This window comes from Streptomyces sp. WAC05374 (genome assembly GCF_004353505.1).
Lineage (GTDB): Bacteria > Actinomycetota > Actinomycetes > Streptomycetales > Streptomycetaceae > Streptomyces.
In genome coordinates this window covers 512,596-567,326 of record NZ_SMNQ01000002.1, presented here as the reverse complement: position 1 = coordinate 567,326, position 54,731 = coordinate 512,596, and the positions used below count along the sequence as shown (strand labels likewise).

Annotated in this window: 57 protein-coding genes and 2 pseudogenes (2 of these 59 only partly in view); 20 read left to right on the top strand and 39 right to left on the bottom strand. The window is 72.2% G+C overall.

Annotated features, from left to right (window positions below):
* A protein-coding gene (locus tag E2B92_RS07550) for a hypothetical protein (RefSeq protein ID WP_185923466.1) crosses the window boundary here: on the bottom strand, window positions 1-1,079 show its 5' portion. Its footprint begins 241 nt before the window's first position; only the first 1,079 of its 1,320 coding nucleotides appear in the window; it begins with the start codon at window positions 1,077-1,079; the stop codon falls past the left edge of the window.
* 147 nt (window positions 1,080-1,226) lie between these two features.
* Between E2B92_RS07550 and E2B92_RS07545 the strand changes: the two genes are divergently transcribed.
* Both E2B92_RS07545 and E2B92_RS07540 read left to right on the top strand, forming a co-directional pair.
* Window positions 1,227-2,216, top strand: a complete 990-nt coding sequence (locus E2B92_RS07545) for a small ribosomal subunit Rsm22 family protein (protein ID WP_126883054.1) — start codon at window positions 1,227-1,229, stop codon at window positions 2,214-2,216.
* Between the two features lie 114 nt (window positions 2,217-2,330).
* Complete coding sequence (locus E2B92_RS07540; protein ID WP_126883055.1) at window positions 2,331-2,837, top strand: hypothetical protein; 507 nt, start codon at window positions 2,331-2,333, stop codon at window positions 2,835-2,837.
* Window positions 2,838-2,885: 48 nt separating this feature from the next.
* Here E2B92_RS07540 and ddaH read toward each other — a convergent pair.
* Window positions 2,886-3,725: pseudogene (gene ddaH, locus E2B92_RS07535) on the bottom strand (dimethylargininase); the annotation flags it as partial.
* A 158-nt stretch (window positions 3,726-3,883) separates the two neighbouring features.
* Between ddaH and E2B92_RS07530 the strand changes: the two are divergent.
* Entirely contained in the window at window positions 3,884-4,501 is a 618-nt protein-coding gene (locus E2B92_RS07530) for a TetR/AcrR family transcriptional regulator (RefSeq protein ID WP_126883057.1), read from the top strand.
* Window positions 4,502-4,695: 194 nt separating this feature from the next.
* On the top strand, window positions 4,696-5,430 hold the full coding sequence (locus E2B92_RS07525) for a bifunctional DNA primase/polymerase (protein WP_126883058.1): 735 nt from the start codon (window positions 4,696-4,698) through the stop codon (window positions 5,428-5,430).
* 6 nt (window positions 5,431-5,436) lie between these two features.
* Here the strand turns inward: E2B92_RS07525 and E2B92_RS07520 are convergent, their stop codons facing one another.
* Window positions 5,437-6,432 (bottom strand): hypothetical protein, encoded by a 996-nt coding sequence (locus E2B92_RS07520; RefSeq protein ID WP_126883059.1) that lies wholly within the window; start codon window positions 6,430-6,432, stop codon window positions 5,437-5,439.
* Window positions 6,433-6,556: 124 nt separating this feature from the next.
* Here E2B92_RS07520 and E2B92_RS07515 point away from each other — a divergent pair, with 124 nt between their 5' ends.
* Complete coding sequence (locus E2B92_RS07515) at window positions 6,557-7,207, top strand: PhzF family phenazine biosynthesis protein (RefSeq protein WP_126883060.1); 651 nt, start codon at window positions 6,557-6,559, stop codon at window positions 7,205-7,207.
* On the opposite strand, the gene E2B92_RS07510 is transcribed toward E2B92_RS07515, so the two are convergent.
* Window positions 7,197-7,862, bottom strand: coding sequence for a biliverdin-producing heme oxygenase (locus E2B92_RS07510; RefSeq protein WP_126883061.1), 666 nt, complete (start codon window positions 7,860-7,862; stop codon window positions 7,197-7,199). The two genes, E2B92_RS07515 and E2B92_RS07510, sit on opposite strands and share 11 nt — an antisense overlap.
* Window positions 7,863-7,998: 136 nt before the next feature.
* Window positions 7,999-8,856, bottom strand: a complete 858-nt coding sequence (gene map, locus E2B92_RS07505; protein WP_126883062.1) for a type I methionyl aminopeptidase — start codon at window positions 8,854-8,856, stop codon at window positions 7,999-8,001.
* 57 nt (window positions 8,857-8,913) lie between these two features.
* Here map and E2B92_RS07500 point away from each other — a divergent pair, with 57 nt between their 5' ends.
* Window positions 8,914-9,147 carry a hypothetical protein gene (locus E2B92_RS07500; protein WP_126883063.1) on the top strand — a complete coding sequence of 78 codons (234 nt, stop codon included), beginning with the start codon at window positions 8,914-8,916 and terminating at the stop codon, window positions 9,145-9,147.
* A 33-nt stretch (window positions 9,148-9,180) separates the two neighbouring features.
* Here E2B92_RS07500 and E2B92_RS07495 read toward each other — a convergent pair whose 3' ends face one another.
* Window positions 9,181-10,461 (bottom strand): MFS transporter, encoded by a 1,281-nt coding sequence (locus E2B92_RS07495; RefSeq protein ID WP_126883064.1) that lies wholly within the window; start codon window positions 10,459-10,461, stop codon window positions 9,181-9,183.
* 54 nt (window positions 10,462-10,515) lie between these two features.
* Complete coding sequence (locus E2B92_RS07490) at window positions 10,516-11,130, bottom strand: hypothetical protein (RefSeq protein ID WP_126883065.1); 615 nt, start codon at window positions 11,128-11,130, stop codon at window positions 10,516-10,518.
* Window positions 11,131-11,220: 90 nt separating this feature from the next.
* Between E2B92_RS07490 and npdG the strand changes: the two genes are divergently transcribed.
* Complete coding sequence (gene npdG, locus E2B92_RS07485) at window positions 11,221-11,895, top strand: NADPH-dependent F420 reductase (RefSeq protein ID WP_126883066.1); 675 nt, start codon at window positions 11,221-11,223, stop codon at window positions 11,893-11,895.
* 80 nt (window positions 11,896-11,975) lie between these two features.
* Window positions 11,976-12,146, top strand: coding sequence for a hypothetical protein (locus tag E2B92_RS32925; protein WP_185923467.1), 171 nt, complete (start codon window positions 11,976-11,978; stop codon window positions 12,144-12,146).
* Here E2B92_RS32925 and E2B92_RS07480 read toward each other — a convergent pair.
* Entirely contained in the window at window positions 12,136-12,942 is an 807-nt protein-coding gene (locus E2B92_RS07480; RefSeq protein ID WP_126883067.1) for a site-2 protease family protein, read from the bottom strand. The two genes, E2B92_RS32925 and E2B92_RS07480, sit on opposite strands and share 11 nt — an antisense overlap.
* A gap of 90 nt (window positions 12,943-13,032) precedes the next feature.
* Between E2B92_RS07480 and E2B92_RS07475 the strand changes: the two genes are divergently transcribed.
* Window positions 13,033-16,482 (top strand): AfsR/SARP family transcriptional regulator, encoded by a 3,450-nt coding sequence (locus E2B92_RS07475; protein ID WP_133087432.1) that lies wholly within the window; start codon window positions 13,033-13,035, stop codon window positions 16,480-16,482.
* A gap of 21 nt (window positions 16,483-16,503) precedes the next feature.
* Here the strand turns inward: E2B92_RS07475 and E2B92_RS07470 are convergent, their stop codons facing one another.
* The 4 genes from E2B92_RS07470 to panB all read right to left on the bottom strand — a co-directional run bounded on the left by E2B92_RS07470 (window position 16,504) and on the right by panB (window position 19,770).
* Window positions 16,504-17,313, bottom strand: coding sequence for an ABC transporter permease (locus E2B92_RS07470; RefSeq protein ID WP_126883069.1), 810 nt, complete (start codon window positions 17,311-17,313; stop codon window positions 16,504-16,506).
* Complete coding sequence (locus E2B92_RS07465; protein ID WP_126883070.1) at window positions 17,310-18,308, bottom strand: ATP-binding cassette domain-containing protein; 999 nt, start codon at window positions 18,306-18,308, stop codon at window positions 17,310-17,312. The genes E2B92_RS07470 and E2B92_RS07465 overlap by 4 nt, the downstream gene beginning before the upstream one ends.
* A 108-nt stretch (window positions 18,309-18,416) precedes the next feature.
* Entirely contained in the window at window positions 18,417-18,782 is a 366-nt protein-coding gene (locus E2B92_RS07460; protein WP_126883071.1) for a cupin domain-containing protein, read from the bottom strand.
* Window positions 18,783-18,906: 124 nt separating this feature from the next.
* Entirely contained in the window at window positions 18,907-19,770 is an 864-nt protein-coding gene (gene panB, locus E2B92_RS07455; protein ID WP_126883072.1) for a 3-methyl-2-oxobutanoate hydroxymethyltransferase, read from the bottom strand.
* 292 nt (window positions 19,771-20,062) lie between these two features.
* Between panB and E2B92_RS07450 the strand changes: the two genes are divergently transcribed.
* Window positions 20,063-21,088 carry an endonuclease/exonuclease/phosphatase family protein gene (locus tag E2B92_RS07450; RefSeq protein ID WP_126883073.1) on the top strand — a complete coding sequence of 342 codons (1,026 nt, stop codon included), beginning with the start codon at window positions 20,063-20,065 and terminating at the stop codon, window positions 21,086-21,088.
* Window positions 21,089-21,189: 101 nt separating this feature from the next.
* Here the strand turns inward: E2B92_RS07450 and E2B92_RS07445 are convergent, their stop codons facing one another.
* Window positions 21,190-22,950: an NAD+ synthase gene (locus E2B92_RS07445; protein ID WP_185923468.1), complete on the bottom strand. Its 1,761-nt coding sequence runs from the start codon at window positions 22,948-22,950 to the stop codon at window positions 21,190-21,192.
* A 156-nt stretch (window positions 22,951-23,106) separates the two neighbouring features.
* Between E2B92_RS07445 and E2B92_RS07440 the strand changes: the two genes are divergently transcribed.
* Window positions 23,107-23,961 carry an alpha/beta fold hydrolase gene (locus tag E2B92_RS07440; RefSeq protein WP_126883074.1) on the top strand — a complete coding sequence of 285 codons (855 nt, stop codon included), beginning with the start codon at window positions 23,107-23,109 and terminating at the stop codon, window positions 23,959-23,961.
* A gap of 94 nt (window positions 23,962-24,055) precedes the next feature.
* On the opposite strand, the gene E2B92_RS07435 is transcribed toward E2B92_RS07440, so the two are convergent.
* The 5 genes from E2B92_RS07435 to E2B92_RS07415 all read right to left on the bottom strand — a co-directional run bounded on the left by E2B92_RS07435 (window position 24,056) and on the right by E2B92_RS07415 (window position 27,460).
* Entirely contained in the window at window positions 24,056-24,475 is a 420-nt protein-coding gene (locus E2B92_RS07435) for a CBS domain-containing protein (protein WP_126883075.1), read from the bottom strand.
* A gap of 173 nt (window positions 24,476-24,648) precedes the next feature.
* Entirely contained in the window at window positions 24,649-25,251 is a 603-nt protein-coding gene (locus E2B92_RS07430; RefSeq protein ID WP_126883076.1) for a DUF305 domain-containing protein, read from the bottom strand.
* Complete coding sequence (locus E2B92_RS07425; RefSeq protein WP_126883077.1) at window positions 25,248-25,898, bottom strand: DUF3105 domain-containing protein; 651 nt, start codon at window positions 25,896-25,898, stop codon at window positions 25,248-25,250. The genes E2B92_RS07430 and E2B92_RS07425 overlap by 4 nt, the downstream gene beginning before the upstream one ends.
* A gap of 70 nt (window positions 25,899-25,968) precedes the next feature.
* A complete protein-coding gene (locus tag E2B92_RS07420; protein WP_235023719.1) occupies window positions 25,969-26,313 on the bottom strand; it encodes a hypothetical protein in 345 nt (114 codons plus the stop codon).
* Between the two features lie 67 nt (window positions 26,314-26,380).
* The gene (locus E2B92_RS07415) at window positions 26,381-27,460 is read right to left on the bottom strand and encodes a PP2C family protein-serine/threonine phosphatase (protein WP_133087431.1); all 1,080 of its coding nucleotides are present in this window, start codon (window positions 27,458-27,460) and stop codon (window positions 26,381-26,383) included.
* Window positions 27,461-27,579: 119 nt separating this feature from the next.
* Between E2B92_RS07415 and E2B92_RS07410 the strand changes: the two genes are divergently transcribed.
* On the top strand, window positions 27,580-28,941 hold the full coding sequence (locus tag E2B92_RS07410) for a glutamine synthetase family protein (protein ID WP_126883080.1): 1,362 nt from the start codon (window positions 27,580-27,582) through the stop codon (window positions 28,939-28,941).
* 75 nt (window positions 28,942-29,016) lie between these two features.
* Here E2B92_RS07410 and E2B92_RS07405 read toward each other — a convergent pair whose 3' ends face one another.
* The 14 genes from E2B92_RS07405 to E2B92_RS07350 form a co-directional block, all read right to left on the bottom strand.
* A complete protein-coding gene (locus E2B92_RS07405; RefSeq protein WP_126883081.1) occupies window positions 29,017-30,285 on the bottom strand; it encodes a tyrosine-type recombinase/integrase in 1,269 nt (422 codons plus the stop codon).
* Window positions 30,286-30,365: 80 nt separating this feature from the next.
* Complete coding sequence (locus tag E2B92_RS07400; protein ID WP_126883082.1) at window positions 30,366-30,593, bottom strand: helix-turn-helix domain-containing protein; 228 nt, start codon at window positions 30,591-30,593, stop codon at window positions 30,366-30,368.
* A gap of 450 nt (window positions 30,594-31,043) precedes the next feature.
* On the bottom strand, window positions 31,044-32,522 hold the full coding sequence (locus tag E2B92_RS07395) for an ATP-binding protein (RefSeq protein WP_126883125.1): 1,479 nt from the start codon (window positions 32,520-32,522) through the stop codon (window positions 31,044-31,046).
* A gap of 5 nt (window positions 32,523-32,527) precedes the next feature.
* Window positions 32,528-33,400: a bifunctional DNA primase/polymerase gene (locus E2B92_RS07390; protein ID WP_126883083.1), complete on the bottom strand. Its 873-nt coding sequence runs from the start codon at window positions 33,398-33,400 to the stop codon at window positions 32,528-32,530.
* A 308-nt stretch (window positions 33,401-33,708) separates the two neighbouring features.
* Window positions 33,709-35,820, bottom strand: coding sequence for an FtsK/SpoIIIE domain-containing protein (locus E2B92_RS07385; protein ID WP_126883084.1), 2,112 nt, complete (start codon window positions 35,818-35,820; stop codon window positions 33,709-33,711).
* Between the two features lie 92 nt (window positions 35,821-35,912).
* Window positions 35,913-36,077 carry a hypothetical protein gene (locus E2B92_RS32625; protein ID WP_160159738.1) on the bottom strand — a complete coding sequence of 55 codons (165 nt, stop codon included), beginning with the start codon at window positions 36,075-36,077 and terminating at the stop codon, window positions 35,913-35,915.
* Window positions 36,074-36,250, bottom strand: coding sequence for a DUF6257 family protein (locus tag E2B92_RS32920; RefSeq protein ID WP_185923469.1), 177 nt, complete (start codon window positions 36,248-36,250; stop codon window positions 36,074-36,076). The genes E2B92_RS32625 and E2B92_RS32920 overlap by 4 nt, the downstream gene beginning before the upstream one ends.
* Window positions 36,251-36,325: 75 nt before the next feature.
* Complete coding sequence (locus E2B92_RS07380; RefSeq protein WP_126883085.1) at window positions 36,326-36,520, bottom strand: hypothetical protein; 195 nt, start codon at window positions 36,518-36,520, stop codon at window positions 36,326-36,328.
* Window position 36,521: 1 nt separating this feature from the next.
* Entirely contained in the window at window positions 36,522-36,899 is a 378-nt protein-coding gene (locus E2B92_RS07375) for a DUF6251 family protein (RefSeq protein WP_126883086.1), read from the bottom strand.
* 20 nt (window positions 36,900-36,919) lie between these two features.
* Window positions 36,920-37,150 carry a hypothetical protein gene (locus E2B92_RS07370; RefSeq protein ID WP_126883087.1) on the bottom strand — a complete coding sequence of 77 codons (231 nt, stop codon included), beginning with the start codon at window positions 37,148-37,150 and terminating at the stop codon, window positions 36,920-36,922.
* Between the two features lie 31 nt (window positions 37,151-37,181).
* A complete protein-coding gene (locus E2B92_RS07365; protein WP_126883088.1) occupies window positions 37,182-37,517 on the bottom strand; it encodes an RRQRL motif-containing zinc-binding protein in 336 nt (111 codons plus the stop codon).
* The gene (locus E2B92_RS07360) at window positions 37,517-38,620 is read right to left on the bottom strand and encodes a conjugal transfer protein (protein ID WP_126883089.1); all 1,104 of its coding nucleotides are present in this window, start codon (window positions 38,618-38,620) and stop codon (window positions 37,517-37,519) included. The genes E2B92_RS07365 and E2B92_RS07360 overlap by 1 nt, the downstream gene beginning before the upstream one ends.
* Entirely contained in the window at window positions 38,617-39,063 is a 447-nt protein-coding gene (locus tag E2B92_RS07355; protein WP_126883090.1) for a Pycsar system effector family protein, read from the bottom strand. The genes E2B92_RS07360 and E2B92_RS07355 overlap by 4 nt, the downstream gene beginning before the upstream one ends.
* Window positions 39,060-39,329, bottom strand: coding sequence for a DUF6284 family protein (locus tag E2B92_RS07350; RefSeq protein ID WP_126883091.1), 270 nt, complete (start codon window positions 39,327-39,329; stop codon window positions 39,060-39,062). Before E2B92_RS07350 ends, E2B92_RS07355 begins: the two co-directional genes overlap by 4 nt.
* Window positions 39,330-39,993: 664 nt before the next feature.
* On the opposite strand from E2B92_RS07350, the gene E2B92_RS07345 reads away from it, so the two are divergent.
* Together E2B92_RS07345 and E2B92_RS07340 are read left to right on the top strand one after the other, a co-directional pair.
* The gene (locus E2B92_RS07345; protein WP_126883092.1) at window positions 39,994-40,764 is read left to right on the top strand and encodes a helix-turn-helix domain-containing protein; all 771 of its coding nucleotides are present in this window, start codon (window positions 39,994-39,996) and stop codon (window positions 40,762-40,764) included.
* Complete coding sequence (locus E2B92_RS07340) at window positions 40,761-41,234, top strand: NUDIX hydrolase (RefSeq protein WP_126883093.1); 474 nt, start codon at window positions 40,761-40,763, stop codon at window positions 41,232-41,234. The genes E2B92_RS07345 and E2B92_RS07340 overlap by 4 nt, the downstream gene beginning before the upstream one ends.
* Here E2B92_RS07340 and E2B92_RS07335 read toward each other — a convergent pair.
* Both E2B92_RS07335 and E2B92_RS07330 read right to left on the bottom strand, forming a co-directional pair.
* Entirely contained in the window at window positions 41,222-41,794 is a 573-nt protein-coding gene (locus tag E2B92_RS07335) for an HD domain-containing protein (protein WP_185923470.1), read from the bottom strand. The genes E2B92_RS07340 and E2B92_RS07335 overlap by 13 nt on opposite strands.
* An 11-nt stretch (window positions 41,795-41,805) precedes the next feature.
* The gene (locus E2B92_RS07330) at window positions 41,806-42,249 is read right to left on the bottom strand and encodes a GntR family transcriptional regulator (protein WP_126883095.1); all 444 of its coding nucleotides are present in this window, start codon (window positions 42,247-42,249) and stop codon (window positions 41,806-41,808) included.
* A gap of 394 nt (window positions 42,250-42,643) precedes the next feature.
* Here E2B92_RS07330 and E2B92_RS07325 point away from each other — a divergent pair, with 394 nt between their 5' ends.
* From E2B92_RS07325 to E2B92_RS07310, 4 genes and pseudogenes are all read left to right on the top strand, one after another.
* Complete coding sequence (locus tag E2B92_RS07325; protein WP_126883096.1) at window positions 42,644-43,381, top strand: hypothetical protein; 738 nt, start codon at window positions 42,644-42,646, stop codon at window positions 43,379-43,381.
* A gap of 50 nt (window positions 43,382-43,431) precedes the next feature.
* Window positions 43,432-43,920: a hypothetical protein gene (locus tag E2B92_RS07320; RefSeq protein ID WP_126883097.1), complete on the top strand. Its 489-nt coding sequence runs from the start codon at window positions 43,432-43,434 to the stop codon at window positions 43,918-43,920.
* The gene (locus E2B92_RS07315; protein WP_126883098.1) at window positions 43,895-45,007 is read left to right on the top strand and encodes a hypothetical protein; all 1,113 of its coding nucleotides are present in this window, start codon (window positions 43,895-43,897) and stop codon (window positions 45,005-45,007) included. The genes E2B92_RS07320 and E2B92_RS07315 overlap by 26 nt, the downstream gene beginning before the upstream one ends.
* A gap of 401 nt (window positions 45,008-45,408) precedes the next feature.
* Window positions 45,409-45,495: pseudogene (locus E2B92_RS07310) on the top strand (glutamine synthetase); the annotation flags it as partial.
* A gap of 55 nt (window positions 45,496-45,550) precedes the next feature.
* On the opposite strand, the gene E2B92_RS07305 reads toward E2B92_RS07310, so the two are convergent.
* Window positions 45,551-45,952, bottom strand: coding sequence for a DUF4234 domain-containing protein (locus E2B92_RS07305; RefSeq protein WP_126883099.1), 402 nt, complete (start codon window positions 45,950-45,952; stop codon window positions 45,551-45,553).
* Between the two features lie 60 nt (window positions 45,953-46,012).
* The gene (locus E2B92_RS07300; RefSeq protein WP_185923472.1) at window positions 46,013-46,642 is read right to left on the bottom strand and encodes a helix-turn-helix domain-containing protein; all 630 of its coding nucleotides are present in this window, start codon (window positions 46,640-46,642) and stop codon (window positions 46,013-46,015) included.
* Between the two features lie 40 nt (window positions 46,643-46,682).
* On the opposite strand from E2B92_RS07300, the gene E2B92_RS07295 reads away from it, so the two are divergent.
* Window positions 46,683-48,089 (top strand): MFS transporter, encoded by a 1,407-nt coding sequence (locus tag E2B92_RS07295; RefSeq protein ID WP_235023718.1) that lies wholly within the window; start codon window positions 46,683-46,685, stop codon window positions 48,087-48,089.
* Between the two features lie 10 nt (window positions 48,090-48,099).
* Here the strand turns inward: E2B92_RS07295 and E2B92_RS07290 are convergent, their stop codons facing one another.
* Both E2B92_RS07290 and E2B92_RS07285 read right to left on the bottom strand, forming a co-directional pair.
* Entirely contained in the window at window positions 48,100-48,531 is a 432-nt protein-coding gene (locus E2B92_RS07290) for a VOC family protein (protein WP_126883102.1), read from the bottom strand.
* Window positions 48,532-48,590: 59 nt separating this feature from the next.
* Window positions 48,591-50,600: a PIG-L family deacetylase gene (locus E2B92_RS07285; RefSeq protein ID WP_126883103.1), complete on the bottom strand. Its 2,010-nt coding sequence runs from the start codon at window positions 50,598-50,600 to the stop codon at window positions 48,591-48,593.
* A 313-nt stretch (window positions 50,601-50,913) separates the two neighbouring features.
* On the opposite strand from E2B92_RS07285, the gene E2B92_RS07280 reads away from it, so the two are divergent.
* Window positions 50,914-53,904, top strand: a complete 2,991-nt coding sequence (locus E2B92_RS07280) for a bifunctional [glutamine synthetase] adenylyltransferase/[glutamine synthetase]-adenylyl-L-tyrosine phosphorylase (protein WP_126883104.1) — start codon at window positions 50,914-50,916, stop codon at window positions 53,902-53,904.
* A 46-nt stretch (window positions 53,905-53,950) separates the two neighbouring features.
* On the opposite strand, the gene E2B92_RS07275 is transcribed toward E2B92_RS07280, so the two are convergent.
* Window positions 53,951-54,731, bottom strand: the 3' portion of a protein-coding gene (locus E2B92_RS07275) for a phosphatase PAP2 family protein (protein WP_126883105.1). The gene runs 104 nt beyond the window's last position; only the last 781 of its 885 coding nucleotides appear in the window; its start codon lies beyond the right edge, outside the window; its stop codon occupies window positions 53,951-53,953.

The window sequence follows — 54,731 nt, the reverse complement described above, 5'->3', positions numbered from 1 at the left end:
GGCGCGGAGCCGTCCGCCTCCTCGAAGCAGCGGCCCCTGCGGGCGTCCAGGTCGAAGGCGAGGTTCCCGGAGACCAGGTAGCGGCCGCCCGGCGACACCACCGCGCGCGGGTACTCGCCCGGTTCGATCGCCGGGGTGCGGCACTCCGCCTTCACCAGCGGCCTGCCGGTGCGCGCCTCGTGGACCGCCCAGATGTCGTGCGTGGCCGCCCGCGCCGCGCCCTTCTTCCCCCGCCACCGGGCGAGGACGTGCCCGGAGGTCACCGAGGCGGGCACCCCGCTCGCGGGGTCCGCGCCGGCCGGCGCACGGTCGGAGCTGGACCAGCCGCCCGGCACCCAGAAGCCCCGCGCACCGCTCACCAGCAGGCCGCCGACCGTCACCCCGCGCACGGCGGTCAGCCGCCGGCACTCCGCGCAGCCCGCGGGGGGAGCGAGCCGCCGCGGCGGCACCACGCTCACCTCGCCGGTGTCGGGGGCGACGACCGCGCTCCTGGCCCGGCCGTCGCTGATCAGCACGCCCCGGCCGGCGCCGGTCACGACGGGCACGTCGGCCCAGGGCACCTCCACGCGCCGCCGGGTGCCGGCGGCCGCGTCGTACACGTCGAGGGACACGAAGCGCTCGGCGGCCGTCAGCGGGTCGTCGCCGGCCCTGCCGTAGGACCAGGTCACGAAGTACTGGCGGTCCGCCTTGGCCACCGCCAGCAGGCCGGGAACGTCCCCGGGGCCGCCGAGCGGCCGCCACGGGCCGCCCGTCCAGCCGTGGCGGCCGGTCCGGGCGTCGAGGGTGCGCAGACGGTACTGGGTGGTGCCGGCCCGCTCCAGGTAGGCGATCAGCCCGGTGGCCGGGGCGGTGACGTACTCCGTGGACGGGCCGGTGATCTCCCACCCCCGGGAGGTGTCGTACGCGTCCGGGACGGTGAGCGGGGTGACGGGCGCGGCGGCACCCCGCGCGGAAGGGGCGGACCGCGCGGCCCCGGTTGCGGGCCGCCCGTCGTCCGGTGCGCAGGTGGTGAGCAGGACCAGCAGGGCCAGGACGGCCGCACCGGCCACCAGGGCCAGGCGCACGACCCCTCGTCTCATGGTCCCCCCACCCGGATCGACGGGCGGCCAGCGTAGCAACCGCCGAACGCCCAACCACCCGACTCCGCCGAGCAGTTCACCCTCCCCGTGGCGGGGGCCGCCGGCGGGCGTGCCGGGAGCCCCGGCGGGCCCGCCTACCATGGATCGGTGAACGCCTCCCTCTCCACCGCACAAGCCCTGCGCGGCGCCCTCGCCGGGCTGCTGGACGGGCTCCCGCCCACACAGGCGGCGCAGGCCGTGGACCGGCTCATCGCCCACTACCGGGGCCACGTCCCGACCGACGCGCCCGTGCTGCGCGACCGCTCCGACGTCGCCGCCTACGCCGCGTACCGGATGCCCGCGACCTTCGAGGCGGTACGGGCCGCGCTGGACGCGCTCAGGGAGGCCGCGCCCGAGTGGGTGCCCGGGACGCACACCGACATCGGCGGCGGCACGGGCGCGGCGAGCTGGGCGGTGGCCGAGGCGTGGGACGCCACGGCGCGCACCACCGTGCTGGACTGGGCCGAGCCGGCGCTGGCGCTGGGGCGCGAGCTGGCCGCCGCGTCCGGGATCGACGCGCTGGCGCGGGCCACCTGGCGGCGCTCCCGCATCAGTGCGGCGCTCCGCGTCGAGAGCACCGATCTCGTCACCGTGTCGTACGTGCTCAACGAGCTGACCGAGCAGGACCGCACCGCCCTGGTCACCGAGGCCGCGCGGGCCGCCCGGGCGGTCGTGATCGTCGAACCGGGCACCCCTGACGGCTACGCCCGGATCATCGCCGCCCGCGACCTGCTGATCGCCGCCGGGATGACGATCGCCGCGCCGTGCCCCCACAGCGGCGCCTGCCCGATCGAGCCGGGCACCGACTGGTGCCACTTCGCCGCCCGGGTCAGCCGCTCCTCCCTCCACCGCCAGGTGAAGGGCGGCTCACTGGCGTACGAGGACGAGAAGTTCTCCTACGTCGTGGCGACCCGGTTCCCGGTCGTCCCCGCCCCGGCCCGGGTGACGCGCAAGCCGCAGATCCGTAAGGGCCAGGTCCTGCTGGACCTGTGCACCGAGGCCGACGGGCTGCGCCGCGACACGGTGACCAAGCGGCACGGCACCCTCTACAAGGCGGCCCGCGACGCCGCCTGGGGGGACCAGTGGCCGCCCCGCTGACGGGGTGACAGCGCGCGACCACGCGGGTGACCTCGTGCCCGTGGCAAGTGCCCGGGGAGTCGCGCCGGAGTTGAGGTGGGCTCGTTCGCGCTCCCCTCACTCCCTGGAGGCCCCATGCCGCGCATCCGCTCACGCCGGCTCACCGCCTGTGCGCTGACCGCCGTGTCCGTGGTTCTCGCGACCACCGCCCTGACGGCCACCGCCGGGGCGGCGCCCAAGCCCGCCCCGAAGGACTCCGTGAAGGTCCTCGACTGGCTCGCGGTCCGGCAGAACAGCAGCAAGCCGGAGCACCTGCGCGTCGGCACCGACTGGACCAGCCACGGCCACCTGTACACCCACAAGAAGGGCCGGCTCGGCAAGAAGATCGGTGACATCTCGTCGCACTGCAGCATCGCCGACCGCAACCGCCACGGGTACGTCGCGCTGTGCCACCGCGTGCTGCGCACCGACCACGGCAGCATCAGCCTGAGCGACGCCATCGACCGCTTCGGCCGCCACCCGCACGGCGGGCGCTCGGCCGTGACCGGCGGCACCGGCGCGTACGCGGACGCCGAGGGCCAGGCCGAGATCACCTTCTTCGGCGAGGGCCGCGCCCGGTTCCTGATCAAGCTGGACGACTGACGCCGACGCGCACGGGGCCGGTCCCGCCCGGGACCGGCCCCGCCGCTGTCACTCGCGCAGTTCCTGCGTACAGCACTTCACGCTGCCGCCGCCCTTGAGCAGCTCGCCCAGGTCCATGCCGACCGGCTCGAACCCGCGCTCGCGCAGGGGCCGGAACAGCCCCACCGCGGCCTGCGGCAGCAGCACGTGTCTGCCGTCGCTCACCGCGTTCAGCCCGAGCGCCGCCGCGTCCTCCTCCTCGGCGATCAGCGCGTCCGGGAACAGCCGGCGCAGCACCGACCGGCTGCCGGGGGAGAACGCGCCGGGGTAGTACATGATCTCGCCGGCGGCGTCGTCCAGGACGCACAGCGCCGTGTCGAGGTGGTAGTACCGGGGGTCCACCAGGTCCAGGCCGATCACCGGCCGCCCGAAGAACTCCTGTGCCTCGTCGTGCGACAGGGGGCTGGAGCGGAAGCCCCGCCCGGCCAGGATGTACGAGGCGGTGACGGCGAAGTCGCCCTCCCCCTCGTTGACGTGGTCGGGTTCGTGCACGTCGGTGAAGCCGTGCGTCCGGAACCACTCGCGGTGCACCGCGGCCTCGGCGGCGCGCTCGGCGAAGGCGAACCGGGCGCCGAGCACCCGGCCGTCGATGACGGTGGCGCCATTGGCGGCGAACACCATGTCGGGCAGGTCGGTCCGGGGTTCCAGCAGCTCGACGGTGTGGCCGAGGGACACGTACCGGTCGCGCAGGTCTTCCCATTGGGTGAGGGCGAGCGGCAGGTCGACCGGTTTCGCCGGGTCCATCCAGGGGTTGATGGAGTAGGTCACCTTGAAGTGCGCGGGTGGGCACATCAGGTAGCGGCGGGGTGTGGCGTCACGAGGCAAAGAAGGCTCCTCACGGACGGCAGGCGCACGGTGTGTGCGTGGATGCCATGGTGCGCCGTGCGGAGCCCGCGCGCAGTGGACCGTACGGGTGAGTTCACGCCGGCGCCGACCACGTGCCGCACACCGGACACCCCAACGTCAAGACGAAACGTCTCGCCTCGTGCCGCTGCTAGATTGGGCACATGGCTGACACCAGGGCACCCGACTCCACGCGCCGCAGCGAACGCTCCCGCCGGGCGATCTACGACGCCGCCCTCGCCCTCGTCGGCGAGGTCGGCTACGCCAGGACCACCATCGAGGGCATCGCCGCCCGCGCGGGCGTCGGCAAGCAGACGATCTACCGCTGGTGGCCCTCCAAGGCGGCCGTCCTCCTGGAGGCCTTCGTCGACCTCGGCGTCCAGGCCAACGAGGCCCTCGGCGGCGACGGGAACAGCGAGATCCCCGACAGCGGCGACCTCGAGGCCGACCTCAAGTACGTGCTGCGCGCCACGGTTGACGAGATGAACGACCCCAAGTACGACGCGCCCACCCGGGCCCTCACCGCCGAGGGCGTGGTCGACCCCGAGCTGGGCGCCCGGTTCGTCGAGCAACTGCTGGAGCCGCAGCTCGAGCTGTACGTCAGGCGCCTGGACGCCGCCCGCGAGGCCGGCCAGGTCCGCCCCGGGATCGACCCGCGCGTCGCGCTGGAGCTCTTCGTCGGCCCCCTGGCCCACCGCTGGCTGCTGCGCACCCGGCCGCTCACCCACGCCTACGCGGACAGCGTCGTCGAATACGCCCTGTACGGTCTCGCCCCCCGGTGACCCGGCCGTGCGGCTGCTCACGCCCGGCCGCCCCCGGCGGGGTGCGGAACACCGCAAACGCCCGCAAACCGACCTGTTCGGTGGCGGTGCGCCGCCCTCCCCTCCTGTCCGGTTGCGGACTCCGGTCACCGAAGACGCCGGATGGTGGGACCATGGCAGGGACCGCAGGGCTCGGCAGAGGTGTGAGGGGATAGATGGGCGACGGTATCGGCCGCTACCGCGGCACGGAGAACAAACTCGCGCAGTGGCTGCGCCGGCGCCCGAGGAAGACCGCCGCCGAGGCCCCGGGCCGCGAGGACCTGCTCCGGGCCACCGCCGCCGCGGGACTGCCGCTCGCCCCCGCCGCGTACCCCGTCGGCTACCGATGTTCGTGCGAGCGCATCGGCTGCCCCACGCCGGCCCGCCATCCCGTCTCCTTCGCCTGGCAGACCCAGTCCACCACCGACCGCGCCCAGATCGAGCGGTGGGCCGAGGGCCAGCCGCACGCCAACTTCATCACCGCGACCGGCATGGTCCACGACGTCCTGGACGTTCCGCTGGAGGCCGGTCGCGCCGCGTTGGAGCGGCTGCTCGGCGAGGGGATCGACGTCGGCCCGGTCGCCGAGTCCGGGGACGGCCGGATGCTGTTCTTCACCGCCACCCGCGGCACCCCCGAGGACGAGGACGAGTGGTGGCCCTGCGAGCTGGACTGCCACCCCGAGACGATGGACGAGCACCCGGGACTGCGCTGGCACTGCCGCGGCTCCTACGTCCTGGTGCCGCCCGCCCGGCTCCCCGGTGACCTGGGCGTTGCGTGGGTGCGCGGCCCGGAGCACCCGCTGCCGGACCCGCTGACCCTGCTGGAGACGCTCACCGACGCGTGCGCGCGCCACGCCGACCAGTACGACCACGACGACCACCACTCGGTGGCCTGGCCGCTCAGCCGCTGAACCGGGTCACGAACCCGTCGCCGACGTCACGCCCTGGAGCCGGCTCACCACCGTCACCTGGTCCGACGCGGCACCGGCCGGCTTCACCAGCACCGCCTGGCTGGACACCCACTCCTTGGTCAGGGTGCTTTTGACCTCGCCGGTCATCAGCGCCCGTACGTCCGCGTTCACCTTCGGCCGGTAGCCCTTGGCCGCCACCTGCCGGTCGTAGAACCGCGTCGCGAAGAACACCAGGGCGCCGCCGTCCTCGGTGGTCAGCCCGAGCGGGGCGTAGTCACCGGTGTCCAGCGGCTGGTCCACGTACTGGGTGGCCAGGCCCGGCCGCTTGCCGAGCCGCTGCCGCTCCTCGCGCCACAGCGAGGTGTGCGGCCCGGCCGTGAAGTGGGCCGGCTTGCCGGTCTGGAGGTAGGTGGAGTACTCCTCGCTCAGGTTCTTCGGCGCCACCGCGAGGGCGGTGGAGTCCGGCTGGGCCGGCTCGGCCCACCCGTCCTGGTCCGTCCGGAACTTCGGCACCCCGCCGGCGGGGAGGATCTGGAGGTACGCGACCTCCCAGAGCTGGTCGGGGCCGTTGCGGACGAAGACCAGCACCCAGCGGGTGTCGTCCGCGCCCCGGTCGGCGTCCCGGTTGGAGTCGGTGTCCGCGACGAACCAGCGCGGCCAGCCGGCCTTCTTCGGTATGACGTAGCGGGCGTCGGTGAGCTCCAGCGGCCGGTGGCCGGGGTTGCCGCCGGGGCTCGTGATGCTGCGGGCCTTCAGCCCGGCCTGATTGATGGCCCCGAGCGCGCCGGTGACCCGGCCCGCGTCCAGGGCGGGGTCATAGGCCTTGTCCGCCTTGTTGTACGCCTCGGTGAAATCCTTCAGCGCCCGCGCGGCCTCGTCCTCCGTCGCGTTCGGCACGACCTCCCGCTCGCCGTGCACCGTCACGCACCCGCTCGCCGTCAGCGCCAGCACCGCCGTCGCCGCGAGCGCCACCGCCACCCGCCCCGGGACCCGCCTTCTCATCGGTTGCCTCTGCTCCTCGACCCCCATATGACCGTCCGAACCCTACCGGGGCCCGCGGCGGCCCGGGAGCCGGGCTCTCCGCTTCCCCCCTCGGGCGCCGCGCACCGCGTGCTTCAATGCCCGGGTGAACAGTGCATACGACGTGCTCGCCGTCTTCTGCGGGGGCGACGGCCGCCACGGCAACCTCCTCGGTGTGGTGCGCGACGGGCGGCTCCACCCCGGCGAGGCGTCCCGGCAGGCGTTCGCCAAGCAACTGGGCTTCAGCGAAACGGTGTTCGTCGACGACCCCGAGCGCGGCGTCGTCGACATCTACACGCCCGGCGTGCGCCTGCCGTTCGCCGGGCACCCCCTCGTGGGCACCGCCTGGCTGCTCGACCTGGAGGTGGTGAACCCGCCGGCGGGCGAGGTGTGGGTGCGCCAGGACGGCGAGTTCACCTGGATCACCGCCCGCGCGGAGTGGGCGCCGGAGCGGACGCTGCGCCAGTACGCCTCGGCCGCCGAGGTCGACGCGCTGGAGGTGCCCCCGCCCGGCGCGTGGGTGTACGCCTGGGCGTGGGAGGACGAGGCGGCCGGCCGGGTGCGGGCGCGGGCCTTCCCCGGGCGCGGCGACGGGATCGACGAGGACGAGGCGACGGGCGCCGCCGCCCTGCTGCTCACCGCCGGGCTGGGCCGGGCCCTGAACATCACGCAGGGCCGGGGCTCGCAGCTCCTCACGGCTCCCGGCCCCGACGGCACGATCGAACTGGGCGGGCGCGTACGGGAGATCAGGCGCTGAGCGGGAACTCCTCGCCGAGCTCGCGGAACACCGCGCTGTTGAACGCGAACGCGCGCCTGCACTCGTCGATGATCCGCTGCTTCTCCAGGTCGTCGGCGTCCACCCGGTCCAGCAGCTCGCGGTAACCCCGCTTGAACGCGGCCGGGTTGGGGATCCGCTCGAAGACGTAGAACCGCACCCCGTCGCCCTTGTGTGCGAGGCCCCAGGTGCGCTCGGCCCTGTCGCGGATGATCTGGCCGCCGGACAGGTCGCCCAGGTAGCGCGTGTAGTGGTGCGCCACGTACCCGGCGGGCCAGGTCCGGGCGCACTCCTCGACCCGGGCGGCGTACGCGGCGGTGGCGGGCAGCCGCGTGGCCGTGCCGCGCCACCCCGGGCCGCGCAGGTGGGCCAGGTCCCGCTCCAGCTCGGCGGTGCGGAACAGCTCCGGCTGGATGAACGGGCCCGCGACCGGGTCGTCCCGCAGCGCGTCGGCGGCCCCTTCCAGGGCCCGGTACACGAACCAGAGCTGCTCGGTGTAGCGGGCGTAGGCCGCCACACCGAGCCGCCCGCCGAGCAGGTCGCTCATGAACGTCGAGTTCTCCGCCTCCGTGTGCTGCTGGTGCGATGCGGTGCGGATGAGCGTCGAGAACGGGGTGGCGGTGCCGCTTGCGTCCAAGGCGGGCCTCCGGGGGAACCGAGGGGACGGGAGGTGGCAGCCGTGGCCGCCACTACCGCCGATCTTCCTGCTTAGGCTTACCTAAGTCAACAGGGTTCCCGACGGTCTGTCGGTAAAACGGTACCCGCCCGGAGCGTCAGGGCAACGTGAGGATCTCGGCGCCGGTGTCCGTGACGACGAGGGTGTGCTCGAACTGCGCCGTCCGCCTGCGGTCCTTCGTCACCACCGTCCAGCCGTCGTCCCACATGTCGTACTCGTGCGTCCCCAGCGTGAGCATCGGCTCGATCGTGAACGTCATGCCGGGCTGGATGACCGTGGTGGCGTGCGGGGAGTCGTAGTGCGGGATGATCAGGCCCGAGTGGAACGAGGAGTTGATGCCGTGCCCGGTGAAGTCCCGCACCACCCCGTAGCCGAAGCGCTTGGCGTACGACTCGATGACCCGGCCGATGACGTTGATCTGGCGGCCCGGCTTGACCGCCTTGATGGCGCGGTTGAGCGACTCGCGGGTCCGCTCGACCAGCAGCCGCGACTCCTCGTCGACGTCACCGCACAGGTAGGTGGCGTTGTTGTCGCCGTGGACGCCGTGGATGTACGCCGTCACGTCGAGGTTCACGATGTCGCCGTCGCGCAGGACGGTGGAGTCGGGGATGCCGTGGCAGATGACCTCGTTGACCGAGGAGCACAGGGACTTCGGGAAACCCCGGTAGCCGAGCGTCGACGGGTAGGCGCCGTGGTCGCACATGTACTCGTGCGCGACCCGGTCCAGCTCGTCCGTGGTCACGCCCGGAGCGATGTGCTTGGCGGCCTCCTCCATCGCCTGCGCGGCGATGCGGCCCGCGACGCGCATCCGCTCGATGGTGTCGGCATCCTGCACCTCCGGGCCGGTGTACGGCGTCGGGGCCGGCTTGCCCACGTACTCGGGGCGGCGGATGGAGCCGGGAACGGAACGGGTGGGGGAGAGCTCCCCTGGGACGAGCAGCGACTGGCCAGACATGCCAGCGAGTCTAACCAGGCCCCACGGGGCACCATTGCGACAGAGGAAGGAGCCGAGATGCCCCTGTTCAAGAGGCGCACCGAAGGAAAGCCGGGCGAGTGGTACTACTGCCTGAAGCACCAGAGGGTCGAGGAGGGCCCGGAATGCCGCGCCGCGGACCGCTTCGGCCCGTACGCGACGCGTGAGGAGGCGTCCCACGCCATGGAGACCGCCCGGGAGCGCAACCTCGAGTGGGAGACCGACCCCAAGTGGCACGACGCGCCGCGCGGCGAGGACCGCGGCACCCCCTAGACGGCGGCCGCCGCCCGGCCGGGCGGCCGGGTGTCAGGACCGGCCCGCGGCGGCGCGGCGGCGGAGGGCGTCCTCGTCCGTCGTCGCGTCGTACGTCACCAGGCGCGGCAGCACCGCCGTCAGCAGGCCCACCGAGGCCAGACAGGCGAGGCCGCCGCTCCAGACGGCGGGGCGGGTACCGGTCCAGCCGGCCATCGCGCCCGCGCGGACCTGGCCGAGCTGCGGGCCGACGCTGTACGACAGGACCTCGATGCCCGCGAGGCGGCCCCTCAGCTCGTCCGGGATGGTCTGGTTCCAGATCGTGGAGCGGCCCAGGCCGCTGAGCATGTCGCCCGCGCCCGCGAAGGCCAGGCACAGCAGCACCAGCCACACGTTCGAGAACCAGCCCGCCGCCGCCACCGCCAGCCCCCAGCCGGCCGCGCCGCTCACCACCAGCAGGCCGTGCCGCCGGACCCGCGACGTCCAGCCGCTGGTCAGGCTCAGCAGCACCGAGCCGACCGACCCCGCCGCGTACATCAGCCCCAGGGACCACGGGGCGCCCAGCTCGTCCGCGAGGAACGGGAAGATCGTGTTCGGGTACGCGAAGAACATCGCGGCCAGGTCGACCGCGTACGTACCGAGCAGCACCGGCCGCGACCAGGCATGACGCGCGCCCTCCGCTATGGCCCGCAGCGAGGGCCTCTCCGCGTCGTGCGCGGCCGGGGCGGGGGAGAGGCGCAGGCAGAGCAGGACGGACACCACGAAGCACGCCACCGTGGTGCCGTACGCCGTGGCGTGACCCGCGTACGCCACGACCAGACCCGCCAGCGCCGGGCCCGCGATCGCGCCGAGCTGCCAGCGCAGGGCGTTCAGCGCGGCGGCCGCCGTGAGCTGGTCATGCGGCACGATGCGGGCCATCAGCGAGTCCAGCGCCGGGCGCTGGAGCCCGGCCAGCGCCGAGACGCCCGCGGCCACGACGTACAGCGGCCACAGCAGCGGCTCCGGCAGCATCGCGTTCACCAGCAGGACCAGGGCCAGCAGGCCGAGCGCCGCCTCGGTGCCCAGGATGACCTTCCGCCGGTCGACCGCGTCGGCCAGCGCGCCCCCGTACAGGCCGCACACCACCAGCGGCACCAGCTCGACGGCGCCCATCACGCCGACGGCGAGCGGGGAGTCGGTGAGGTGCTTGATCTGCAACGGCAGCGCGACCATCGCCATGAAGCTGCCGAAGTAGGTGACCAGGCCCTGCACCCACAGCAGGCGGAAGTCCCGTGACGAACGCCAGGGCGACAGATCGGGCAGCAGGGCGGAGAGCGGGGAGGGCTTCGAGGTCACGACCGCCCATGGTCCGTGCCCGTCCCGAACGCGGGCAACCGGTTTTCGAACGCCCTACCAGCGGGCCGGCGGGGGCGCGGTCACCCGGTCCGCCAGCCGCGCCAGGCGGTCCCGGAACCGGCGGCGCCCCGGCCGCGCGGCCGACGCGCCCGCCAGGATGTTCTCCCCGGCCGCCGCGCTCACCAGGTGCTGGACCACGTCGAGGTCCACCTCGTCCCCCTCCGTCACCGACAGCGCCTCGTGCGCCAGGGCGCGCACCTCCCGGTCGCCGCCGTCCAGCGACAGCACCGTCGCGCCCGCCCGCCGCGCGTCGTGTACCCGCTCCAGCAGGCCGCCCTCCGGCCGCTCCGGCGCCACCACCAGCAGCGTCGCCCCCCGGCCCGCCGCCTCCAGCCGTCCGAGGCCCACCGCCAGGTGCGCCGGATCGCCCCGCCGCACCCGGTGCCGCACCAGCGTGGGCGCCAGCTCCGGCCGGCCCGACCAGGCCGCCTCGTCCACCAGGTGCGCCGCCAGGTGCCACGGCTCGTGGCGGGCCGTCCCCACCAGCAGCAGCCCACCGCCGTGCGGCACCACCGAGGACCGCAGCGCGGCGGCGAACCGGCGGGTCGCCGCAGGCCACTCCGTACCGGCCAGGACCTCACGCAGCAGTGCGACACGTACGGCATCCATGGCGCCGTATCGTGCCCCTCCGCACGCCCCTCGCGCGGGCGTTCGGCGCCGCGTCACCCGGAAGGGGACGTGCCGCGTAGTGTCGGGACCATGACTACTGATCCGTACGACCTCCCCGACGTCTCCGGGCTCGTCGTCGGTGTCCTCGGCGGCACCGGCGACCAGGGCCGCGGCCTCGCCCTCCGCCTCGCCCGCGCCGGCCAGAAGGTGATCATCGGCTCGCGGGCCGCCGAGCGCGCCGAGGCCGCGGCCGCCGAGCTGGGCCTGGGCGTCGAGGGCGCCGACAACGCCGAGTGCGCCCGGCGCAGCGACGTCGTGATCATCGCCGTGCCGTGGGACGGGCACGCCGCGACGCTCACCGCGCTGCGCGAGGAGCTGCGCGGCAAGCTCGTCGTCGACTGCGTCAACCCGCTCGGCTTCGACAAGAAGGGCGCCTACGCCATCAAGCCGGAGGAGGGCAGCGCCGCGGAGCAGGCCGCCGCCCTGCTGCCGGAGTCGCGGGTCACGGCCGCCTTCCACCACCTGTCGGCCGTCCTGCTCCAGGACGAGTCGGTCGAGCGGATCGACACGGACGTGATGGTGCTGGGCGAGAAGCGCGCCGACACCGACATCGTCCAGGCCCTGGCCGCCCGCATCCCCGGCATGCGGGGCGTCTTCGCCGGCCGGCTGCGGGGCGCCCACCAGGTCGAGGCGCTGGTCGCGAACCTGATCTCGGTCAACCGCCGCTACAAGGCCCACGCGGGGCTGCGCGTCACCGACGTCTGACCGGCGTCCGGCGGCGGGCCGGGCATGGGGGACACTGGACGGGCACGTTTCACGCCGTACCCGGACAGGAGCCGACCCCCATGCCCCGCCTCGCTCTGTACGCCCTCGTCGTCTGCGTCCTCGCCGTCGCCGCGGCGGTGGTCTCGTTCGTCCAGGGCACCTGGCTGGGCATCGTGTGGGTGCTGCTGGCCGGGGTGTCCTCCAACATGGCGTGGTACTACCACCGCCGCGCCAGGAACGTCACTGGCTGACGATCTCCTGGCACAGCTCGTTCTGCTCCTGCCAGAACCGGTACAGGTCCTGCCCGCAGTACGTCTCGGCGTCCTGCACGCCCAGCCCCTGGAGGACCGTGTCGACCAGCCCGAAGAAGGCGTGGTTGACCTCCGGCACGAACAGCAGCGCGAAGACGGCGAGCAGCCCGAAGGGCGCGAACGGCTCCACCTGGCGGCGCACCTTGTACGACAGCCACGGCTCGATCACGCCGTACCCGTCCAGCCCCGGCACCGGCAGGAAGTTCAGGATCGCCGCCGTCACCTGCAACAGGGCCAGGAACGCCAGCGCGAACCGGAAACCGAACGGCACGCCCTCCAGGGCCCCCAGCCAGAACGGCGCCGTGCACACGACGGCGAACAGCACGTTCGTCAGCGGGCCCGCCGCGGAGATCAGGCTGTGCTTCCAGCGGCCCTTGATGCGGTCGCGCTCGATGAACACCGCCCCGCCGGGCAGGCCGATGCCGCCCATGATGACGAAGACCACCGGCAGCACGATGCTCAGCAGTGCGTGCGTGTACTTCAGCGGGTTGAGCGTCAGATAGCCCTTCGCGCCGATGGTCAGGTCGCCGCCGTGCAGCGCCGTACGGGCGTGCGCGTACTCGTGCAGGCAGAGCGAGACGATCCACCCGGACGTCACGAACAGGAACACGGCCAGGCCGAGATTGGCCGAGAAGCCCGTCCACACCGCCCATCCGGTGACCGCCATGATGGCGGCGATCCCGAGGAAGACGGGGCTGATCCTCCGGTCGCTGTGGCGGGAGGTGGCGGTGGCCATGGGCGGCGCTCCTGGGCTCGGACGGGTGGTACGGACGCGGTCGACCGTACCGGACGGGGCTCGGGGGGCCGAGGGAAGCAGAATGGGGCGGTGCGCATCTCCCTCCTCGGTCCCACGCAGGTCCACGAGCCGGACGGCACCGCCGTACCGGTCGGCGGGGCGCGGCTGCGGGCGCTGCTGACGGTCCTGGCGCTGCGCGCCGGGCGGACCGTGCCGGCCGGGCTCCTGATCGACGAGGTGTGGGGCGGTGAGCCGCCCGCGGACGCGCCCGGCGCCCTCCAGGCCCTGGTGGGCCGGCTGCGGCGGGCCCTCGGGCCGGACGCGGTGGTCTCGGCGGCGGGCGGTTACCGGCTCGGTGCCGATGCCGACGCCGTGGACCTGCACCGTTTCGAACGGCTGGCGGCCGCGGGCGTACGGGCGCTGGAGGCGGGCGACCCGGCCGGGGCGCTGGCCCGTCTGGACGAGGCGCTCGCGCTGTGGCGGGGCGGGGCGCTCGCGGACCTGCCCGACCGGACGGCCGAGGCGGCCCGCTGGGAGGCGCGCCGCCACGAGGCCCGCCGGGCCCGGCTGCGGGCGCTGCTCGCGCTCGGCCGCCACCAGGAGACGCTGCCCGAACTGGCCGCCCTGTGCGGCGCGTTCCCCCTCGACGAGCCGCTCCAGGCCCTGCGCGTGCGCGCCCTGCGCGCGGCGGGCCGCCCGGCGGAGGCCCTCGCCGCGTACGAGGCGGTGCGCCAGGACCTCGCCACCCGCCTGGGCACCGACCCGGGCCCCGAACTGCGCGCCCTCCACACCGAACTGCTGCGCCCGCGCGACACCGGCCCGGCCGCCGCCCCCGCCGGTCACGGGGTGGGCGCTGCCCCTGCCGGGCAGGGAGTGGGCGCTGCCCCCGCCGGTCACGGGGTGGGCGCTGCCCCTGCCGGGCAGGGGGTGGGCGCTGCCCCCGCCGGTCACGGGGTGGGTGCCGCCTCCGCGCGTGGCTCCGGTGAGGTCTCCGTTCCGCCCCGGCCCGGGAACCTGCGTGCCCGGCTCACGAGCTTCGTGGGGCGCGAGGAGGACATCCACACCGTCCTCGGCGACCTCGCGGGCGCACGGCTGGTGACGCTGCTCGGGCCCGGCGGGGCCGGCAAGACACGGCTGTCGCAGGAGGCCGCCGAGCGCGGCGCCGAGGCGTGGCCCGACGGGGTGTGGCTGGCCGAGCTCGCGCCGGTCGACGACCCCGGCGCCGTACCGGACGCCGTGCTCACCGCCCTCGGCGCGCGCCAGACCGTGCTGCGCGGCGCCGGGGCGGAGGAACTGCGCGCGGCCGAGCGGCACGGCGACGGCGACCCGCTCGGACGCCTCGCCGAGCACTGCTCCCGGCGCCGCATGCTGCTCCTGCTCGACAACTGCGAGCACGTCGTGGCCGCCGCCGCCGCGCTCGCCGAGCGGCTGCTGGAGGAGTGCCCCGGGCTGACCGTCCTCGCCACCAGCCGCGAGCCCCTCGGCGTACCCGGCGAAACCCTGCGCCCCGTCGACCCGCTGCCCGACCCGATGGCGCTGCGGCTGCTCGCCGAGCGCGGCGCGGCCGCGCGGCCCGGGTTCGGCGTCGCCGACGACCCCGATGCGTGCGCCGAGATCTGCCGGCGCCTCGACGGCCTGCCGCTGGCCATCGAACTGGCCGCCGCGCGCCTGCGCATGCTCACCCCGCGCCAGATCGCCGACCGGCTCGACGACCGTTTCCGGCTGCTCACCAGCGGCAGCCGCGGCCGCGGCGTCCTGCCCCGCCAGCAGACGCTGCGCGCCGTCGTCGACTGGTCCTGGGACCTGCTGGACGCGCCCGAACGGGTGGTGCTGCGGCGGCTTTCGGTGTTCTCCGGCGGCTGCGACCTGGACGCCGCCGAGGCCGTCTGCGGCGGCCCCGACGCAGCCGGCACCCTGGACGCGCTCGGCTCCCTCGTCGACAAGTCGCTCGTCGTGGCCGATCCCGCCCCCGACGGCGGCGCCATGCGCTACCGCCTGCTGGAGACCGTCGCCGAGTACGCCGCCGAACGCCTCGACCAGGCCGGCGACCGCGCCGCCGCCGAACACCGCCACCTCGTCCACTACCGCGAACTCGCCCGCACCACCGACCCGGAGCTGCGCGGCCCGCGCCAGCGCGCCGCCCTCGCCCGCTTCCAGCTCGAGTACGAGAACCTCCGCACCGCCCTGCGCCGCGCGGTGGCCGCCCGCGACGAGCAGGAGGCGCTCTGCCTGGTGCTGTCCCTCGTCTGGTACTGGCAGATGCGCGACCAGCGCACCGACGCCCTGCACTGGGCCGAGTCCGCCGCCGCCCTCGGCCCCGACCCCTACGCGCGGCCCGTCGCCGCCGCACCGCCGCTCGTCGCGCGCTGCACCGACGCCCCGCCGCCCATGAGCGACGACCAGCTCCAGGAGGCCCGCCGGGGCGTCCGCCTGATCCAGCTCGTCAACATGGACCACCAGACGTCCACCTGGACCTCCCCGGAGGGCATGGAACGGCTGCGGGCCATCCGCGCCGCGTACCGCCCCGGCCTGCCGCAGACCTGCCGCATGCCCGGCATGCTCTGGTGGTACGCCGTGCTGCTCACCGGCGACCCCGGCGAGATGCGCGAGCTGCTCGACTCCACCGTCGACGCCTGCCGGGAGTTCGGCTACGCCTGGGAGCTGGCCCACGTCCTCCAGACGCGGGCCAACGTGCTGGCCAACCGGAGCGACTGGGCCGGTGACGCCGGCCGGGACGCCGACGAGAGCCTGAAGATCTTCGAGCGGCTCGGCGACTCCTGGGGCGCGGCCGAGGCGCTGGCGGCGCGCGGCGAGGCCCGCGAGCGGCGGGGGGAGTTCGCCGGCGCCGCCGAGGACTACGAGGCCGCGGTGGGCCACGCCGAGCGGCTCGGCGCGCAGGCCCAGACGGCGCTGCTGCGCGTCCGGTACGCCGGGACGCTCAACGAGACGGGCCGGGGCGAGGAGGGCGAGGCGACCCTGCGCGAGGTCCTGGCCCGGGGCCGCGCCGCCGGGCACGAGGCCGTGCCGGCCGCCCGGCTGTACCTGGCGATGTGGCTCGGCCGCACCGGCCGCACCGGTGAGGCTCGCGAGCAACTGGCCCTGGTGCGCGAGGAGTTCGCGTACGACGCGCTGTCCCTCTTCGAGGGCTTCACGATCGGCGTGCTCGCCTGGCTCGACAACCTGGACGGCCGGTACGCCGACGGCCTCGACCACGCGGTCCGCGCCCTGGCCCACGCGCTGAGGCCGCTGTCGATGATGGTCGCGCCGCACATGCCGGCCGTGCACCTGGTCACCGCCGCGTGGGCGCTCGCCGGACTGGGCGGCCGCGACCGGGCCCGGACGGCGGCCGTGCTGCTCGGGACGCACGCCGGGCTCCTGCCGGAGGGGCACGTGGCCCCACCGATGGAGCGCGAGAGCCTGGCCACGGCCACGGCGCGGGTGCGCGCCGCCCTTGGCGACGAGGCCGCCTTCGAGGCCGCGTACGCCGAGGGCGGCCGCCTCACCGCCGAGGAGGCCGCCGCCCTGCTGGAGGCCGGGTGACCGCGCCCCGGTCCGCTCGCCTCAGGTCCGCCTGCGGAACCGGGCGACCGCGAGCGGCGCGGTGACCAGCGTGATGCCCACGGCCCAGGCGAGCGTCATCCACACCGAGTGGGCGACCGGCCCGCCGTTGATCAGGTTCCGGGCGGCGTCCGCGAGGTTGGAGAGCGGGTTGTAGTCGGTGAACGTCTTCAGCCAGTCGGGCATCGACGTGGGCGGGGCGAAGATCGACGAGCCGAACTGCAGCGGCATGAGCACGAGCATGGCGACCCCCTGCACGGCCTGCGTCGTCGGCAGGCTCAGCCCGAGCAGGATGAAGATCCACATCAGTGACGCGCCGAAGACCATCGACAGCCCGACCGCGGCCAGCAGGTCGACGACGGAGGTCTTGATCTCCATGCCGAGCAGGAAGCCCATGCCGAGCAGGATCGTCGTGGCGATCAGCATCCGGCCGACCTCCACCACGATCTTGGCGACGAGGACCGACGACCGGGCGATCGGCATCGTCCGGAACCGGTCCATCACTCCCTTCTTGACGTCGTCGTTCACCCCGGTGCCGACGGCCATGGCGATGTTGATGCCCATCATCGCCATCAGGCCGGGCGTGACGTAGTTGACGTAGTCCTGCTGGTTGCCCTTGCCGGCGATCGCGCCGCCGAAGACGTACACGAACAGCAGGATGAAGATGATCGGCATCAGCACGGCGTCGAACATCGACTCCGGGTCCTGCTTGATCTGGAGGGCGTTGCGGCGCACCAGGGCGCCGACGTGCCGCGTGTTGGCCCGCAGGCCGATGCGCCCCTCCGAGGGCGCCGTCGTCGTCACCGTGCTCACGCGGCGACCTCCTCGGGGATCGTGCCGGACGCCGCGGCGGACGTCTTCTCACCGGTGATGGCCAGGAACACCTCGTCCAGGCTGGGCAGATGGGTGCCGATGTGGGCGATGCCGAAGCCCCGCTCACCCAGCAGACCCACCACGGCGGTCAGTTGACCGTCGCTGAGGATCGGCACGTACAGCAGGCCCTCGTCGGGGACGACCGTCGCCCCCGCGACGCCGGCCAGTCCGCTGTCACTCAGCGCACGTGCCATGCCGGGCAGTTGGCCGGGGTCCACGGGCCTCACCTGGAGGGTGCGGCCGCCGACCCTGGCCTTCAGCTCGTCCACCCCGCCGTGCGCGATGACCCGCCCCCGGTCGATGACGGTCAGCTCGTGCGCGAGCTGCTCGGCCTCCTCCATGTACTGGGTGGTGAGCAGGACGGTCGCGCCCTCGGCGACCATCCGCTGGACCTCGTCCCACACCTCGTTGCGGGTGCGCGGGTCGAGGCCGGTCGTGGGCTCGTCCAGGTACAGCACGGCCGGGCGGCCGATCATGGACGCGGCCAGGTCGAGGCGGCGCCGCATGCCGCCGGAGTACTGGGTCGCCGGGCGCCGGGCGGCCTCCGTCAGGGAGAACCGCTCCAGCATCTCGTCGGCGCGCCGGCGGGCGTCCTTCCGGGACAGGTCGAGCAGCCGCCCGATCATGTACAGGTTCTCCCAGCCGGACAGCTTCTCGTCGACGGAGGCGTACTGGCCGGTGAGCCCGATGGTGCGGCGCAGTTGCCGGGGCTGGCGCACCACGTCGTACCCGGCGACGGTGGCCGTCCCGGCGTCCGGGACGACCAGGGTGGACAGGCAGCGGACGAGCGTGGTCTTGCCGGCGCCGTTGGGGCCGAGCACGCCGAGGACGGTGCCCTCGCGTACGTCGAGGTCGACCCCGTCCAGCGCCTTGGTGGCGCCGTAGTGCTTGACGAGGCCCCGTACCTCGACGGCGTTGGTGTCGGATCGTGTCATGCCCCCATCGCACCAGGGGCCACCGACAGCTCACCGACAGCTCACCGACAGGTCACCGACACCGGCTCCGGGCCGCCGGCGGATCGCCCGCGCGGCCGGGAGGACGGCTCAGGCGGGCTTGGCGTAGTCGACGAACCCGACCCAGTCGAGCATCACGCACGGCTCGTCCCCGAGCACCCAGGCGTCATGGCCCGGTGCGATGGTGACGAAGTCGCCGGGACCCACCTCGATGCTCTCGCCGTCGTCCATGACGATCTTCATCTGCCCGCTCACCGTGTACGCGACGTGCGCGGCCTGGCAGCTCTCGGTACCGGCGATCGGCTTCACGTGCTTGGACCACTGCCAGCCCGGCTCGAAGACCGCCCGGCCGACCGAACCGCGGTCCGAGTTGACCAGGTCGAGCTTGCCCTTGCCCTCCTCGAAGGGCCGGGTCTCGTCCGGGGAGTCGAAGTTCTTGCGTGCGATGCCTGCCATGGCGTCGCCTCCGGTGAAGCAGTGTGCGGTCCCCCGAGTCCACTTCCCAGGCTAACGCCGGCCCCGCACGCCGACAGCCCGCCGATGGGGGAAGTCGGCGGGCCGTCGTCTGTGCCGGGAGTGGCTAGTGGAAGGTGTGCTCCTCCTGCGGGAACGCTCCGCCGACGACCTCGTCGGCGAACGCCCGCGCCGCGTCCCCGAGCGTCTGCCGGAGGTTGGCGTACTGCTTGGTGAAGCGCGGCACCTTGCCGCCGGTCAGGCCCGCCATGTCGGTCCAGACCAGGACCTGCGCGTCGGTGTCGGGCCCGGCCCCGATGCCGATCGTCGGGATGTGCAGGGACCGCGTGACCTCGGCGGCCAGCTCGGCCGGCACCAGCTCCAGCACGAGCGCGAAGGCGCCCGCGTCCTGGGCGGCCTTGGCGTCGCGCAGCAGCCGGTGCGCCGCCTCGTCGCCGCGCCCCTGCACCCGGTAGCCCATGGTGTTCACGGACTGCGGGGTCAGACCGAGGTGCGACATGACGGGGATGCCGGCCTGGACCAGCATCTCGGTCTGGGGCAGCGACCGCTCGCCGCCCTCCAGCTTCACCGCGCCGACCCCCGCCTCCTTGACCAGCCGGGTGGCGGAGCGCAGCGCCTGCACCGGGCCCTCCTGGTACGAGCCGAAGGGCAGGTCGCCCACGACCAGCGCCCGCCTGGTGCCCCGGACGACGGCGGCGGACAGGATGGCCATCTCGTCGAGGGTGACCGGGACGGTGGACTCGTAGCCGAGGTGGCAGTTGCCCATCGAGTCGCCGACGAGCATGACGGGGATGCCGGCCTCGTCGAACACGGAGGCGGTCATCGCGTCGTAGGCGGTCAGCATGGGCCACTTCTCGCCACGCTCCTTGGCGGCGGCGATGTCGTGGACGGTGATGCGGCGCGTGCCCTTGCCGCCGTACAGCGCCTTGCTGCTGTCGGCGGACTGCGTGGAGGCAGCCTGAAGCGTCATGTGGAACGGCTCCTTCGTCATCTCGAGGCGCCCTGACGGCGTCCCCGGACCACGTCCATGGTGGCACTTCGTGCCGCACGGGGGGAAGTGGGTCCGCGGCCATCTCCACCGCCGCCCCAGCGGGCCTGTTTGTGCGCGTTCTGTCACAGCCAGCGTTCCGGCCGCAACCCCCGGAACCCGGCGCGCCGCCTCTTCGTCCTCGTGGCAGTACGGCCGTCTCCTGATCCCCTAGGGTCGGGTCGGGGGCGGGCGTACGACGGAGCACGACGAGCAAGGCAGTGAGGACGGCGGCATGGCGCGGGTGGACGTGACGGAGACGGGGAACGGCAGCGCGCGGGAGCAGCGGCGCACCGGGTCCCGGGTCCGGTCGGTGGTCGACCGCTGGCGTCACGATCCGGGCATCTGGCGGCGGGGCCTCCTGCTCGCCGCGTGCGCCGTGCTGCTGGCGCTGCTGATGGTCTTCCACGCCCAGATCCCCAACAAGATCGGCAACCTGGGCAGTCTCACAGAGACGTTCCTGCCGTGGCTGGGCGTGCTCGTGCCGGTGATCCTGGTCGCCGCCCTGATGCGCCGCTCGGCCACCGCGCTGGTGGCCGCCCTGCTGCCGGGGGTGATCTGGCTCAACCTCTTCGGCGGGCTCGTCACCGACAAGTCCGGCACCGGGGGCGACCTCATGGTCGTCACGCACAACGTCAACGCCGACAACCCCGACCCCCAGGGCACCGCCCGCGAGCTCTCCGGCTCCGGCGCGGACGTCGTGGCCCTGGAGGAGCTCAAGCCCGGCATGGTCCCGGTGTACGAGCAGGCGCTCGCCGACACCTACCCGTACCACTCCGTCCAGGGCACGGTCGGCCTGTGGAGCAAGTACCCGATGAGCGACAGCCGCCCCGTGGACATCCGGCTGGGCTGGACGCGGGCCATGCGCGCCACCGTGACCGCGCCCTCGGGCGAGGTCGCCGTCTACGTCGCCCACCTGCCGTCCGTGCGGGTCAAGCTGAACGCCGGGTTCACCGCCAACCAGCGCGACGACAGCGCCGACGCGCTGGGCGAGGCCATCGTCCGCGAGGACCTGGGCAAGGTCATCCTGCTCGGCGACCTGAACGGCACGATGAACGACCGGTCGCTGAACGCGGTCACGTCCCAGATGCGCTCCACGCAGGGCGCGGCCGGTGACGGCATGGGCTTCAGTTGGCCGGCCGCGTTCCCGATGGCGCGGATCGACCAGATCATGGTGAAGGGCGTCGAGCCGGTCGCCTCGTGGACGCTGCCCGCCACGGACAGCGACCACCTGCCGATCGCGGCCCGCGTCACGCTCTGACCGGCCTGCCGGGCGCGCCTCGCGCCCCGCGCCGGTACGCCGAAGGGGCCTCCCGCGCCGTCGCGGGAGGCCCCTTCGCCGTCGTGACCGGGCGAGGGCGGTCAGCCCGTCGTGGTCTCGCGCCAGCGGTTGGTGATCGGCAGGCGCCGGTCCTTGCCGAAGCCCTTGGCGGAGATCTTGGTGCCCGGCGGGTACTGGCGCCGCTTGTACTCCGCCGCGTCCACCAGGCGCAGCGTCCGCGTCACCAGCTCCTCGTCGTACCCGGCGGCGACGATCGCGTCCTTGCCCTGGTCGCGGTCGACGTACAGCTCCAGAATCCGGTCCAGGACGTCGTAGTCCGGCAGCGAGTCGGTGTCGACCTGGCCCGGCCGCAGCTCGGCGCTCGGCGGCTTGGAGATCGAGTTCTCCGGGATCGGCGGCGTCTGCCCGCGCTCCTCGGCCGCCCGGTTGCGCCACCGCGCCAGCCGGAAGACCGACGTCTTGTACACGTCCTTGATCGGCCCGTACGCGCCGACGGAGTCGCCGTACAGCGTCGAGTAGCCCACCGCCAGCTCGGACTTGTTGCCCGGCGCGAGGACGATGTGGCCCTCCTGGTTGGAGATCGCCATCAGCATGGTGCCGCGCAGCCGCGACTGGAGGTTCTCCTCCGCCAGCCCCGTCAGACCCAGCGAGCCCATGTACGCGTCGAACATCGGCTCGATCGGCACGGTCCGGAAGTTCAGCCCCGTGCGGCGGGCCAGCTCGGCCGCGTCGCCCTTGGAGTGGTCGGAGCTGTACTTGGACGGCATCGACACGCCGTACACGTTCCGCGCGCCCAGCGCGTCACAGGCGATGGCGGCCACCAGCGCCGAGTCGATGCCGCCGGACAGGCCGATCAGCACCGAGCGGAAACCGTTCTTCGCGGCGTACGCGCGCAGGCCCACCACCAGCGCGGTGTAGACCTCCTCGTCGTCGTCGAGCCGCTCCGCGTACCCGCCGGCCAGCTCCGGCTCGTAGGCGGGCACCGGCTCCTGCGACAGCACGACCCGCTCGATGGCCAGCCCGTCGTCCACCACCCCCGTGGGGGCGTCGGGGGACGCGGCGGGCAGGTCCAGGTCCAGGACCACGCTGCCCTCGGAGAACTGCGGCGCCCGCGCGACGACCTCGCCGTCCTTGTCCACCACGATCGAGTCGCCGTCGAAGACCAGCTCGTCCTGGCCGCCGATCATCGCCAGGTACGCCAGGGTGCAGCCGGCCTCCTGGGCGCGCTTGCGCACCAGCTCCAGGCGGACGTCGTCCTTGTTCTGCTCGTACGGCGAGGCGTTGATGGACACCAGCAGCCCCGCGCCCGCGCTGCGGGTGGCCGGGACGCGGCCGCCGTCCTGCCACAGGTCCTCGCAGATCGCGAGCGCCACGTCGACGCCGCGCACCCGGATCACCGGCATGGTGTCGCCGGGCACGAAGTACCGGAACTCGTCGAAGACGCCGTAGTTGGGCAGGTGGTGCTTGGCGAACGACAGCACCACCTCGCCGCCGTGCAGCACGGCGGCGGCGTTGCGCGGCGCGCCGGCCGGCTGGCCGTACCGGGGCTGGGCCTTCTCGGAGCGGTCCAGGTAGCCGACGATCACGGGGAGGTCCCCGAAGCCCTCGGCGGCCAGCCGCGCGGCGAGCGCCCGCAGCGCGCTGCGGGACGCCTCGACGAAGGACGACCGCAGGGCCAGGTCCTCGACGGGGTAGCCGGTCAGCACCATCTCGGGGAACGCCACGAGGTGCGCTCCCTGCTCGGCGGAGTGCCGGGTCCAGTGCACGATCGCCTCGGCGTTCGCGGCGAGGTCACCGACGGTCGAGTCGATCTGATTCAGGGCGAGGCGTAGTTGAGGCACGCGGTCAGTGTAATCGTCAGAGCGACACGATGTCCTGGCGGTGTCCCGGAGGGATGCGCCACACCGGCCGGACACCGGCATGGCTCCGGCAGCGCATCGGCAGGACACCGGCATGGCAGGCTGGCTGCCGGGCGCACGCGGCGACGAGGGGGAGCGATGGGGTTCGTACGGGTCGGGGGAGTGCCCCACCACGTGGTCGTGGAGGGCAGCGGCCCGGTCTGCGTGCTGAGCGCCGGCCTCGCCATGAGCTGGTTCGACTGGGACCCCGTCGTGCCCCTGCTGGCCCCGCACCGCACCGTCGTCCGCTTCGACCGCCCGGGCCACGGGCTGAGCGGCCCGGCCGCCGTGGCGCCCTCCGCGGCCGGCGAGGCCCACCGGATCGCCGGCGTCCTCGACGCGCTCGCCCTGGACGGCCCAGCGACCGTCGTCGGGCACTCCATCGCCGGGTTCCACGCGGAGGCGTTCGCCCGGCTGCACCCCGCCCGTACCGCCGGGGTCGTCCTCGTCGACGCCTCCGTCGAGGAGCACGCGCGCGTGCCCGCCGCCCCCGCCGTGCGCACCGCGCTCGCCCGGGCCGCGGCCGCCACACTGTCCGCCGCCGGGGCGCCCGCCGCGCTCGGCCCGCCCGTCCGCCGCGCCGTGGTCCGCCTCTCCCGGCCCGGCCACGCCCCCGACCCGGCGCCCGCCGCGCTCGTACGCCGCTGCTACGCCACCTCCCGGGTGCTGGCCGGCGCCCTGCTGGAGAACACCCATTACCGGGCCGTCGCCGCCGAGCTGCTCGCCCTCCGTGAGCGCCACCCGCTCCCGCCGGGCGTCCCCGTCACCGTGCTCGCCGCGCCCGCGTCGGCGCGCTGGACGGCCCGCCAGCGGGCGCTCGCCGACCAACTGGGCGCCCGCTTCGAGGCCGTGCCGGACACGGGCCACCTGATGATGCTGGACCAGCCGCGGGTCCTGGCCGGCGCGGTGCTGGCGGCGGGCGGCCGGCCCCGGGCGCACGCGCCGGGGGCGTGAGGCGGCACGGGGACGGCGAGGGAGCGGCCCCGGGGCGGCACGCGCCGGGGGCGTGAGGCGGCACGCGCGTCACGCCCCCGGGTGCGTTCGCCGGTCAGCCCTGCTCGTAGACCTTCTCCGCCCAGCCCGCGACCTGCGACTGCGACAGGTGACGAGCCAGGTCGGCCTCGCTGATCATGCCGACCAGCCGCTTGTTCTCGATCACCGGCAGGCGGCGGATCTGGTGGCCCTTCATCTCGCGCAGGACCTCCTCCACGTCCGCGCCGGCGTCGATCCAGCGCGGCGTGCCCTTCGCCATGTCGCCCGCCGTCACCTGGGCCGGGTCGTGGCCCATGGCCACACAGCCGACGACGATGTCGCGGTCGGTGAGGATGCCGCAGAGCCGTTCGTTCTCGTCCGCGATGGGCAGCGCGCCCACATTGAGGTCGCGCATCATCTGCGCGGCACGGTCGAGGGTCTCGTGTGCGGGGAGCCACTCGGCTCCGGGGTGCATGATGTCCTTCGCGGTGGTCATGGGGTTCCTTGCCTCCGAAAACGCCATAAAGCGCCGTACGTCGGTCCCCGAGCGCCTCCATTCTCACCGCGCCCCCACCACCCCGCGACCGCTGCGCCGCCGGATGGCCGCCGTACGCGACACGGCCGCCCCGGGGGCTCCCGGAGCGGCCGCGCACGAGGGAACCGGCAGCCCTACGGCTTCGCGCCCCGCGCCTTCAGCAGGTCGGCCATCAGCAGGATCTCCGACTCCTGGGCGTCGACCATCCCCTGGGCCAGGTCCCGCTCCGCACCGGGCCGGCACCGCTCCACACAGCCCTGCGCCATGTGCACCCCGCCCTTGTGGTGCTCGGTCATCAGCCGCAGGTACAGCACCTCGGCCTGCCGGCCGCTCGCCGCCCGCAGCCGGTCGAGGTCCTCCGGACTCGCCATGCCCGGCATCGCGCCGTGGGACGGCATGCCCATCCAGGCCATCGGCTCAACTCCCGGCGCCACCTTCGGCAGGCCCCACATGTCCAGCCAGCCCAGCATCATGCCCCGCTGGTTGGCCTGGGTGTTGGCGATGTCGTACGCCAGCCGGCGCACCTCCTCGTCCTTCGTGCGGTCCCGCACGATGAACGACATCTCCACCGCCTGCTGGTGGTGCACCGACATGTCCCGCGCGAACCCGGCGTCCGCCGAATCCGCCGCCGGCGCCACCTGGCCGGGCTCCGGGCCCGCCGAGGCGACCGTGGCCGCCCCGGCGAAGAGCAGCGCCAGCACCACGGCGGTCACCGAGGCCCACTGCGTACGCGTCACTGCTGGCCCAGCCCGTTGGTGCACGCCGCGCCCGGCTCGGGCGTCTGCGGGCCCTGCACGTACTTGGTGAAGAAGGCGTCCACCCGCGGGTCGTCGGCGCGGTCGACCGTCACCTGCTTGCCCCAGGCGCTGAGCATGATCGCGCCCGCCTGCTCCTTGACCGGGCTCATGAAGGAGTACGAGGTCTTCTTGACCTTCTCCTCCAGCTTCTTCACCTCGCCGGAGGGCGCCTTGTCGTTGTACGTCACCCACACCGCCCCGTGCTCCAGCGAGTGCACGGCGTTGCGCTCCGGGATCGGCTTCTTGTAGACGTCCCGGTCGCAGTTCATCCACACCTGGTCGTGGTCACCGCCGACCGGGGGCTTCATCGGGTACGTCACGGGCGTGGTGACGTGGTTGCGGCCCAGCTTCTTGGCGTCCCAGGACTTCTCGTCCGTGATCGGCGCCTTGGCGGCGGCCTCCCGCTGCTCCTGCTCCTTGTTCTCCTTGTTGAGCACGTATCCGCCGAAGCCCACGAGGCCGGCGACCACGAGCGTGCTGACGGAGATGGTGATGATGCGGTTGCGGCGCTCGCGGGCCTTCTCGGCGCGGCGCATCTCCTCTATCCGGGCGCGGCGGTCGGCGGTCGAGGATCGGTTGGCAGCCATGGTCGTTGTCCTTCTCAGAGTCCGAAGAAGATGGGTGGGGGATACGGAATCCGGTACTGCGGCGGGCCGCCTAGGTCCGCAGGATCTGAAGGGCATGGAGGTCCGGCGCACGTGACCGCTCCTGGGAGGCGGCGGGCGGACCGGTGGCGGGCGGCAGCGCGGCCCGCACCAGGACGTCCGTGTGCGGCGGCGGGTCGAGCGGCGGGGCGGTGAGGACCGCCGGGTTCAGGTGGGGGAAGAGGCGGCAGTCGGCGTCGTCGTACGGACACGCGTACGCGGTGACGACGCGCTCGGCGGGCGTGTACCCGGCCGCCTCGACCCCGTGGGCCCGGTCGCGGCCCTCGGCGCCGCCGTGCGGCGCCAGGCAGATGAAGAGCGCGGCGAAGAGCGTCGCCACGGCGCCGATGGTCGCCATGGGACGCACGATGCGTATGAGCCGCTGGCCCCCCATGGGCGCTGATGTTAATGGGCGCGCCCCCCGGTCAGCCATGGCCGTCCGGTGTGCTGAGCGCGAGGAGGGCCACATCGTCGCCGACCTCACCCGCGTACGACGACAGATCGCGCCACACCGCCCGCACCAGCTCCACCGGCGGGACGGGCCGCGCCAGCGCCCCGAGCCGCGCCGCCAGCGGATAGAACGCGCCCGTCCCGTCCCGCGCCTCCGTCACCCCGTCGGTGTGCGCGAGCAGCACGTCCGTGGGCCCCATCGGCACCGACACCGTCCGCGGCGCCCGGAAATCCGCGAGCCCGAGCCCCAGCGGCGCACCGGGCGCCAGCTCCACCTCCCGCGCCCCGTGGCCGCCCACCAGCAGCGGCGCGGGATGGCCGCAGCTCAGCACCCGCACCGCCGAGCCGTCCGCCGGGAACTCCATCAGCACCGCCGTCGCGAACACCTCCGTGTCCCCCCGCCCCGACGCGTCCACCACCAGCCGCCGGTCCAGCCGGGCCGCCACCCCGGCCAGCTCCGGCTCGTCGAGCACCGCCTCCCGGAACGTGCCCAGCAGCGCCGCCACCGTGCCGACCGCCGCCAGCCCGTGCCCCTGCACATCGGCGACGATCGCCCGTACCCCGTACGGCCCCACCTGCACGTCGTACAGGTCGCCGCCCACCAGCGTCCCCCGCTCCGCCGCCCGGTACAGCGCCCCGCACCGCACCGGGCCCACCCGCTCCGGCATCGGCGGCAGCACCGCGAGCTGGGCCGCCTCCGCGACCGACCGCACCGACACCAACTGGGCGTCCCGCCGCACCCGCACCCCCGCCAGCACGACGCTGACCAGCCCGATCAGCCCGAAGGCCAGCAGGTCGCCATAGGTGACGTCGTCGGCCCGGACGGCGGGCATCAGCAGCAGCCCGAAGAGGGTGCCCGACACCAGTGCGGTGCCGAGCATCCCGTACAGGAGTGTCGTCAGCGGCGGCACCACGGCGAACGCGAAGCCGAGCTGGACGCTCCTGGGCGTGGTGAGCTGGACGACCACCAGCAGGACCATCGTCAGCCACGGCAGCAGGCGCAGCCAGGCCGGCGGTGTGCCGGCGCCGGGCAGCTCCCGTGTGCCACGGTCCATGGGACCAGTCTGCGAGGCCACCGTTACCTGCGCCACAGAGCTCCATGCACTATGGGTTCGCAACGTGCACGAAACCGTGTGGTGGCATGCTGGCCTGATCAGCGAGGATGGGTGTGGAAATGGACAAGCAGCAGGAATTCGTACTCCGTACGCTCGAGGAGCGCGACATCCGCTTCGTGCGCCTGTGGTTCACGGACGTGCTCGGCTTCCTGAAGTCCGTCGCCGTGGCCCCCGCCGAGCTCGAGCAGGCCTTCGACGAGGGGATCGGGTTCGACGGCTCGGCGATCGAGGGCTTCGCCCGGGTGTACGAGTCGGACATGATCGCCAAGCCCGATCCGGGCACCTTCCAGATCCTCCCGTGGCGGGCCGAGGCCCCCGGGACGGCCCGGATGTTCTGCGACATCCTGATGCCCGACGGCTCGCCGTCCTTCGCCGACCCGCGCTACGTCCTCAAGCGCATCCTGGCGAAGACCTCCGACCTCGGGTTCACCTTCTACACCCACCCGGAGATCGAGTTCTTCCTGCTGAAGGACAAGCCGCTGGACGGCTCCAAGCCGGTCCCCGCGGACAACTCCGGCTACTTCGACCACACCCCGCAGAACGTCGGCATGGACTTCCGCCGCCAGGCCATCACCATGCTGGAGTCGATGGGCATCTCGGTCGAGTTCAGCCACCACGAGGGCGCGCCCGGCCAGCAGGAGATCGACCTCCGCTACGCCGACGCCCTGTCGACCGCCGACAACATCATGACCTTCCGCCTGGTGATGAAGCAGGTCGCGCTGGAGCAGGGCGTCCAGGCCACCTTCATGCCGAAGCCGTTCTCGGAGTACCCCGGCTCCGGCATGCACACCCACCTCTCCCTCTTCGAGGGCGACCGCAACGCCTTCTACGAGTCGGGCGCCGAGTACCAGCTCTCCAAGGTCGGCCGCTCCTTCATCGCGGGCCTGCTGCGCCACGCGGCGGAGATCTCGGCCGTCACCAACCAGTGGGTCAACTCCTACAAGCGCATCTGGGGCGGCTCCGCCCGCACCGCCGGCTCGGGCGGCGAGGCCCCCTCCTACATCTGCTGGGGCCACAACAACCGCTCCGCCCTGATCCGCGTCCCCATGTACAAGCCGGGCAAGACGGGCTCGGCCCGCGTCGAGGTCCGCTCCATCGACTCGGGCGCCAACCCCTACCTGACGTACGCGGTCCTCCTGGCGGCGGGCCTCAAGGGCATCGAGGAGAGCTACGAACTCCCGGCCGGCGCCGACGACGACGTCTGGGCCCTCTCCGACGCCGAACGCCGCGCCATGGGCATCGAGCCCCTGCCCCAGAACCTGGGCGAGGCCATCTCCCTGATGGAACGCAGCGAACTGGTCGCCGAGACCCTCGGCGAGCACGTCTTCGACTTCTTCCTCCGCAACAAGAAGCAGGAGTGGGAGGAGTACCGGAGCGAGGTCACCGCCTTCGAACTCCGGAAGAACCTGCCGGTGCTGTAACCCCAGGTCAGCTCCGGTTCCACCGCTGTACGGCACTCCGGGCCGACGGTCACCGACTGCCGGCCCGGAGCCGTCTCAGTCGCTCTGGGCCGTCTGTGGGCCGTCGGACGTTGGAGAAGTAGCCTCGTACATGGTGTCCACGGCCTTCCGCGCCCGGCCGTCGCTGCTCGGCATCAGGTGCGTATAGACGCGCAGGGTGAACCCCGGGTCGCTGTGTCCGAGGTACGTGCTCAGCGCCTTCACGTTCTCGCCGACGTCCAGCAGAACCGACGCGTAGAAGTGTCGGAGCGCATGCATCCCGTGCTCGCGCGCGGCCTGGTGACGCGCCCCGGGCGACGGCTCCGGGATGACGCCGGCGGCCACAAGCGCGGGCTTCCACACCCGCGTGTTGAAGTCCGTGCGCCGAACGGCTCCGCCCCCATCGATTCGGGTGAACAGCAGGTGCTTGGTCATGAGTGGCCCGTCGGGGCGGAGCCACGGCAGAGTGACCGCGACCGGCGGGAACCGCTCTGTGTGCCCCTTCAGGACGCGCGCGACGCAGTCGGGGAGTGGCACCTCCCTGACCTTGTTGCGCTTCGGCGGGCCGAAGACGAGGTGCCCGTTCGCCACCTTCACCTGGGACGCGACGTGGAGCCAGCCCGTGTCGAACCTGACCTGGTCGAGCGCGAGGCCGAAGATTTCGCCCTGGCGGAGACCGCAGCCCGCTCCGAGGTCGACCGCGGCCTGGTACTGCGCCGGCAGTGCCGAGCGCACGGCGAAGACCCGCTCCGATGACCACGGCACGACCCGCGTGTGGCCGGGTTCCGGTGGCCGGACAGACCGTGCGTGACACGGGTTCTTCTGGAGATGGCCGTCGTCCACGGCTGCGTTCAGGACGGTCGAGACGCTGTTGTAGATGACGCGCCGGTACGACGACGCCGGCACGGCGCCCTCCAGCTTGCTCAACCAGTCACGGATGTGCCCGGGTTGAAACGACCCGAGCGGCCGTGTGCCGAGGTACGGGATCGCGTGACTGCGAATCTGCACCACCACGGAAGAGCGTGTGGTCATGTCCGTGGTCTGAGAGGCCAGCCACTTTTCCGCGTACTCGCGAAAGGTGACGCGGCCGGCCGTCGGGTCGATGTACTGGCCGCGCGACATGTCGGCCTCGATCGCAGCGAGCCACTGCTCGGCAAGGCGCTTTTGCCGGTCGGGGAAGCTCTTGGACTTCTCCGTGCCGTCGGGGCCGATGTAGCGGGCGCGGTAGCGCATACCGGAGCCGTGGCGGTCGCTTTTGACCCGTCGCGGTTTGCCGTCAGGGCCGGTCTCGGTCTTGTACCAGCGGTCTTGGATGTGGCCTGCCATGGAGGGGCGGTCCCTTCTTGGGCGCGGGAAGGGCGGGCCGCTAAACGGCCCGCCCTTGCGATGTGAGTGGTCAGGAGGTGTCAGGCAGCGTCGGCGGCCATGCGCTCGGCGGCCCAGCGGTGGACTGCGGCGGGGTCGTAGCGGATGTGCTTGCCGACGCGGAAGCCGGGCGGGCCAGTGCGCTTCTTGCGCCACTGGTAGACGGTCTCCTTGGGCACTTCGAAGAGTTCGGCGATGTCGTCGGGGGTGAGGTAGCGGTCCGGGAGCCCGGCGCGGAGCGTGGCCCGGGGGTCGGTGTCGGGTTTCACTGAGTGCCCTCCGGTGGTGAGCGCTTGGGCGTCCGTGTGTGTCCGAGGTGCGGATTTCTGCGTCACCTACGTCATCTGCGTCATTCGTCTCTTTGAACTGCGGTTTCGGGGTGACGCAGGACTCTGCGGGTGTGTCATCGGTGACGCAGGCTTCCGTTAGCGGGTGACGCGGGTGACGCGGGTGACGCGGGGTGACGCAGGATTCGGCCGTCTGCGTCACCGCTCTTGTGGCAGGTCAGTGGCCGTTTTCGGGGTGTGGGTGACGCAGGTGACGCAGCCTTCTCTACTTCGGACAGAGAGAGGGGGTGGTGTCTGTTGTCTGCGGCTCAGCGAGTGAAGAAGGAGCCGCTTCGCGGCGCGACCTTGCAGGGCGGCGCTGCCGCCGAACAGCAAGAGGAGCACGCGGGGCCGGGTGCTCCTCTTGCTTCTCCGGACGGCGCGGGCGCGCGGTCAGAAGACCGCTTCCTGCTCGGGCGAGGGCGGCGCGGTGGCCGGCCGTGCGATCTCGATGTAGCGGGATGTCTTGGTGCGCCCCCAGTCGATGAGGACGCCCCGGGCCGCGAGGGTGGGCTGGAGGCGCTTGAGGCGGTCTGAAAGGACCTTGCCCGTGGTCGGCCACCCCTTGGGCAGGGGACGGCATTCCTCACCTGTGTAGAGGCCCGTGAGGCAGTGCAGCCACTCGGCCGACGTCATCCGCTGCTCGGTGCCCGGCTCGATGCCGGCGGCGTGCTTGAGCACCGTCTGCGCGAGCAGGTCACCCTCGATGACATCGTCGTTAAGGTCATCCAGGCTGGCCCGGTAGGCGGTGAGCGCTCCCAGACCGGTGGCCGCGTCGAGTTGGGCGCACAGGTGCGCGAAGTCGGCCATGCGCAGGTCGGTCGGGATGTCCGCCTGCGCCGCCCGTACCTGCACGGCCAGGTCCAGGAGCGAGCCGAGGATGACGGGCAGGACCTCGGCGAAGTCGGACCACAGTTCCGCCTCGGTGCGCCGGACGCGGGGGCGTTCCAGCCGCAGGGGCAGGAGTCGTTCGGCGAGGTCGGGCCGGATAACGCCGACGTCGATACCGGTCAGGAGCAGGGGGCGGCGGTAGCCGACGCGGAAGACGTCTCCGTCGGTGAACAGGGCGCGCTTGACGTTCTCGGCGCCGGTCACGATGCAGCACATGGCGTCGGACAGGTCCGGGGTCATGTGGGAGAGGTTGTCCAGGGCGGTGACCCACCCGGCCGCCACTGCCGCGAGCAGGTTTTCCTCATCCTTCGGAGCCCGGCGCAGGTCCCCGGTCATGCCCTCGATGATCCGTACCAGCATCCGCCCACCGGTGGACTTGCCCGCACCTTGCGGGCCGGTGAGGAAGGGGGCGGGGACGGGCACGTCCGGACCCAGGCAGCCGATGAGCCAGGCGATGGCCAGGCACTCGGTTTCCGCGCTGGCGAAGTTGCACAGCCGCATCAGCAGGTCGATGCCCTTGCCGCCGGTGTCCTTGGCCGGCAGGGGCAGTTCCCCGGTGAGCTGGGTACGCCGCCAGCACACCTCACGCGGGTCCGGAACGGTGATGTCCCACCCGGTGGGGTGGATGCAGACCGACCGCCCGTCGGCGCGGCCCAGGTCCAGCCAGGTGGCGCCGTCGTACCCGGGCGCCACGCGGATGTGGACCGGCTGGGTTTCCTCGGTCAGCGCCAGTGCCTCGATCAGGTCCAGGGCCTCTTTGAGTGCGGTCCCGTTGAACACGCCGATCCCGTCGCGGAAGAGACCGACCATGAGTTCCTGCCGGTGGCTGCCCGTGGTGCCCTGGGACCGGATCGGCCGGGCGACGGGGTGCCCGTTCCTCTGTGCGTAGACCGTTCCGTCGGCGGTGCGGAAGTACCGGAAGTGCGCTTGCGCGTAGTCGGTGATGATCTGGCGAGCCGGGGTCTTCTCGTCCTCGGACACGGTGCTCACATCCCCATAGCGGTGCGGGCGTTGGTCCAAGCCTCGGTGCAGTGCCGGGCGCTCTCGCCCTTGGTCTGCGCGGCGGTGAACAGCCGCGTGATGTGGGCGTCGGTGAGGCAGCCGCACCGGCCGTGCGTGGACAGCACCGCGAGGAACGTCCGGTAGACGGTCGCGTGCACCGCGCTGGCGGCGCTGGTGATGCGCTGCTCGGCCATGGCGATACCGCGCTCCAGGTAGGCGGGCGTGCGGTGCGGACACGCCCCGCCCCGGGCCAGCCCGGCCGCCATCGGGGTGTGCGCCGTCCGGGCGGGGCGCGGCTGGCGCACGGCCAGGGCGCGGACGGCGTCCGGCAGGTCGGCCAGACAGCCGGTGCCGGGCCCGAGGTAGCGGGCGTACTGCATCTTCGACTTGATGTCGATGCCGGGACGCACCCCGTTGGACGAGCCCATGACGCCTCGGTAGATCCAGTGCTCTCCCCGCGTCGTCGCCACGGTCCGTGTGGCGGGCAGCGAGGCGCGGGCCCAGGCGATCGCGTCGGCGTCGTCCAGGTCTACGACAGTAAGTCCGGCGCCGCCCGGGTGGTAGGCGACGGCGGCGGCCGTACGCCACGCCGGCGCCCACGCGGGCGAGCTGATGACGGCCGGGTTAGTGGTGGCGGCGGCCCAGCCGTGGCAGACGCGCGGACACGCGCAGATTCCGGCGGCCTTCATGACCGGCCGGCCGCCGCAGGCGTTGTCCCGGCAGCCGGGGCAGTTGCCGAACGGGACCTTCCCGGCCCGCAGCGGCAGGACCGGCACCCGTGCGGCGGCAAGCCGCAGTGCAGTGGTCAGTAACGGCCTTACGGGGCCTACTCGCCGGATCATGGTCGGTTGAGTCATGCTTGGGGTCTCCAGTTCTCTGAATGGTGCTGGACGAGGGCGGCCCCGGTTCTTGGTCGGATGGGGGCCGCCTTCGGCGTGTCCGGGCACGGATGCACCCGGAAGCGGAATGGGGTGTTCGGTGCGGGCAGGGAGGCAAAGTCACCCCCTGGCCGGTGGCTCTGGCAGGGGGTTTCGGGGCCCTGACCTGGAGTGCCTCCCTGCCTCCCTGGATGGCCGTTTGCGCAGGCCAAGACCAGGGAGGTGGGTCAGGGAGGGGTGTAGGGAGTTCTCCCTGCCTCCCTGGCCCGGCGGGGGTGTGCCTCCCTCTACTGGGAGGCAGAAGCGGAACCGTCGCCGGGGCGGTTGGCCAGGGCGCGGGCGATGCGGTCGCGGCTGACGACCATACGGCCGTCGGACTTGTGCGGCTCGGCTCCGGCGCCGTCCAGGACCCGCTTGAGGTCCACGAACGACCACCCGCCATACGCCTTGGCATCCAGTGCGGTGAGCCGCTTCAGCACCTCCTGCGTCAGCACCCGGGGTGCGTCCCCAACCACGGCGGCCACGTCGGCGAGCGGGTCGCGCTCCTCGCCCCGATCGGCGGCGGTCAGCGTGGTCACTCCGTCGCGCAGGGCTTTGGCCCGGCCGGCAATCGCGGTGGCCTGGTCGGTGTCGATGTAGTGCGTCCGCACCGTGATGGACGCCTGTCCGGCGGGAATGGCGATGCCGTCGGAGGCGACCACGACCGTGCCCTTGTCCAGCCCCGGCCGCAGCAGGTTCGGCGCGGCACCGCCATCCACCGCCTTGTCCCCCAGCGCCATACGGGCCTGAGACTCGGTGCCCAGCGCGAGCGAGGCGCGGGTGTGCGCACCTTCCCGGACCAGCTTGGGGAGGTTCTGGTCGGTGGGATCCTGGGTGCCCTGGTAGAGCAGTACGTCCACGGCCCGGCCCTGGTTGTGGATCTTCCGGGCCGCCATGAAGTACCGGGACGTGGCCTTACTACCGCCGTAGGGGCGGCCGTCGTCGTCCTTGACCGGGCACATAAACGCCACCTGCGCCTCATCCACCAGCGCGATCAACGGTGCGAAGGCAGTGCCGGGCGGGGCAGTCAAGCGCCGCTCCATCTCCCGCACCACGCCTTCCAGCATCTCCGTGGCCTCGATGACGTGCTCATCGGTCGGCCCCTGGATAAGGACCGTGGCCAGCCCGTCGAACATGGCCCAGTCGCCAGCGCCCTTCAGGTCCGCCACCCGGAACTCCACCGAGCGGTCCAGCGCCAGCCACAGCGCCAGCGCCCGCAAGGCTGCGGTCTTGCCCTGGTTGGACAGACCCGTAATGAGCATGTGGCGCTGGTAGAGGCTGAGAGTGGCTGCGTCCCCACGCAGGTCCTGGCCCCACGGCGCCTTGCCCTTGGCGTAGTTGGCGGTCAGGGTGTCGTCCGTGGTCAGCGGGGACGGGCCGATCGGCTCGTCCAGCGCCCCAGAGTCCGCCACCCACAGCCGCACCGTGCGGGCGGCCGGCGGGATCGTGATGAACACCTCGTGCTCATGCCGCGCCAGGTTCTCCGCGAGCTTGCGGCGCCGTGACTGCACCTCGTTGGTCGCGACCCCGGACGGCAGAGTGACATCCACCTCCACCCCGCACCCCGCGATCCTGATCGGCCCGAGCATGGACGCCCCGGCGTCACCCATCTCCGCGATGGCCTTCCGCAACGCGGAGATGCCCAGATCCTTCAGGGCCTTGACCACGATGGACGGGGTGATCGGCTCTCCCTCCCCCGAACGAGCCTGGGCGGGAAGGACCCAGGCCGGGGCGGCCTGCCGGTGCCGGCCGACGGCCCACACCCCGGCGAGCGCCAGCCACGGCCCGACCGCCACCAGCGGCCCCCACACCACCGTCACGATGACCACGATCCAGCGGCACAACTCCACCAGCGCCATCAGCGGAACCACCACATCAGAGGCGTCCTCGGTGGCGATGGCCAGGCCGATACCGAGCAGCAGCAGACCGGCGAGGATGCCGCCCAGCCCGTATCCGGCGCCCTTGACCACCTTCTCCGGACTGGTCAGCAGGTCCATACGGCGAGCGTGACGGGCGGCCCGGAAGGCGCGGCCACGCTCCTCCCACTCGGCGGCCACCTCATAGTTCCCCGCGGCTTCCGCCGCCCGGATCATCCGCTCGTAACGCGCCGCCGTACGACCGTCCCACGCCCGGCGCACCACGATCCGCGAACCGCCCAGCACATACGAGCCGTGCCGCACCACCAGACGGCCCGTGGACCGGGTCCGCTCATGGGTGACGGCCCGACGGACAGCGCGACCCGAGCGCACCCACAACGGCAAGCGTGCGGGCGGCGCCGGGTCGGGGACCACGGTCAACGTGGTCGCGGTGTCGGTGGGCGGGTCTGTGTTCTTGCGCAGGGGGACGACATTGTCCGTCATGCTGGGGTTCTCCTGTCTGGCCTGGTGCTGGACGGGGTTGGGCCCGGGGGCGGCCTGATTCCTTGGCCGGGACGGCCGCCCCCGGGGCGTGGCTAGCGGTACTTGCGCATGTGGCTGTCAGCGAGCCGCTTAGCGGACCCCTCTCCGCTGGACGTACGGCCCTCGGCGCCGCAACTGCACCGCCAGTAGGTGAAGGCGCCGTAGGTGCCACCCACCCGGGCGTCGTGACGGGTCCTGATGCGGATGTTGAAGGTCATCGCTTGTCTCCCCGCTTCCGCGCGCCCTCGATGACGCGCTCGATCTTGCGTTCCAGGTCGGCCTGGTGGACGGTCTCGCCCGCGAGGTCGCGCTTGCACATGCGGGCCACGTAGTAGGCGACCTTGGCCTTTTCGGTGGTGGTGAGCTTGGGTTCCGGATCGGGCTTGCCCATGGCGGGTGCCTTCCTGGGGCCGGTCTGTCCGGCTCCCCACCCGCCCCGGAACGAGCCGGGGCGGACAGGCAGCCGTCAGCCGCTGACCTTGCGGATCTCGTGGGCGTGGACCAGGACCGGAGCGATCAAGATGCCGATCCGATCGACGGTCCAGCGACCGTTCGTGAGCGGGCCGGGCGGGACCTCGTCCAGCACACGGCCGGTCTTGCCGACCGCGCGGGGGTCGTCCTCACACGCGACGATCAACACCTTGTCGCCCGCGTTGAACACGTCACTTCCCCTTTCGCCGGGAGCGGCTGAGGGACTGGGCGGCGGCCTTGCCCCCCGCGCCGCCGACGCTCCTGACGACAGTGACCACGCCCCACGCCATCGCGACGGCGAGGAACGCGAGCATCGCGAGGTTCGCGGCGATGGCGGTCAGCGCGCCGACCAGCAGCGGGCCGAAGTACACCCCGGCGGCCACCGCGCCGGCGCCGACCCCGGAGCCGAGCGCGACGCGCTGCACCGTGCGGTCCGGCGGGGCCTGGTGGATGTGCTGGTGAACGATCTGCGGCTGTACCGACTGCTGTATGGCGGGCAGGTGGTCGGCGTAGGCGTAGGTGCCGTCCGGGAGTTGAACGACCCGGACCGGCTCGGGCAGGTTGGTCATGGTGCCTCTCCTTTGGCTGGTCAGAGGTGGTTCGGCTCCAGGGAGAAGAAGACGACGTTGGCGCCGCCCATCTCCGGGTCCTGCCGGCCGATATCGGCCTTGATGGCGCTGAACACGTCGTGCCGGGTGGCGCCCTGCGGCGGGGTCCACGTCCCGGAGAGGGTCTGCATGGCGCGGCCGGGCAGTTCCACGGTCATGACGTAGTGGTGCGAGCCCTGCGGCGGGACACTCTGGCTGTTCTGCGTGGTCACGGCGGATCTCCGTTTCAGGCGGGTGGAGGCTTCAGGCAGCAATCGGGGTGGGCGCGTCGGCGCAGGGCACGCAGATGCCGAGCGAGGACGGGATGACGTACCCGGCATCGCGTCGGCACTCGGGGCAGGTGCGGCGGGCGGCGTTCGCCTTGGCCAATGCCGCCCATCGGGCCGGGGTCATCGGCCGTACGGGCTTGGCCTGGTCGATGCGGTAGAGGTAGGCGACCAGCGGTCCTCGGCGGCGGGGGCGTTCGAGCTGGGCGGCCACGTCTTGCCCGCCGGGCCGAAGGCCTTGTGCGCGGAGTTGGCGGCGGGTGGCGTAGCCGTCCGGGGCCAGGCGCCACCGGAACACCGGTAGCGCCCCCATCACGCGACCTCAGCCGATGCGGTGCGTTCGGCGAGCAGAGTGTCCCGCAGGAGCCTGGCGTTCGCCGGAGAGGTGTGGATGGCGCGGCGGATGCCTTCGCCGGTCACCTTCTCGTCCGGCCAGTCCGCCGTCGCCGCCCGCGCTTCGTCGAGCAACTGATCCGGAGTGCGCTTCGAACGGGTCGACTTCGCCACCGCCGGGACACGGCCCGTGGCGCGGCGCGGCCGGGTCGACTCTGCCGCCACCGCGCGCTGCTCGATCGAGGCCACGGGAACGGACACGGTCGGCGGGAGCGGTTTGAGAGGCGGTGTCGACTTGCCGAGGTCGACCGCGACCGGAGCGGGCACCGTCAGCCGGGTCAGGGTGACCTGCGGGGCGGGGGTCGATTCGGCGAGGTCAGCCATAGACCGTTTTATGGCGGACGGGGTAGATTCCTCCACATACGTGGAGGGAGCCGCGCCGGGGGTTGTGCCGCCGAACATCGAGGCGAGTGCGGCGTCCGCCCCAGCGCTGACACGCTCGCGCTGCACGTCCAGCAGCCTCGATCCGAGCGCCGCGTCCCCGACCCCGACCCTGCGGGCCAGCCTCCACGACTTGAGTTCCGACCACTTCCTGACCCAGCCAGTCGGATGCTGTGTGGCCCGAGCGCGGTGGTAGGCGAGTGCCTGCACCACATCGGCGGTGCGGCGCTCGTTCTCCGCGTCCCGGCCGTCGGTGTGCACCACGATCCGCCGAGCTAGGAACGCCATGCCCTCAGCCGAGACCGACATGCCCATCGACGTCAAGGCGTAGATCACGGTCCGTCCCGGATCGGGGGCGGCCATCGCTCCCATGACGGCGGCGGCGGCCGGCAGCGCCCACAGTCCGAGCCGGACGATGCGCGGGGAGGACTGCCCCAGCATGGTCAGCCCGAGCAGGACCAGGGCGAGAACGGCCGTGGCGCCCTCACCGGCGGCGAGCGCACCGAGTGCGGTGCCCTGGCCGTAGGCGTGGCCGATGTTGCTGTAGGTGCCGATGCCGCCGAACACCCCGGTGGCCAGCATCGGCACGAAGGCAGCCGCCAGGACCCCAATCTGTACGCGGGTGAGCTTCGCTCCGGTCATCGGGCACCCCCGGTGGTGAGCAGCGCGGCGAGGATGAGCAGGGCGCCGGCGGTCATGGTGAGGTCGACTGCTCGGCGCAGGCAGGTGAACTTGGCGACCGCCAGCCGGGAGAGTCCGACGATGTCGGCGGCCAGGTCCCGGGCGACGGCGGCGCCGATCTCGTCCGGGGTGAGGGTGGCCCACAAGGGGAAGCCGTGCCGGCCGCCCAGGTTCGGGCGGGTCGAGCGCAGCAGAAGCCCGGCTGCTGCCACCAGCAGCCCCAGGCCGAGCCCGCCCGCGGCGATGGCGGGCAGGTTCAGGGGCAGGTCCCGGGCGAGCGACCAGGTACCGGCGAGCACCGCGCCGACGAACGCCAGCAGCAGTGCCGTCTTCGTGTCCGTCCGCGCGATTTCCGCCTTCACTTCAGCGTGTGCGGCGATCAGGTTGCGGTTGGTGGTGCTCACGCGGCACCCCCGTGCAGGCTCGTGCCGGCGGCGCGGTTGACCAGCGCGACTCGGGCGGCCAGCGCGCGGCGGCGGGCCCGGCGGATGCGACGCTCGTCCAGCTCGGTCGGCGTGCGGTCGAGGGTGACGATGTGCGCGTCCAGCAGCTCGACGTCCGCGAGGATGACGGGCATCGCGCACTCGATCGCGTTCAGCTCCGCGTTCGTCGGCTCCATGAAGTCGGCGAACGCGGTAACAGCGTCCTGAACAGTGACGATGTGGTTCATGGGTCGTGGTCTCCCTAGCAGGTGAAACGGCCCGAACAGCACCCCCGGAGTAGCCGCTCCGGGGGTGCGCGCCGTTGAAGTCGGAATCTCCGGCTCCCCTCGGCCCCACCCGTGCGGCACCCCGCGAAGGGCCCGGACGGGCGGAGGAGGCAACCGGCCGCAGCGAGTGCTGCGCGGTCGTTCAGACCTCCGATTCGCGTGGTGCCGCTGACCCCGGGGAGGTCCGGTCCCGGGGCGCGTCGCGGCGTCAATGTCGACCCACGCGGTTCTTTAGAGCCGACGGCGTGTCCCCCATGTGGGGTGTGGGGCCCGGTTGTGACGCGGGCCCGGTCTCGATCGGCTGGTCTCCACTCGCCTCGCCGGCGTCGTCACGGCGTCTTACTGCGGTGGATCACACTGTTCAGTTCTCAAGCCAGCAGCCGTGTCCATTGCGTCGACCCGCCTGCGGGGCATGAGGTACATGTAATACCTGTTCCTCAGGATGGGGTGGATAGTTCGCGGAGTCAAGTCCTTCGGTTTCGCCCACTTCGCGAGTCCGCCCCCGCTGAGGTACCTAAAGCGTGGCTTGATCAGGCACGACGATGAACTCCGCGCTTGCCCAACTCCAGGACGTCTTCGCTACGGTGAAGTCGTCCCAAGTCGTCCCTCAGGGGGAGTGCACGGCATGGCCAATGAGCGCTTGCGTGGCGCAATCGTCGAGAGCGGCATGACGCTGGATCAGATCGCGGAGCGACTAGGGGTGTCGGCGAAGACCGTGGAGCGCTGGATTAATGAGCCCAAGCGTCAGCCGTACCGCCGGTACAAGTACGCGACGGCCTCCCTTCTGGGGCGGGAGGTGTCCTACCTCTGGCCTGAAGAGCGGACGTCGGCAGAAGTGACTGAGGCAGGCAACGCCGAATTGGTTCAGCTCTACCCCCACCGCTCGGTCGTGCCGAACCGGCTTTGGCCGCGGCTCTACGCCGGCGCCAAGCGGCACTTCGACGTTCTGGTGTACTCGGGCTTCTGGCTCACCGAGGACGCCGCGTTCCACCAGGTGGTCAAGGAGAAGTCGGCCGATGGCCTACGGATCCGGTTCATGCTCGGAGACCCCGATTCGACCGCCGTCGCCGTGCGCGGCAAGGACGAGGGCATCGGCGATGCAATGGCGAGCAAGATCCGCAATGCGCTGGTGAACTACACGCCGCTGTTCAGGCTCCCCGGGGTGGAGTTCCGGCTGCACTCCACCACGCTCTACAACTCGATCTACCGTGCCGATGACGTGATGCTGGCGAACGGGCACCTGTACGGCGTCGGCGCCTACATGGCGCCAGTCCTCCACCTTCAGCGCGTCCCCGGAGGAGAGCTATTCGACGCCTATGCAGAGAGCGTCGAACGAGTCTGGGAGAGCGCCCGCCCCATCTCCTCACCCACCGAGCTGCGAGGATCGGACGCATGAGCCGGATCGACTACTTCCGCGACCCGAAGGCGCCTAAAGCCAACTCGGTGGTGCCCTCCGTGACGGTCGTGGTCCGCGACGACCACGGGCACCTTCTCCTGATCCACAAGACGGATAACGACCTCTGGGCACTCCCCGGCGGCGGCCACGACATCGGCGAGCGGATCGGCGACACAGCCGTCCGTGAGGTCGAGGAAGAGACCGGGATTCGCGTCGAGGTCGACAACATCGTCGGGCTCTACACCGACCCCGATCACGTCCTCGCCTACGACGATGGCGAAGTGCGGCAGCAGTTCTCCATCTGCTTCCGGGCCCACCCGGTCGGGGGCTCGCTCCGGACGAGCAACGAGTCGAAGGAGGTCCGCTGGATGAACCCGGCGGACCTTGATGGCCTAGACATTCACCCGTCCATGCGGCTGCGCATCGCGCATGGCCTGGACGAGACCCGGCGGGAGCCCTACATCGGCTGAGCGCCGGCCGCCGCGGCGGAAGCCATCCGAAGCTCTACACGTTCGTTCGCCGCGTAGATCTCCGGTGCCGCGCGCTGAATGAAACGACCCACGATGGTGTCCGGCCCGTACCGCTGCACGATCTCTTCCAGCCGGGCCGCCGGCGTCGTGTGCTCGCCGTCAGGCGTCGTCGTCATGTCGGAGACGATGAGAGCGTCCACAAGTTCCGGCCGCTCCAGCTCGAACTCCGTCGCCAGTTCTTGCCGTAGCCCCCGCTCCTCGGCCTCCAAGAGCGCGCAGGAGTGATGGGCCACGAGCCGCACGACCCGCTCGTCGGCATCCTCCTGGTCGCGGAGGAACCGGGCGCCGTCGAGCGGGTGGAAGCCGGTCGTAGCGATGGAGGGGGAGTACCCGATGTCATGCAGGACGGCCGCGGCCTCCAACAGCTCGGCGTCCGTGCCGAGGATCGGGCTCAGGGAACGAGCCTGCTTGGCGACGCCGAGGGAGTGTGCCCAGCGGCGCGGCAACGGTTCAGACAACATCGATTCAGAGAGCGAGTACGCCCACTCGGTAAGCCCCATGGATGCCAAGGCTACGTTTCCTCCAGGCTCGTCGGGAGAGCGCGAACGGTGCGGCCCTTGCCGTGGACCGTCGCGAGGAGGCCGGTTCCCTCCATCTGAGCGAGGGCGCGACGGACCGCCGTACGGGAGGCGCCGAAGCGCTCGCACAGCTTCGACTCCGCCGGGTAGGCGTCGCCTACCGTCAGCGACTCTTCCGTGATCAGATCCGTCATGCGGTCAATGAGCGGCCTGATGGGCTTGCTGGACACTCGCCAGCCGACGCCGGGAGCGGAGACGATGAGCTTCTCCGCCTCCAAGGTCTTAAGCGCGCGCCGGATGGTGTTGCGCGAGACGTCATGCGTCCGCATGAGAGCGGCTTCGGACGGGAGCGCTTCTCCGTCGAGCCCCTTCTCGATGTCCTTTCGCAGCGCATCGGCGATGAGCAAATAGGTTCCGCGCGGGCTGGCCTCCGGCACGGCACCTCCTTCCAGCAGTGATGACTGCTGCCAGGGTCGCACGTGGCAGCATGCGACCTGGGGGCCGGACGCGGGACCCCTGAGGGCCACCTCCAGGCCGTCCTCTTGAGCCAGGCGTAGCCAGGACACGGACGTGGTGCCTTGGAGGTGGTAAGGACGCGCGGAGGGCTGGTATGGCCGCTGCACGACGATCAGTCTTCGGGAGGATCGTGGTTAAGGAGCGCGGAGCGTACAGCCGCGACAGGGGCGCCCTTCACCCCTTCCGCCTCGCACGGCCGTGCGATTGTGGCCCATGTTCAGACTCAGCCAGACCTGCAGAGCGCTCGCCCCCATCCGCCCCCACCCAGTACCCTGCGAGCAGAGTGGTAGGTGTAGGTGATCAGGAGGAGGGTAGGTGGAAGGCTCCGGCTTCGCGTTTGACGAGCTCAACATTGTAGCCCGAGGTGCCTTTACACCCGTCCTTCTAAGGCCGGCATGGCTGGGCGAACGACAACTCGTCAGCGACGATGACCTTTCGACCGTTAAAGTCGAAGTAATCTCGCCGACGGCCACACTCTTCACCGTTGGCGCATTCCGCGTCCAAGTGACTCCTGACGGTTTGCAGATTTCGACGAATGACCTTGCTGAGACGGAGCGAGCTAGGGATCTCGCTCTCGGAATCCTCCATGGTCACAACCACACCCCGCTCGCCGCGCTCGGTCTCAACAGGACGATTCACTTTACGCCGGGATCTGAGAGGGAGTGGCATGCGATCGGTGATCGATTGGTCCCTAAGGATACCTGGGAACAGAAAGGTATTCTCGACCTTCCCGGCATGGTAAATGTGACCCTACAAGGCGTTCGCCCGGACAAGTATGGTGGATATATGCGCGTACATATCCAGCCTTCAAATAGGGTCCCATATTCTGTCTATATTGCGGTCAATGATCACTTTACTCTACGGCGGGTCGAAAACCAACCCACTGCACGCGAGACCCCAACCGTCGATGCAGTTTTGGAGAGCGAAAGCTTTTCGCTCGACAAGAGTCGCGTCGCTCTTGAGGTATTGGCGGGCGAGTGGAGTTCTTTCCTGGCTCGATCTGAAAAGGCTATCAAGTTTGTTTCCGGTCTCGGTGGGGGGCGTCAGTCTTGAGTACGACTTATCTGGTAACAGATGCACTACCTGGGCGCTCAGTAAAGCCGATGCAGACGGTCGATCTTGAGCCCGTCTCGCCGTTTCGGCAAGGTTCAGAGGCTGTAGCAGCGCGGCAGGCCACCGACTATACAAGCGCTGCGAGCGGGTCGACCTCAACCGTCTCTCAGGCGCATCAGGTGGGCGCAAGTGCGCCCCCCCTCAGCGGAACGCGCGTTACCGGAACGGACAAGTGGGAGGGGTTGATTCTGGAAGTTGATGATGAGCTGATGACCGCCGAGCTGTCGCCACTGGGGCGCCCCGGACCCAGCTTGCTGGCCGATTTCGAGACGGGGCTCCTTGGCGATGACGCAGCCATCGCAACGCCAGGGGATGTCTTCTACTTGACCGTCCGTACCGTTCGTGACGCCCGGGGCTATCCGTATAAGACCGAGCACTTGCGGCTGCGGCGCCTTGGCGTATGGACTGACGACGACGTAACCCGCATTGCGGCACAGGCGACGACGCGGTTGGGTGAAATTGAAGACCTCTTTGGCTGAGCCGCCGAAAAGTGACGAGATTGAGGTCTCTATATTCGGCCCAGGTAAAGGTGAGTCCATTGTAGTGCACTTTGGGGCCGGTAAATGGATGGTCGTCGATTCGTGCGTTGATCAGCAGAATAAGAGCGTGACCCCACTGGAATACCTGCGCCACGTCGGAGTGAACGTGGCGGAAGACGTCGTTATGATCGTGGGCACGCATGCGCACGACGACCATTTTGCCGGCATTGCCACTATCTTCGAGGCGTGCGAGCGGGCTGTATTTGTGGTGTCGTCAGCTCTGACCAGCCAGGAGTTCATGGCACACCTGTTGGCCGACGCAGAAATACCGAAGCCTGCTCGGTATGTAGCATACAGCGAGTACAGGCGAATTTTTGAGATTGCAAAATCTCGCAAAAATGAGGATGGAATTAAGCCGCTTCGCCGAGGCAGCGAAAGCCTGCGCCTCCTGCGCCTGCCTCCCACCGCCGACACGCCAACAGCGACAGTGACAGCGTTGTCCCCCTCCGAGGAGGCAACGACGCGGGCGTTCAGGGCATTGGCGGCTCACATGCCGCAAGTGAATGCCCGAAGGGGGAAAGTGCCACCACTTGACCCGAATGAGGCGTCCATCGCCCTGTGGGTGGAAGTGGGGTCAGTGCGAATGCTTTTGGGGGCTGATTTGCTCGTGGGGCCAGAAGGGTGTGGATGGCGGACGGTGGTTTCGACTCATTCTCCGGACAGCCCCGCATCACTCTACAAAGTGGCCCATCATGGAGGTGCCAGCTCGCACTACCAACCGGTGTGGGACACCCTCCTTACCTCCAACCCCGTTGCGTTGGTAGCCCCCTACCGAAGAGGCAATATGGACCAACCGCAGTCGACGGATATCGCGCGCATCCTGTCCCTTACTAATCGTGCGTACATCACGGCCGCCGGATCGCCGACGCCGTCGCGCGCTGTGAAGCGCGAGGCGTCCAAGCTGGGCAGCCTAGCGACGAACGTGCGAGATCCATGGGGCCGTGTTGGTCAGGTGCGTGCGCGCTGCAACGTCAACGATGGGAATTGGGCGGTCCAGACATTCCCACCTGCCGCCATGCTTTCATGATGTCTATCTTGCTTAAGAACTGGCTTGAGAACTGGTCGTCTCACTCATTTCCTGCCCGAGTCGTAAGCGGACACGTGGGGTGACGGGCGCAACGCCTCGACCTCTCATAGTCCTTCTCGAGGCTGACTCGCCCTCCTATGGGAGAGTCGCCGCCATCGGATCAGCCCCGCGCTAACGCGCACGGCTAGGACGCGTCCGGAGGGCGCCAGGCCGACGAAGCAGCTCTACTGCTCCGTCAAACCTCGATCGCGGCAGTTGTGCGGACGGGCCCGAGGCTGGGCCGTCTGTGGGCCGTCGAACGGCGGCCCACACTGCCCATCAACGACCACGGACGACCGTGCGATTGCAGGTCATCGACTCTTCGGCGTGAGCCATCCGGGGGCTGCTTCATGCAGCACAAGTTCCTCCGCAACAAGAAGCAGGAGTGGGAGGAGTACCGCTCCGAGGTCACCGCCTTCGAACTCCGCAAGAACCTGCCGGTGCTGTGAGCCCCGCGCGGGTCCGGCGGCCGGGGGTCGCCGGACCCGCGCGGTGTTCCGGCCGTCAGGCGGCCAGGGGGACGGTCTCGCCTTCCTCCTGGTGGGCGTAGCGGTCCCAGATCTGGTTCAGCTCGTGCTGGTAGTACAGCGGGTACAGGTTGAAGACGAACATCAGGATGAGGCCGATCCACGGGTTGCAGGTCGGCTGCATCCCCGCCGCCCGCTGCATCCGCGCGATGCGTTCACCGGTGTTGAACACCGAGATGAACGGCGGCACGATCAGGATCCAGCCCAGGGTGATGGCCACCACGGCCATCCCCGGCCGGACCTCGATGCGTTCGTCGAAGTCACGCGCCTCGCGGTTCACCTTGAAGTACCAGACGAAGTGGTAGATCCCCAGGGTGAGCAGTGGCCATACGAGCCACACGAGCCATATGTTCCGGATCTTTCCGACGCGGCCGGTCATGAGCACCTCCGCTGTGGTCCCTCCTCTCCAGTCCAGCACGGGGCGCCCCGTGGCGCGCGTTCAGGACGGCGGGGTGCGGACCACGGCGTGGTCGCCGTGGGGGCCGAAGAGGTGGAGGATCTCCACGGCGGAGGTGCCGGCCGGGCCGAACCAGTGGGGTTGCCGGGTGTCGAACTCGGCCGCTTCGCCGGGGCGCAGGACGCATTCCTCCTCGCCGAGGATCAGGCGCAGGTCGCCGGCGAGGACGTAGAGCCACTCGTAGCCGTGGTGCGTCACCAGTTTCGGCTCGCGCGGGGCCAGGACCTGCTTGAAGACCTGCACCCGGCCCGGGTACTGGGTCAGGGGGACGAGGACGCTGCCCGGGCCCTTGGCCAGCGGCTTGAGGTGGACGCGGGGGTCGCCGGTGACCGGGGCGGCCACGAGGGAGTCGAGCGGGACGCGGTGGGCGCGGGCCAGGGGGATCAGCAGGTCCAGGGTCGGGCGCCGTTTGCCCGACTCCAGGCGGGACAGGGTGCTCACCGAGATGCCGGTCGTCGCGGCGAGCGCCTCCAGTGTCAGTGCGCGGTCCCGGCGCAGGGCGCGCAGCCGGGGGCCGATGCCGTCGATCGTCTGCCTCAGTTCCTCGTCCACGGAGCCATTTTGCGGTCTTCGCAAAGAAGCTGGGCCGCCGCCCCCGGGCGCGCGGAGCATGGCCGGGCCAGCCGCTTCCCCGGACCGAGAGGCCATCTCCGTGAGCACGACACCGCAACTCCCCGGGCCGCGGCCCGCCTTGGACGCCCGCGGGCGCTGGACGGTCCTGGCCGTCTGCTGCCTCAGCATGTTCCTGGTGGGCCTGGACACCACCATCGTCAACGTGGGCCTGCCGGAGATCGGGCGCGCCCTGGGCGTGGGCACGCGGAGCCTCGAGTGGACCGTGGACGCGTACACCCTCGTGCTGGCCGGCCTGCTCATCACCTCCGGCGCCCTGGCGGACCGCTTCGGGCGCCGGCGGGTGTTCCGGACCGGGCTCGTCGTCTTCGGCGCCGCGTCCCTGCTCTGCGCCCTCGCCCCCTCGGTGGGCGTGCTCGTCGCGGCCCGCGCCCTCCAGGGAGTGGGCGCCTCGATGCTCAGCCCGGTCGCCCTCGCCATCGTGGTGAACGCGATGCCCGACCCGAAGGAGCGCGCCCGGGCGATCGGTGTCTGGGCGGCCGTGTTCGGGCTCAGCATGGCGACCGGACCCGTGGTGGGCGGCGCCCTCGTCGACGCCCTCGGCTGGCGGTCGCTGTTCTGGATCAACGCGCCGGTCGTCGTCGCCGCCCTGGTCCTGACCGCGCTGTTCGTTCCCGAGTCCCGCGCCGCCCGCGCCCAGCGGCTCGACCTGCCCGGCCAGGCGCTGCTGACGGCGGTCATCGCCCTGTCCGTGGGCGTCCTCATCGAGGGCCCGCACATCGGGTGGACCTCGCCCCCGGCGCTCGGCGCGTACGCCCTCACGCTGGTGGCCGCGGCCGCGTTCGTACGGGTCGAGTGCCGCCGCCCCGAGCCGCTGATCGACCCCCGGCTGTTCCGGCACCGGGCCTTCAGCGGCGCGGTCCTGGGCGCGGTCGCCGTCTTCGTCGCCCTCAACGTGACCCTGCTGCTCACCACCCTGTACCTCCAGGACGGCCGGGGCTGGACACCGCTGGCCGCCGGTACGGCGACCCTGCCCATGGCGATCGGCGCGACCGTGTGCGCACCCTGGTCCGGCCACCTCGTCGGCCGGGTCGGGCCGCGTACGCCGCTCCTGCTGGCCGGCGGCTTCATGACGGCCGGCGGGCTCGGCCTGGTCGCGCTCGGCCGGGACACCGGCGTGCCGCTGCTCCTGCTCTCCTACGCGCTCATCGGCATCGGGTTCGGCTTCGCCAACGCCCCGCTCACCAACACCGCGGTGAGCGGCCTGCCCGCCGGCCGCGCCGCCGTCGCGGGCGCCATTACGTCCACCGCGCGCCAGTTCGGCGCCGCGCTCGGCATCGCCATCGCCGGCGGCCTGGTCGCGGGCACCGCGCCCGCCGGGCTCGCCCACGCGTCCCGGCCGGGCTGGGCCCTGGTCGCCGCCTGCGGAGCGTCCCTGGTCCTGGTGGCGTTCGCCTCCCGGCCCAAGCAGCGCCCCGCGGCGGCGTGACGGACACGCTCTAGCGCTCCGAGAGCTCGCTCGGCGCCTCCTGGACCGTCCAGCCGTTGCCGTCCGGGTCCTTGAAGAACACGAACGAGTTCCACGTCTCGCCCTTGCCCTCCGTCCAGCCGCCCGGGCCCACGTGCTGGACGGGGCTGACGTCCACGCCCCGCGACGTCAGCCGCTCGCGCGCCGCCTCGATGTCGGTGACGCAGAGCTGGAGGCCCTGCAGCGAGCCCGGCGCCATGGACGTCTCGCCCGGGGCCAGGGGCATACCGCTCTGGAGGGCGATCGAGCAGCGCGAGCCGGGCGGCGTGAGCTGGATGATGCGGATCCCGGGCGCCACCTCCGTGTCCAGGTCGACCGTGAAACCGCACTTCGTGCCGTAGAAGTCCTTCGCCCGGTCCAGGTCGGCGACGGGCACCACGACGACTTCCAGCGTCCAGTTCATAAGCTCTCCTCCATCGGTGAGTACGTCCATGAAAGCCGGACCGGGCGCGGCGCGCCGCCTCATCGCCGCCACGGGGACCAGTTCAGCCGGTTGTCCAGGCCCAGCGTCGCGAAACCGGCCCCGGTGGCCGCCGGGGCGCCCGCGAACAGCGACCGCCCGGTCTCCCACCGGCCGCCGCCCACCGGCGCCGCCGCCACCGCGCCGGAGGCCGCGCGCACCGCCAGGTGCCCGCCCGACGCTCCCACCGCGCCGTACCCGGCCACGTCACCGGGCACGTCCCGCACCGGCGAGGCGGGGTGGCCGCTGCCGGCGAAGCGGGCCGTCCGGACGTCACCGGAGGCGGGCTTGCGGAACCACAGCCGCACGCCGTCGGCACCGTCCGGCGTGGCGCTCAGCGCCACCGTGGTGGCCGGCAGCCCGGTCGGCACCGGACCGGCCACCGGGCCGCCCGGGGCCGCCTGCGCCCAGGCCACCACCGTCGCCGGGGTCGCCGCGAACACATGACCGCGCCCCGTCGCGTCCACCGCCGCCACCGGGTCGCCCCGCAGGTCACGCCCGCCGGCCGGCCGCCACGGCGACCAGCCGCCGTCCGCCCGCCGGGCGCGCACGCTCATGGAGTGGCCGGCGTCCCGCACGTACACCGTCATCAGGCCCGCCCGGTCCACCAGCACCGCCGGCAGGCTGATGTCGGACGTCCGGGACGCGTCGTCGCGCTCCGGCGTCCCCAGCGAACGCCAGGCGCCGAACGCCCCGCCGGGCGCGGCCTGCACGGACGTCACCACCTCGCGGCGGTACTCCCCGTCCAGTGCGGTGCGCGTGGCGAACACCGCGATCCGGCCGTCCGGCAGCCGCACCGAGGTCACCCCGGCGTCCAGGCCGCCACCCCGCTGGAGGACCGGCCCGGTCCACGGTGAGGCGCCGTCGCGGTGCCACACGGCCAGGCGGCCGTCCAGCACCGAGAACGCGTACAGCTCGCCCTTCCCCGCGCCCCGCTGCACCCAGGAGGCCGAGCCGCCGCGGGCGTGGCGTATCGACTGCGCCCAGCCGTGGCCGGCGGGCCGCGCGGCCACCTTGCGGTCGCCGCAGCCGGCCGGGTCCTCGCAGTAGTCGGTGTGGTCCCACCACGCGTACGTCTTCAGCGTGCGCAGCTTCGCCTCGGTGCTCCTCGGGTCGAGGGAGTGCGGCAGACCACCGGTGGAGTAGCCGAGGTAGTTCTGGACGGCGACCGGCGGGTGCCCGGGGGAGTCCGCGTACCGGGCGAGCGCCGCCTGCGCGAACCGCGCGCCGTACATGTGGTCCTGGTGGTCGGACAGCTTCCCCGTCCGGTCGTTGAGGCCCGGCGTCGGGTCCATCATCCGGACGAAGGTGGGCCGGAAGCGGCCGAGGACGCCGGTGAGCGTCTCGATCACCTGCTCCTTGCCGTACGAGAAGTCCTCGCGGACCGGGGAACCCGCGGCGAGCATGCTCTCCAGTCGCTCCACCCGGCCGTCCCACAGGCCGTGCAGGCTGTGCGGCCGGTCGCCCGTGATGCTGCCCGCCTCGCGGAGCTGGAGCCACACCAGGGTGATCTGCGGCTTGGCCCGCAGCGTGTTCAGCTCGGCCCGGCCGCCCCCGGCCGTCGCCACGGAGGTGCGGTCCCAGGGGCTGGTGCGGTTGCCGGTGGCCATCTCGGCGTACGCCGCGCGTATGCCGTTCTGCCGGGCCTCCGCGTACGCGGCCTTGTCGGCGGGCGGCCGCGGGTCCTGCCGGCGGGCGTTGCGGCCGTCGGACTCACCGGCGGTGAGGTAGACGGACGTGAGGCTGTGCCCGGACGCGATGGACTGGCTGGTGTCCGGGTTCATGAAGAACAGGTCGTCGTCCGGGTGCGCCATGATCTGGAGGACGGAGGCGCCGGCGGTGCGGACCGGCTTGACGGCCTGCGCCTCCGGTACGCCCCTGCTCGGCACGTCGGACGCGTCCGACGGCCCCGTGGTCAGCGCCAGCGTCCCGCCCGTGATGCCGAGGAGCACGGCGATCGGCGCGGCCATGAGCAGGCCGCGGCGGAAGGAGGGCAGGGCGGGGCGAGGCATGGGCGGTGGCTTCCGTGACGCGGGTGGAGTGGTGTGAACCGGCAGGGAAGAGGGGCTTCGCCGCCACCCGGTTCACCGGCCCCGGTGTGGGGTGCCTCACCCCCGCCCGGCGGGGCCGGTCCCGCCGGGCGGTGCCGCCCGGGGCCGATAGGCTCGGACATGGAAGGCGAGTGAGCCGAAGGGGCACGCGGGCGTCGCGAGGCGGATCGCGCGAAGGCCGTGACGTACGCGCGGCCGAGCACGGTCGGGCGTCGGCGCACGCGACAGGCGCCCCGGAGGCGGACCGAGCCGCGGAGAAAAGGGGAGACCGCCGATGACCGTGCCGGTGCCGGGGCGCAGGAGCAGCACCTTCACCCGACTGCTGCGGCACGGCTTCACCGACCCGTCCGCCGCCGAGCGGCTGCTCGACCAGCCCGTGCTGTCGGCCGTGCGCGGCGACCCGGTCCTGCTGGACGCGCTCGGCGCCACCGCCGACCCCGACCTGGCCCTGCGCGGCCTGGTCCGGCTCGCCGAGGCGCAGGGCGACGACGGCCGGCAACTCCTCGGCACCGTCCTGAGCGCCAAGCCGCTGCGCGACCGGCTGCTCGGCGTGCTGGGCGCCTCCGAGGCGCTGGCCGACCACCTGGCCCGGCACCCACGCGACTGGGAGGCGCTCGTCACGTACGAGTCGACCGACCTCCACCCGGGCGTGGCCGACTTCGAGCGCGGACTGGCCGGGGCGACCGATCCGGTGTCGCTGCGCGTGGCCTACCGCCGCTGCCTGCTGGCCATAGCGGCCCGGGACGTGTGCGGCACCACCGACGTCGCCGAGACCGCCGCCGAGCTGGCCGACCTCGCCACGGCCACCCTCCGCAAGGCCCTCGCCATGGCGGGCGCGGCCGCCCCGGAGGACGCCGCGCTGTGCCGGCTCGCGGTCATCGCGATGGGCAAGTGCGGGGGCAACGAGCTGAACTACGTCTCCGACGTGGACGTCATCTTCGTCGCCGAGCCCGCCGACGGCGCCGACGAGGGCAAGGCGATGCAGGCGGCGACCCGGCTGGCCTCCCACCTGATGCGCATCTGCTCCGAGCAGACGGTGGAGGGCACCATCTGGCCCGTCGACGCCAATCTGCGCCCCGAGGGCCGGAACGGGCCGCTGGTGCGCACCCTCTCCAGCCACCTGGCCTACTACCAGCGCTGGGCCAAGACCTGGGAGTTCCAGGCCCTGCTCAAGGCCCGCCCGGTGGCCGGGGACGCGCGGCTCGGCGCCGCGTACATCGACGCCGTCTCACCGCTGGTGTGGCAGGCCGCCGAGCGGGAGAACTTCGTCGCCGACGTGCAGAAGATGCGCCGCCGCGTGGTGGACAACATCCCCGTCGCGCACGTGGACCGCGAGCTGAAGCTCGGGCCCGGCGGGCTCAGGGACGTCGAGTTCGCCGTGCAGCTCCTGCAACTGGTGCACGGCCGCAGCGACGCCACCCTGCACAGCGGCAGCACCCTGGAGGCGCTGAAGGCGCTCGCCGCCGGCGGCTACGTGGGCCGCGCCGACGCCGCGCAGATGGACGAGGCGTACCGCTTCCTGCGGGAGATGGAGCACCGCATCCAGCTCTTCCGGCTGCGGCGGACGCACCTGGTGCCGGAGGGCGAGGAGGACCAGCGGCGGCTCGGACGGTCCCTGGGCCTGCGCACCGACCCGGTCGTGGAGCTGAACCGGGAGTGGAAGCGGCACGCCGCCGTGGTGCGGCGGCTGCACGAGAAGCTGTTCTACCGGCCGCTGCTGGACGCGGTCGCCCAGCTCGCACCGGGCGAGATCCGGCTCAGCGCCAAGGCCGCCGGGCAGCGGCTGGAGGCGCTGGGGTACGCCGATCCGGTCTCCGCGCTGCGGCACCTGGAGGCCCTGTCGTCCGGGGTGACCCGGAAGGCGGCGATCCAGCGGACGCTGCTGCCGGTGCTGCTCGGCTGGTTCGCCGACTCGGCCGACCCCGACGCCGGGCTGCTGGGCTTCCGGAAGGTGTCCGACGCCCTGGGCAAGACGCCCTGGTACCTGCGGCTGCTGCGGGACGAGGGCGCGGCGGCGGAGAACCTGGCGCGGGTGCTGTCCGCCGGGCGGCTCGCCCCGGACCTGCTGCTGCGGGCTCCCGAGGCGGTGGCCATCCTGGGCGCGCCCGAGGGGCTGCGGCCGCGCGGCCGGGACCATCTGGAGCCGGAGATCCTGGCGGCGGTCGGCCGCGCGGAGGACGCCGAACTGGCGGTCGCCGTGGCCCGTGGCGTACGGCGCCGGGAGCTGTTCCGCACCGCGGCCGCCGACATCATCGGCTCGTACGGCACCGAGGACAGCCCCGCCGAGGCGGACCCGGGCGCGCTGGTGGACCGCGTCGGCCAGGCGGTCACCGACCTGAACGCGGCGACCGTCGCGGGCGCCCTGAGGGCCGCCGTGCGGGAGCAGTGGGGCGACACCCTGCCGACGCGGTTCGCCGTCATCGGCATGGGCCGCTTCGGCGGGCACGAGCTGGGGTACGGCTCGGACGCCGATGTGCTGTTCGTGCACGAGCCCCGCGAGGGCGTGGACGAGCAGGAGGCCACCCGGGCGGCGAACGCCGTGGTGGCCGAGATGCGCCGGCTGCTCCAGATCCCGACCGCCGACCCGCCGCTGATCATCGACGCTGACCTGCGCCCCGAGGGCAAGAGCGGGCCCCTGGTGCGCACCCTCAAGTCGTACGCGGCCTACTACCGCCGCTGGTCGCTCGGCTGGGAGAGCCAGGCCCTGCTGCGCGCCGAGCCGATGGCCGGCGACCAGGACCTCGGCCGCCGGTTCATCGCGCTGATCGACCCGCTGCGCTACCCCGAGCAGGGCCTGGACGAGGCCGCCGTACGCGAGATCCGGCGGCTGAAGGCCCGGATGGAGACCGAGCGGCTGCCGCGCGGCGCCGACCCCGCCCTGCACACCAAACTGGGCCGGGGCGGGCTGTCGGACGTGGAGTGGACGGTCCAGCTCCTCCAGATGCGGCACGGGCACACGGTGCCGGGGCTGCGCACCACCCGCACCCGCCGCGCCCTGGCGGCCGCCCGTGACGCGGGCCTGATCGGCGAGCGGGACGCCCGGACGCTGGACGAGGCGTGGGTGCTGGCGACGCGGGTGCGCAACGGCGTGATGCTGGTGCGCGGCCGGGCCGGGGACACCTTCCCCTCCGACGCCCGCGAGCTCGCCGCCGTCGGCCGGTACCTGGGGTACGGGCCGGGACACGCCGGCGAGATGGTCGAGGACTACCGCCGCACCACCCGCCGTGCGCGGGCGGTGGTGGAGGAGCTGTTCTACGGAGGCTAGACCGAGGGCCAGTCGTACGAGGACGTCGGCCGGGCGCCCGGGCCGGTCAGCGGCGCGCCCTCGACAGGAGCGGGGTGCCGGCCCCGGGGGCCACGTGGCGCGGCAGTCGGTGCGGCATGTGGCCGTACCAGACGTACGCCAGGGTGTAGCCGAAGGCCAGGCAGATCAGGCCGCCGACCGCGTCCAGCCAGAAGTGGTTGGCGGTGGCGACGATGACCACCAGGGTGGCGGTCGGGTAGAGGAGCCCGAGGATGCGGCCCCAGGGCGCCTTGGCCAGGGCGTAGATGGTCAGGCCGCACCACAGCGACCACCCGATGTGCATGGACGGCATGGCGGCGTACTGGTTCGACATGTTCTTCAGGTCGCCCGACGCCATGGAGCCCCAGGTCTGGTGGACCAGCACGGTGTCGATGAACTTCTCGGAGGTCATCAGCCGGGGCGGCGCCAGCGGGTACAGGTAGTAGCCGAGCAGGGCGATGCCCGTGGTCGAGAACAGCACCAGGCGGGTCGCGGCGTAGCGGCCGGGATGCCACCGGTACAGCCACACCAGGACACCGATCGTGACGATGAAGTGCAGTGTGGCGTAGTAGTAGTTCATGCCCACGATGAGCCACGTCACCGAGTCGACGGCGTGGTTGACCGTCTTCTCGACGGCGATGCCGAGGGACTGCTCGGCCCGCCAGATCCAGTCGGCGTTGCGCAGCGCCTCGGTCTTCTGCTCCGGGACGGCGTTGCGGATCAGTGAGTACGTCCAGTAGCTCACCGCGATCAGCAGGATCTCGAACCAGATGCGGGGGCGGCGCGGCGCGCGCATCCTCTGCCACAGG

Excerpts from the sequence above, each read along its gene's own strand:
- E2B92_RS07540 (WP_126883055.1), top strand. The coding sequence starts at position 2,331 with ATGCCGCGCATCCGCTCACGCCGGCTCACCGCCTGTGCGCTGACCGCC.
- E2B92_RS07530 (WP_126883057.1), top strand. The coding sequence starts at position 3,884 with ATGGCTGACACCAGGGCACCCGACTCCACGCGCCGCAGCGAACGCTCC.
- E2B92_RS07525 (WP_126883058.1), top strand. The coding sequence starts at position 4,696 with ATGGGCGACGGTATCGGCCGCTACCGCGGCACGGAGAACAAACTCGCG.
- E2B92_RS07520 (WP_126883059.1), bottom strand. The coding sequence starts at position 6,432 with ATGAGAAGGCGGGTCCCGGGGCGGGTGGCGGTGGCGCTCGCGGCGACG.
- map (WP_126883062.1), bottom strand. The coding sequence starts at position 8,856 with ATGTCTGGCCAGTCGCTGCTCGTCCCAGGGGAGCTCTCCCCCACCCGT.
- E2B92_RS07500 (WP_126883063.1), top strand. The coding sequence starts at position 8,914 with ATGCCCCTGTTCAAGAGGCGCACCGAAGGAAAGCCGGGCGAGTGGTAC.
- E2B92_RS07490 (WP_126883065.1), bottom strand. The coding sequence starts at position 11,130 with ATGGATGCCGTACGTGTCGCACTGCTGCGTGAGGTCCTGGCCGGTACG.
- npdG (WP_126883066.1), top strand. The coding sequence starts at position 11,221 with ATGACTACTGATCCGTACGACCTCCCCGACGTCTCCGGGCTCGTCGTC.
- E2B92_RS32925 (WP_185923467.1), top strand. The coding sequence starts at position 11,976 with ATGCCCCGCCTCGCTCTGTACGCCCTCGTCGTCTGCGTCCTCGCCGTC.
- E2B92_RS07480 (WP_126883067.1), bottom strand. The coding sequence starts at position 12,942 with ATGGCCACCGCCACCTCCCGCCACAGCGACCGGAGGATCAGCCCCGTC.
- E2B92_RS07465 (WP_126883070.1), bottom strand. The coding sequence starts at position 18,308 with ATGACACGATCCGACACCAACGCCGTCGAGGTACGGGGCCTCGTCAAG.
- E2B92_RS07460 (WP_126883071.1), bottom strand. The coding sequence starts at position 18,782 with ATGGCAGGCATCGCACGCAAGAACTTCGACTCCCCGGACGAGACCCGG.
- panB (WP_126883072.1), bottom strand. The coding sequence starts at position 19,770 with ATGACGCTTCAGGCTGCCTCCACGCAGTCCGCCGACAGCAGCAAGGCG.
- E2B92_RS07450 (WP_126883073.1), top strand. The coding sequence starts at position 20,063 with ATGGCGCGGGTGGACGTGACGGAGACGGGGAACGGCAGCGCGCGGGAG.
- E2B92_RS07440 (WP_126883074.1), top strand. The coding sequence starts at position 23,107 with ATGGGGTTCGTACGGGTCGGGGGAGTGCCCCACCACGTGGTCGTGGAG.
- E2B92_RS07435 (WP_126883075.1), bottom strand. The coding sequence starts at position 24,475 with ATGACCACCGCGAAGGACATCATGCACCCCGGAGCCGAGTGGCTCCCC.
- E2B92_RS07425 (WP_126883077.1), bottom strand. The coding sequence starts at position 25,898 with ATGGCTGCCAACCGATCCTCGACCGCCGACCGCCGCGCCCGGATAGAG.
- E2B92_RS07420 (WP_235023719.1), bottom strand. The coding sequence starts at position 26,313 with ATGGCGACCATCGGCGCCGTGGCGACGCTCTTCGCCGCGCTCTTCATC.
- E2B92_RS07415 (WP_133087431.1), bottom strand. The coding sequence starts at position 27,460 with ATGGACCGTGGCACACGGGAGCTGCCCGGCGCCGGCACACCGCCGGCC.
- E2B92_RS07410 (WP_126883080.1), top strand. The coding sequence starts at position 27,580 with ATGGACAAGCAGCAGGAATTCGTACTCCGTACGCTCGAGGAGCGCGAC.
- E2B92_RS07405 (WP_126883081.1), bottom strand. The coding sequence starts at position 30,285 with ATGGCAGGCCACATCCAAGACCGCTGGTACAAGACCGAGACCGGCCCT.
- E2B92_RS07390 (WP_126883083.1), bottom strand. The coding sequence starts at position 33,400 with ATGACTCAACCGACCATGATCCGGCGAGTAGGCCCCGTAAGGCCGTTA.
- E2B92_RS07385 (WP_126883084.1), bottom strand. The coding sequence starts at position 35,820 with ATGACGGACAATGTCGTCCCCCTGCGCAAGAACACAGACCCGCCCACC.
- E2B92_RS32625 (WP_160159738.1), bottom strand. The coding sequence starts at position 36,077 with ATGACCTTCAACATCCGCATCAGGACCCGTCACGACGCCCGGGTGGGT.
- E2B92_RS32920 (WP_185923469.1), bottom strand. The coding sequence starts at position 36,250 with ATGGGCAAGCCCGATCCGGAACCCAAGCTCACCACCACCGAAAAGGCC.
- E2B92_RS07375 (WP_126883086.1), bottom strand. The coding sequence starts at position 36,899 with ATGACCAACCTGCCCGAGCCGGTCCGGGTCGTTCAACTCCCGGACGGC.
- E2B92_RS07365 (WP_126883088.1), bottom strand. The coding sequence starts at position 37,517 with ATGGGGGCGCTACCGGTGTTCCGGTGGCGCCTGGCCCCGGACGGCTAC.
- E2B92_RS07360 (WP_126883089.1), bottom strand. The coding sequence starts at position 38,620 with ATGACCGGAGCGAAGCTCACCCGCGTACAGATTGGGGTCCTGGCGGCT.
- E2B92_RS07350 (WP_126883091.1), bottom strand. The coding sequence starts at position 39,329 with ATGAACCACATCGTCACTGTTCAGGACGCTGTTACCGCGTTCGCCGAC.
- E2B92_RS07345 (WP_126883092.1), top strand. The coding sequence starts at position 39,994 with ATGGCCAATGAGCGCTTGCGTGGCGCAATCGTCGAGAGCGGCATGACG.
- E2B92_RS07340 (WP_126883093.1), top strand. The coding sequence starts at position 40,761 with ATGAGCCGGATCGACTACTTCCGCGACCCGAAGGCGCCTAAAGCCAAC.
- E2B92_RS07335 (WP_185923470.1), bottom strand. The coding sequence starts at position 41,794 with ATGGGGCTTACCGAGTGGGCGTACTCGCTCTCTGAATCGATGTTGTCT.
- E2B92_RS07320 (WP_126883097.1), top strand. The coding sequence starts at position 43,432 with ATGCAGACGGTCGATCTTGAGCCCGTCTCGCCGTTTCGGCAAGGTTCA.
- E2B92_RS07305 (WP_126883099.1), bottom strand. The coding sequence starts at position 45,952 with ATGACCGGCCGCGTCGGAAAGATCCGGAACATATGGCTCGTGTGGCTC.
- E2B92_RS07300 (WP_185923472.1), bottom strand. The coding sequence starts at position 46,642 with ATGCTCCGCGCGCCCGGGGGCGGCGGCCCAGCTTCTTTGCGAAGACCG.
- E2B92_RS07290 (WP_126883102.1), bottom strand. The coding sequence starts at position 48,531 with ATGAACTGGACGCTGGAAGTCGTCGTGGTGCCCGTCGCCGACCTGGAC.
- E2B92_RS07285 (WP_126883103.1), bottom strand. The coding sequence starts at position 50,600 with ATGCCTCGCCCCGCCCTGCCCTCCTTCCGCCGCGGCCTGCTCATGGCC.
- E2B92_RS07280 (WP_126883104.1), top strand. The coding sequence starts at position 50,914 with ATGACCGTGCCGGTGCCGGGGCGCAGGAGCAGCACCTTCACCCGACTG.